Genomic DNA, 57,671 nt, shown 5'->3' with positions numbered 1-57,671 from the left:
CGGGGGTCTGCCGGAGCCACTTGCCCTCGAGGCCGAACTCCTCCGCGTTGGTGGGGATGCGCGGCCAGTAGACGCCCGCCGTCTCCGGTTCCCGGGCGATGGCGGCCACGCGGTGGGAGATGGCCGCGTAGCGCTCACAGGCCTGGGCCACCTCCTCCCGGACGTGGCGCAGGCGTGGCTCGCCGCTGGCGATCTCCATGGCCTGGCTGAGCGCGAAGAGCACGGCGAGCACCTGCTCGCTCTGCTCCAGGAGGACGAGCAGGTGCTCGCCCCGCTCGGTCTCGTCGCCGCGTCCCACGCGGGTGGCGGCCAGGGTCTGCCGCGCCTGCTCGAACTGCACGCGGATGGGGGAGTGCCGGGCGATGGCCGCCTCCCAGGCCTCCAGGGGCGCGGCGACGCGGGTGAGCGAGGCCATCTCGTGGGCGCTGTCCCCCAGCTCCGTGTAGACGCGGGAGATGGCCTTGCGCGAGGGCAGGTAGGGGTGCAGGGGCCAGAGCAGCAGGGACTGGAGCATGGCCCACGCGCCGCCGAACAACAGCGCGGCGCCCCGCGTGGCGGCGGCGTCGACCCCCACGGCGTGGACACCCAGCGACGCGACGAAGATGACGGCGAGCTTGTCGCCGACCGACCCCACCGTGTCGCCGAACACGCGCGCGAACGTCATGGCGAACACGCCCACCAGCAGCAGCGTGGCGTCCAGCCACAGGTTGCCCCCGGCCAGGGCGGCGAGCGCCCCGACGAGCGCGCCCAGGATGGCCACCGCGCCCATGACCCGCGCCCGACCCTGGTAGGCGCCGCCGGGGTTGGCGAGCGTGACGAGCAGGCCGGTGAGGCCCGTCCAGCCCGCCTCCCGGAAGCCGAGCACCGTGGCGATGGAGAAGGGCACGGTGACTGCGAGCGCGGCGCGGATGCCCGCCACCCAGGCGGGACGTCCGGGTTGCAGCCGGAAGAACCGCCGGATGTGGCGCAGCAGTCGGTGCATGTTCGAGGGCCTCCGCGTCAGCGATGAAGCTCCTCATGTGGACACGGTGAAGGGCGGACGACAGCTCCACGTGCTCGCTCGCGCGCCGGGCCCCCGGCCGTTCCTCAGAGCGCTCACGAGAGTGACCCGGAGGGGCGTGTTTTACCCGGTGCTCTCAGCGGGCGGGGATTGCGCGGATTGGTGGCTCGGCGCCATCATCGGGCGGTCGCTCGGTGAGCCGTTTCATTCCAACAGGAGGCAGAGATGCGGACGACGATCATCGCGGGGCTGGTGGCGGCCGGACTGGGGATGGGCTGTGGGGGCGCGGACGTGGGGGCGCAGGGGGACCTCGCCGTGCGCGAGGACTCCGTGGAGCTCATCTGCGCCATCGCGTACTCGCTCGAGTACTACGCCGACGCGAGCCACAGCGGGGCGCCGGTGGGGGCGCAGCAGTGTGAGTGCTTCTCCCCGCTGCGTCGCACGGGCACGGTGACGCCCTATGCGGTGTATGTCTGGGGACCGGTCGACTGTCAGGGGCCGCAGGGCTGAGTCCGCTTCACGCGCCGTTCGCCCGCGTCGGGAGGCCCTTCTCGGTGGCGTGCGCTGAGAGGGGGCTCCCGCCAGCGGAGGTGCTTCCCGGGTGCGTCGACGCACGTAGAGGGTCTGGTGCACGCGGGCGACGGCCTCACCCGCGCCGTCGCGGCTCTCCAGCGTGCGCTCCGGTTCGAACTGCTCGCCGTGGGTTCACGCGTGCGCCGCGCGATGGCTCACGGGCAGAGACCGCAAGAGCCCGCATTCCGCGATTGGCACTCGATGGTGTCGAAGCACTCGGAACAGTCGAACGAGCAGTAGCCGAAGCTCCTCGTCGGAGCTGGGAGCGGACGCACTGACGGCGCATCGGCCGGTCCGGCGTTCCGGGTCAGCGACATCGGGAAATGCTCCCGCCGCGCCTCGCAGCCACCCTGCTTCGTCGATGGCGCCAGCGGCGTCGGCGTCGCGGGCGTCGACTCCGCATCCTCCGGCAGGGTGGTGAGCACCATGCCCACCGCGAGCGCACCCATCAGCATCACGCCTGAAATGGACTTCAGCATCGAGACCTCCGGGCTTGGGGAACGGCCGGGAGGATGATGCGCTCGCGTGGCGCGGGACCCCATGGCCCGCCTTGTCCCAGTGTCATCCGGCGGATGCTCGATGGCGCCACCTGCCTGTGGAGAGAACGGCGTGCAGGTGCGCCTGTTCGTTGGATTTTGGGTTTCCTAGAGACAATTGCAGCTTGATTGTGCTTGGAGGAGGGAAAAGTGACCAGGTTGGTATTCCTGGAAAACCGGCGTTTTGGCACGCTGGCGTCGCCGTGAACCCAGCCAGGGAGCTCATCATGCGGATGCCAGGGGTTGCGCTATTGCTCGCAGTGTGGACCGTTGCTTGTGGTGGTGGCGAGATGGAGGGGGCCGACGTGTTGGGCACCCAGTCCTCGTCGGTCGTCATCACCACGGAAGACCAGGTGGTGGCGCGGCTGGCGTCGAGCACGGGGGCCATCTACGGCTACGGCGAGTACCTGCCGCCGGGCTACCTCACCTCTCCGGACACGTCCTATCCGGTCATCATCCACCTGAACGGCCTGAGCGAGTTCGGGACGTCCACCACGGAGGCGAACCTGCTGACGGTCGTCACCAAGCACGGGGCGCTGAAGAAGATCCAGGGCTCGGCGCAGGGCAAGACGTACTTCGGTCAGAAGCAGGTGATGGTCTTCACCCCGCGCGCCCCCACGGAGTGGCTGCCGGCCGAGCTCAACGCGTTCGTCGACTTCATCGTGGCCAACTACCGCGTGGATACGACGCGCATCTATCTCACGGGCCTGAGCTTCGGTGGCTATGGCGCCTGGCGGTATGCGTATCAGTACGGCAGCCGCCTGGCCGCGCTCGCGCCCATGGCGTCGAACATCGGCGGGCCGGGCCCCACCATCACCCAGCTCAAGGACGTCCCCGTGTGGGCGGTCCACTCGTTCGCGGACGGCACGTCGCTGTCCGCCGAGCGCTCCTGGCTGCTGGGCGTGACGAAGAACTACGGTCAATACGCGATGGTGACGGTGCCGGAGCCGACCGCGATGCTGACGTACCTGTTCCCCGGGGCCTCCAGTCCGACGTGGACCTCCCAGCCGGGCGCCGTGGCGACGGGCACCGCCATCGCTCGGATGACGGTGCTGCCGGGCGGCGCCCACGACTGCTGGACTCAGCAGTACGACAACTACGCGTTCTGGGACTGGCTGCTCACGCAGCGCCGCGCCTCGGTGCCCTGAGCGCCCCTCGTCACGCCGCTCGCTGGTCGGGGAGCGGCGTGACGCCCTGGGCACGGAGGATGTGCCCCAGCAGTACGGTGGTGAGCTCCCGGATCGACGGACCGCTGACCACCTCCATCGAGGACAGCTTCACCCCCAGCTCTCCCTCGACCGCCGTGACGATCTCCAGCGCCATGATGGAGTCCATGCCCAGCTCTCGCAGGGGCTGGGCCGCGTCGAGTGCCTCCTCTCGCGTGCGCATCACCCGGGCGACCACCCGCGTGAGGGTCTTCGTGACGAGCCCACGCCGGGCTTCGTCATCGAGCCTCCCGAACGTCCGCTCGACGAGGGCGGCCTCCTCGGAGGCACGCGTCGGCTGCCCCGGCGCCTCCAGGAGCGCGGCGAGGCGTCGAGCACCCGACCCGGGCGCGAGACCTGCCCCGAGCCGCCCCCAGTCCACGTCCGCCACGGCGACCTGCTCCGGTCCGGATGCCAGGATGTGCTCCAGCGCTTGGAGTGCCATGGCCGTGGACAGCGCCGAGAGGCCCAGGTGTTCCAGGTGCTGGGCCACGCCCGCATTGCGAGCGACGAGCCCGGCTTCGCCCAGCGCGCCCCACTGGATGGCGGTCGCTGCCAGCCCCTGTCGGCGGCGGTGCACCGCGAGCTGGTCCAGGAACGCATTGGCCGCGACGTAGTTGCCCTGGCCCGCGTTGCCGATGAGGGAGGAGATGGACGAGAAGAGGACGAAGAAGTCCAGCGGCGTGCCTCGCGTCTCCTGGTGGAGGTTCCAGGCCCCCTGGGCCTTGGCCGCCATCACCTTGTCGAGCGAGGCGCGGTCCATGCGAGCCAGGGGCTTGTCGTCCAGCACGACAGCGCAGTGGAAGACGCCTCGGAGGGGCGGGAGGGTGTCACGCACCTGCGTAAGGATGCGCGCCACGTCCTCGGCGCGGGAGATGTCGGCGGAGCGCGCGTGGACCTGGACGCCCTGGGCGGTCCAGGCTGCGAGCGCCTCGCGTGCCTCCTCGGAGCTGGCCCCACGCCGACTGACCAGCACCAGGTGGCGCGCCCCTCGCTCCACGAGCCAGCGCGCCACCTCCAGCCCGAAGCCGCCGAGTCCGCCCGTCACCAGATAGGTGGCCTCCGCGGTGAGGGTTCCCTGCTCCTCGGGGCGGCGCACCCGAAGGTCGGGGTCCTTGAGGGTGATGCACACCTTTCCGATGTGCTGGCCCCGCGCCATGGTGCGGAAGGCCTCCTCCACCTGGCTCGCGGGCCACGACCGCGAGGGAAGGGGCCGGAAGCTTCCGTCCTCGAAGCGCCGCAGCACCTCCTGATACAGGGCCCGCACCTCCTCGGGCCTGCTCCCCAGGAGCCGGTCGAAGTCCACGGCGGCGTAGGTCAGGTTCTCGTGGAAGGGGCGCAGGCGCAGCAGCTCGTCCTGCTCGAAGCTCGCCTTGCCCAGCTCGATGAAGCGGCCGAAGGGTGCCAGGCAGGAGAGGCTGCGCGCCATGATCTCCCCGGGCATGAAGTTGAGCACGACGTCGACGCCGCGCCCGTTCGTCCAGGCGCGCACGTCCTCGACGAAGCCCACGTCGCGGGAGTGACTCACGAGGGAGACTCCCTGCTCGCGGAGGTAGCGTCGTTTCTCCTCCGTGCCAGCGGTGGCGATGACCTCCGCGCCGCACCACCGAGCCACCTCGATGGCGGCGAGCCCGACGCCGCCCGTGGCGCCGTGGACGAGCACTCGCTCGCCGGGGCGCAGCCGGGCGACCTTCACGAGCGCGTGGTACACGGTCAGGAAGACGACGAGGTTGGCGCCCTGCTCGAAGGTGAGGTGCGGCGGCAGCTTCACCACCTGGCTCGAGGGCAGGACGACGTGTGAGGCGAGGAAGCCAGGCGCGACGCCGTAGACGCGGTCTCCCACCGCGAAGTCCGTCACGCCCGCTCCCACGGCGCTGATGCGTCCGGCGCCCTCCATGCCGATGGCGTCGCCCAGGAAAGTGTGCTGCTTCGCGCGCTCCGAGAGCAGCCCCAGGGCCTTCATGACGTCCTTGAAGCCCAGCGCCGTGGACTCGACCTCGAGCTCGACCTCCCCCGCGCCTGGTGTGCGGCGTGCGCGAGCGACGAACCCCAGCGTGTCGAGCCGCCCGGCCTCGCCCGGCGCCAGCTCGTACCCCATGCCTTCGGGGACGGGGCCCAGGGGCGGGAGCTGGGGCTGTGCAGGAGCCGGCGCCAGCGTGCCCCTCACGAGGCGCGAGGCGTGGAGCACCTCCCCGCGCAGTGCGACCTCCTGCTCCGGCCCCACGCCGCGGAGCAGGGCCAGCAGTCCGCCCATGTCGCCGGGCGAGGCCTCGAGGTCCACCCACGTGAGGTGCAGGTCCGGTCGCTCCGTCATGGCCGTGCGCGCGAGTCCCAACATGGGGGCATGTTCGAGTGACGGTGTCTCGCTCGTGGCGCCCACGGCCTCGGCGCGGGTCGTGACGAGGAAGTAGCGGTCCAGTTGGCCCGAGCGCAGCGCCTGGACGGTTCGCAGGAGGGACTCCGCGGCCTGGGTACCGGCCTCCAAGGGCGCCGTGCTCGTCCGGGCCGGCTCGGCCCAGCGCAGGTCGACGAGGCGCACCCGGCCTCCTGGGCGCATCCCCGCGAGCAGGGGCTCCAGCTCCGCCAAGGCATCGACGTGATGCCAGCCACGCGGCCGGGGTTCGGGCGTCGGGCCTCCCAGCACGACCCAGCTCACGTCCTCGGAATCGGGCGCGGAGGGCTCGAAGCGCTCCCACCGTCGCACGTACACGGCGCTCTCGATGGAGGCCTTCGCGTGGGGGAGGGCGCGGGGCAACAGTCGGGCCGTGAAGCCCGTGATTTCGGCGATGACGCCGCCATCCTCCCCCAGCAGGGTGATGTCGCCCCGGACGGTTCCAGCCCTCGAGTCCAGGAGTCTTCCGTGCGCGAAGAGCGAGCGACCCGCGGGGCCGAGGACGAGGATGCGGTCGATGCCCACTGGGACGACGTCGTGCTCCGCATCGTCGCTCGCCGAGGCCAGGAGGCTGTGGAACGCGGCATCGAGGAGCACCGGATGCAGGTGATAGCCCTGGTCGTCCAACGGACCCGGGAGCGTCACGTGCGCCAGGACCTCGTCGGGGGTCCGGTGCAGGGCCGTCACGGCGCGGAACGTGGGACCATAACGCAGTCCTCGCCGCTCCAGGGCCGCGTACAACTCCGTCACGTCCACGCGATGGGAGATGCGCGTCCGAAGCGCGGAGAGGTCCTGCGTGCGCGTCACTCGGCCGGCGGAGAACAGCTTGCCGCGTGCGCGCACCACGGGCACCTGCGCTTCGTCCACCTGCTGGACATGGAAGGCCGCGGAGTCGGAGGAGAGGCCGATGCGCACGCGGACGTTCGTGTCCTCCCGCAGCAGGATGGCGGAGGACAGCTCCAGCTCCTCGATGCAGCAGCTCGCGTCACCCGTCAGCGCGTGCCGCGCGGCGAGGGCCAGCTCGACATGTCCCGCGCCGGGGAAGAGGAGGCTGCCCGCGACGTGGTGGTCGCCCAGGTAGGGCAGGGCGGCGAGGCTCAGCTCCGCCGTCCAGGTCGGCGACACGCCCGCCTCCGCGTCGACGAACATCGGATGTCCCTCGAACGCGCGGCGCCGCCGATGTGAGCGGGGGCTCTCCTCCCAGTGGGATTGCCGCTGCCACGGCGTTCGGGGCGCGCCCTGGTACGTCCCGGGGCCGAAGAAGGCCCTCCAGGCGGGAGTCATCCCCACCGCGTGGAGCTTCCCGAGCGCCGCGGCCATCGTCTCCTGTTCCGGGGTCTCCCGGACGAGCGACGCGATGACCTCGCCACGCGCCCGGGCCGCGCCCAGCACGTCCCGGATGAAGGTCGCCAGGACGGGATGGGGTCCGACCTCGACGAAGGTGCCGTGCCCGTCGCCCAGGGCCTGGTGGAGCGCATCCGCGAACAGCACGGAGCCCCGGACGTTGTTCCACCAGTACGGGGCGTCGTGACGCTCGGCGTCCGTCATGCGTCTCCCACTCACGGTGGAGTAGATGGGGAGGCGGGGCGCGTGGGGGCGGAGGGGGGTGAGCGATGCGAGCAGCTCGTCACGGAGGGGCTCCATCAAGGGGCTGTGATACGGGACCTCCACCTGGAGGAAGCGCTGGAAGCGCCCCTGGGCCGCGAGCTCCGAGGCGACGCGCTCCAGCGACGCGCGCCCTCCCGCGAGCGTGACGGCCCGTTCGCTGTTGACGGCGGCGACCGCGATGTCCGGGCCATGTCGCGCCACCCATTCGCGCGCCTCGTCAGGGCCGAGGCCCACCGCGAGCATGCCGCCTTGTCCCGCGATGCGCTGCTGGAGCCGGCTGCGGTGGAACGCGGTGAGGAGCATGTCGCGCAGGTCCAGCGCGCCGGATGCCCACGCGGCGCCCACTTCTCCGATGCTGTGGCCCAGGACGGCGTCCGGAATGATTCCCCAGGAAGCCCACAACCGGGTGAGCGCGACCTGCAGCACCGCGTTGGCGGGCTGCGCCACCTCCGTGCGGGTGATGCGCGAGGTCGTGGCATCCCGCTGAAGCTCCGCGGCGATGGACCATCCGCTGAGCTCGCGGAAGTGCGCGTCGCACTCCGCCACCGCATCGCGGAAGACGGGCTCCGTGGCATGCAACTGCCGGCCCATGGCCCACCATTGGGGCCCCATCCCCGTGTAGACGAAGAGGAGCTTGCGGGCCTCGGGGGGCTCCGCGACGAAGTCCAGACCCGCCACGTTGTGCTCGCCGCGCGCGAAGGCTCGGAGCGATGCGGCCAGGGCTTCACGGTTCGGGCCGCGAACCGTCAGCCTGTGCCGGGGATGCGAGCGGTGGACGGCGGCGTCACGGCACAGCGCTTCGGGCGTCCCGCGTCCCGACTCCAACCCGTCCGCGTACTGCCCCGCGAGCGCAGTGAGGGCTTCGGGGGACCTGGCGCTCAAGGGGAGGAGGTGCGGGCGACCCTCGGGGCGTTTGACGCGCATGCTCGTGGTCGCGCGCGGCGGCTCCGCGAGGACCACGTGGGCGTTGGTGCCCCCGTAGCCGAAGGAGTTGACCCCCGCGAGCAGGGGGCCGTCGCCTCGGGGGAGCGCCTCCGGTCGCGTGGGGATGTGCAGCCCGAGCGCGTCGAGTGGAATCTGTGGGTTGACCTTCTCCAGGTGCAGGTGGGGCGGGACGACGCCGTGCCGGAGCACGAGCGCCGCCTTGATGACGCCCGTCACGCCGGCGGCCGCCTCGAGGTGCCCCAGGTTCGTCTTGAGGGAGCCCATCCGGCAGCGGGCCGCTCCCTCCCGGCCGACCCCCGTCACCGTGCCGATGGCCCGCGCCTCGATGGGGTCGCCCACCGGCGTCCCCGTGCCGTGTGCCTCGACGTAGGCGACGCGCAGCGGATCCACGCCGGCCTTGGCGTAGGCCTCCCGCATCACCGCGACCTGGGCCTCCGCGTTGGGCACGGTGATTCCCGGCGTCCGGCCATCCTGGTTCACCGCCGTGCCGAGGATGAGGGAGTGGATGGGGTTGCCGTCGCGCAGCGCGGCGGAGAGCGGCTTGATGACGAGGATCGCCGCGCCCTCGGCGCGCACGTAGCCATCCGCCTGGTCACTGAAGGCGTGGCACCGGCCTCGCGGCGACAGGAAGCGCCCCTTGGACATGGTGACCTGCGTCTCCGGCAGCAGGAGGACGTTCACGCCGCCGACGAGCGCGGCCTCGCTCTCCTGGGCCCACAGGCTCTGACAGGCCATGTGCAGCGCGACGAGCGACGAGGAGCAGGCCGTGTCCATGGAGACGCTGGGGCCGCGCAGGTCGTAGAAGTACGAGAGCCGGTTGGAGAGCATCGTCAGGGTGCTCGCCGTCGGGGAGTGCGTGTCGAGCTGCTCGCGGTTGTCCGGGCTCGCATGCAGGATGAGGTTGTCCATCATGAAGCCGCCGACGAAGACGCCCGTGCGGCTCCCCGCCAACGTGGTCGGTGGCACGCCGGCATCCTCGAGGGCCTCCCAGGAGACCTCGAGCAGCAGTCGCTGCTGCGGGTCCAGCGCGGCGGCTTCGCGTGGGGTGATGCCGAAGAAGCCGGGCTCGAACGCTCGGAGGTCCTGCTGGAGCAGGCCCGCCCGTCCCGCATAGGTGCGGCCCGGGGCGCGCCCCGTCGCGTCGTGGAACTTCCTCGCATCCCAGCGCGACTCGGGGATGTCGACGATGCACTCGCGGCCTTCCATCAACACCTGCCAGAGGCCCTCCGCGTCCTCGACTCCGCCGGGCAGGCGGCAGCCGATGCCGACGATGGCGAGCGGCTCCCGGCTGGAAGACTCGGTGGGGGGCGCGACGAGGCCCCGGTCGAGGCCGAAGTGACGCCGCAGGGACTCGGAGGGCGCGGGGGAGCGGACCTCCCGGCCCAGGGCGTGTTGGATGACGCGGGGGGGAGGGACCGGGCCGTGGGCGTCGCGGAAGACGGCACGCACGAGTCCGGTGGCGACCGGGCGCTCCGGCTCCGAGACGCGGCGGAACTGCTGCTCGAAGTAGAGCCAGTGGTCGTCCCATGCGGCGAGCCGGGTGCCCAGCTCGTAGTGCTCGAACAACCGCAGGGCGTCACGGAACTGGAGCGATGTCTCGCCGACGGGGGCGACCCAGCGTTGACGGAGCATGGCGGGCAGGAGCCCCGCGCGCACGAGGAGGTCCACGCGGCCCAGGTCCATCATCGCCAGGTAGCGGCTGTTGTTCATGTGGCCGAAGAGGTCCAGGTCCGTGGGCAGGACGCGCCAGCGCGTGACGCCTTCGGCCAGTGGATCCAGGGGACCCCGTGCTCGGCCGCGGAGGAGTGTCTGGAGCAATCGGAAGGAGGGCTTCATGGGGGGCCTTTCGTGCGAGCGGAGTTGTTCGGGAACGAGCCGGGAGGGTCGGCGCCCGGAGCGGTCCGGTGCCGGTTGCGTGAGGGCGAAGTGGGATGGGTTCAGCGGAGGAGGTCGCCGAGGACGTTGCGCCTGAGGACGATGGTCGCGGCGAGCACGCCGGACATGAGGGCGGCGCCGACGCCCACCGAGACGGTGTCCTGGCCCACGAGGAGCAGGTTGCGCACGGGGAGCCTGGAGCGGAGCCACCGCTGGAGGAAGCGCTCGGGGGTGTGCGCCAGGCCGTAGGCGGAGCCATGAGGACGGCGGGCGAAGTGCGCGGTGCTCAAGGGCGTGGACAGCTCCTGGTACGCCACGCGTCCCCGGAGCTGGGGGAACCGCGCATGGGCGCTGTCGAGCAGCCGCTCCGAGAGCCGCGCCTTGAAGTCCTCGTACTCGGGACCGCGGCGGCGCCAGCGTGTGCCTTCCCAGCGCTCGAACCAGGCTTGAGGCGCCGGTGTCACGAGGGTGAGCGTGGACCGTCCCGGGTGTCGCTGGGGCCAGGACGGGTCCCTGGCGGACGACGAGCCGAGGAACGTGACGGGGAAGGGCGCCGAGGGGCTGCTCCGGGAGTCGCGCACGTTCGCGTCGTGGTCGTAGCTGGCGTGGACCCACGTGTTGGTCGCCGGGAGCCCGACCTCGTCCGGCGCGCCCCGGAGGCCCAGGTAGAGACCGAGGTGCCCCAGGGAGGGCGGAATCCGACGCAGCGCCGCGAGGGACGCCTGGGGTCGCCAGCGCTCCGGCAGCAGCGTGCCGAGTGTCTGCGCCACGCCCGCGCCGCTGAGGACGTGGTGCGCGCGCAGCTCCTCTCCGCTGGCCAGCCTCACGCCCAGGGCGCGGCCGTCGTGGACGAGAATCTCCTCCACCGGGGCCCGCGTGCGAATCTCGCCGCCGGCGCGGGTGATGACGGGCGCGACGTGGCGGAGGATGGCCCCCGGTCCACCCACCGGATAGGTGGCGCCCTCCAGGTAGTACTCGGCCATGAGCGCGTGCATGGCGAAGCTGCTGTCCGCCGGAGGGAGCGCGTAGTTGCCCCATTGTCCCGTGAGCACGCCCACCAGTCGCCGGTCGGACGTGAGGGTGCGCAGGACGTCCAGCGTCGAGCGCCGCGCGTACCGGCGGAAGGGCCCCCCGAGCAACGGCTGGGTGAAGGGCGTGAGCCAGGTGGGCAGCACGTGCTGGAGGAAGTGGTGGCGCGAGGCGCGCTCCACGGCGCGCAGCAGCGAGACGTACGTCGTGAGGGCCTTGCGTTCGGAGGGGAAGGCTCGCACGAGCGTCTCCTGGAAGGCCTCCGCCCCCGCGACGAGGTCGTAGCTCCGATCCTCGAAGACGAGCCGATCGTGGACCCGGTCCAGGCGCGCCCATTCGAGGGCGCCGTCGGTGACGTAGTCGAAGACGCGGCGCAGCGGTGCGTCCGGGTCGTGCAACCTGCCCAGGTAGTGCAACCCCACGTCCCACTCGTAGCCCTTGCGCTGGAAGGTGTGGGTCATCCCTCCGGCGACGGAGTGCTGCTCCAGCACGAGCACCTTCATCCCGTGTCGCGCGAGCACCGCCGCCGCTCCGAGCGACCCGATGCCCGAGCCGATGCAGAGGACGTCGAACGACGCGCCCGCGACGGAGGCGTCTGGGGTGGGCGTGGACATGGTGGCTGTCTCCTCAGGACCGGGCGGCGGGCGCGTGTCGCGAGGTCGCGAGACGCCAGAGGAGGCGCGGGACGCCGAGGACGGGGCGGGGGAAGAAGTGGCGTCGTTGCTCCGGCGTCAGCAAGCGGCGCAGGAAGAAGTGGAGGCGGAGCTGCTGGTACCAGGGCAGCGCGGGTTCCAGGTGGTGGGTCAGGTGGCACGGCTGTCCCCACGGCCCGCCGCCCAGCAGGAGCCCCCAGAAGCCCAGGCCCAGCTCACGCGTCCCGTTCACCCGGTCCAGGGGCATGAAGAGGTGTTCGGTGCTCTCGCGCAGCCGGTCCAGGACGAAGCTGAGCCAGCTTCCGACGACCAACAGGGCCACGACCATGAAGACGGGACCGTGCAGCCACGTCGCGAGCGCGGCGCAGCTCAGCAGATAGCCGTTCGTCAGGGCGACGGAGCGCCGGCGACTGCGCGTGTGCTCCTGGGGGCGCCACGGGAAGTAGTCCGAGTGGCTGAGCAGGGGCGCGAGGGGCAGCAGGGCGCCCAGGAGGCGACGGGGGTTGACGTGATGGGTGAACGAGCCGTCCTCGAGGGTGCCCAGGTTCCGGTGATGCGCCGCATGGGATTCGGCGTAGTGGCGTGGGTCGGCGAGGAAAAGCCGGCACGCGTTGTTCGCCAGTCGCCGCAGCCCCTTCGCCAGCCGCCCCTTCCCGATGATGAGCAGGTCGTGCGCGGCGCCCTCGTGGACGCTGAGCGTGACGATTCCGCACACGATGAAGCCATGCACCGCGCCGGAGACGACCCCCGCCAGGGCCCGGCCCGTCGCGCTGGCGAGCCATCCTGGAAACGCGAAGGGGAGCGCCGTCAGCGCCAGCACGTCCGCGCAGAAGAGGCCCAGCAGGAGGAGGACGTTGAGGGCGTCGTGGAGGACGGGGTGTGCGCGGAACTGTCCCTGGAGCTCCTGGGACCTGCGTCGGAGCGTGTCGAGCTGGGCCTTCGTCAGGGAGGGGAAGTCGCCGAGCGCGAGGTGCTGGTGCGCGGCGGCTCGCTGGTGGTCTTCGAGGTGCAGGTTCATGGAGAGGCAATCAGGATGTCTGTGATTGCCACCCCGTCTCAACTCGCATGGGGGCTCACATTCGAGCCTCCGAGGGAGAGGGGCTGTGTTCCTCGCCGGTCCCGTGCCTACTGCTCATATTTCCCTCCGGACCGGGCGGGGCGGTGTCTCGCCCGGGGGAGGAGGGCGGGCGCGGGGCGCAGGTAGCCGAGCACGAGCGCGCACAGCTCCTCCAGGAAGACGTCGTTGGTGAGGTAGTCGGGGCGTTGCACGCCGGAGGCGTGGCACAGCGCCTCCAGCGAGTGGACGACGATGAAGACGGCCATGTCGAGCTCGCGGGGGCGGATGTCGTCGACCCGCGGCGCGAGGAAGGACCGCACCAGCCGGAAGAGCTCCTGCTCGAAGGTGTCCACGTAGCCCAGGGGGCGCAGGTGCGGCAGCAGCGCGTAGCGGAGGACGTCGAGCTGGGGATGGAGCCGCTTGAGCGTGAGGACCTGCTGGATGATGGAGCGGACCGCCACGGACAGCGGGGCCGACGTGGACTGCTCGAGGCCCACCTGGAACTCCGCCAGCCAGCGTCCGCCATGCTGCTCCAGCACGGCCATCACCAGTCCTTCCTTGTTCGGGTAGTATTGATACAGCGAGCCGATGCTGACGCCGGCCTCCTGGGCGACGCGGTTGGTGCTGGTGGCCTCGTACCCGTCCCGGATGAGGAGGCGGGCGGTGGCGGTGAGGATGGCGTCGCAGGTGGCCTGCGCCCGGGACTGGCGGGGGTGTTTGCGGTGGGTCGGCGAGGAACTGCGCGGCATCCAGGCTCCTTGAGATGTGCGGGAACCATTTCAAGGAGCCGGTGTCGGGGTCCATACCCAGGCACGTCCTGCCGCGCCGCTGGCCGGGGTGGGCCAGCGGCGGTGCCGCCTTGGGGGCGTCCTCAGGACTTCTTCTTCAGCAGCCCATGGGGGTCGAGCACGAACTTGCGCGCCACGCCCGCGTCGAACTCGTGGTAGCCGCGAGGCGCGTCGTCGAGCGGGATGACCGTGGCGTTGACGACCTTGGCGATGTTCATGCGGCCGTGGAGGATGGCCTGCATGAGCTGGCGGTTGTAGCGCAGCACCGGCGTCTGTCCGGTGGCGAAGCGATGGGACTTGGCCCACCCCAGGCCGAAGCGCATGCGCAGGTTGCCTTGCTGGGCGGCCTCGTCCTTCGCGCCCGGGTCCTCGGTGACGTAGAGCCCGGGGATGCCGATGGCGCCAGCCGCGCGGGTGATGGCCATGAGCGAGTTGAGCACCGTGGCGGGCGCCTCGGTGGCGCTCTGGGCGCCGTGGCCCTTGGCCTCGAAGCCCACGGCGTCGATGGAGGCGTCGACCTCCGGGACGCCGACGACGGCGGCGATGAGCTCCTCCAGCTTGTCGCTCTTCTTGAGGTCGATGGGGACGAAGCCCACGGATTTGGCATGCGTCAGCCGCTCCGCGTTCATGTCGCCGATCATCACCACCGCCGCGCCCAGGAGCTGCGCGGACGCCGCGGCGGCCAGACCTACGGGGCCCGCGCCCGCGACATACACCGTGGAGCCCACGCCCACGCCGGCCGTGACGGCTCCGTGGAAGCCCGTGGGGAGGATGTCCGACAGCATGGTCAGGTCGAGGATCTTCTCCATGGCCTGGGCCTTGTCGGGGAACTTGATGAGGTTGAAGTCGGCGTAGGGGACCATGACGTACTCGGCCTGTCCGCCGATCCATCCGCCCATGTCCACGTAGCCATAGGCGCCACCGGCCCGGCCCTCGTTGACGTTGAGGCACACGCCCGTCTGCTGCTCCCGACAGGTGCGGCAGCGGCCACACGCGACGTTGAAGGGCACGGTGACCAGGTCGCCGACGGAGAGGAACTCGACGTCCTTCCCCTTCTCGATGATCTCCCCGGTGATTTCGTGGCCCAGCACCATGCCCTTGGGCGCCGTGGTGCGCCCGCGCACCATGTGCTGGTCGGAGCCGCAGATGTTGGTGGAGACCACCTTGAGGATGACCCCGTGCTCGATGGACTTCCCCTTGGGATTGACCATCTTCGGGTAGTCGATGGACTTCACCTCCACCTTGCCGGGACCCAGATAGACGACGCCGCGATTGCTGGCCATGAGCACGCTCCTCGTGAGGCAGGCGGCCCGGCGCGGCCGGACCGCGAGTCATGTCCGGCTAAGGCTGGAGACCCGGGGCGTCGTCGGCACGCCGCGGCGTTGGTCCTGATGAGGGCGCGACTGGCAGCCCGCCCTCCTGTCGTGCCTCCCCTGGACGCTGGAGATGGAACACGGCCCCGGGGCGGTCGCCCCGTCGAGCGGCTCACGGAGCCGCGGGGGGCTCCTCGGGCCAGGGGGACAGCACCTTCGCCTCGTACTTCTCCAGGAGGGCGTGGGTTGCCCGCGCGGCGGCCTCGACCTGGGCGTGGGTGAGCTTCTCGGGCAGGTCGGCGATGACGGTGGGGAAGGGCCCGTCGTAGACGAGCAGGTTCTCCATCTCGAGCGGGTCGTTCTCCAGGTCGTAGAGCTCCCACTGGTCGGCGTGCCCGCCGGACGGATCCCACGTGCGCGCGAGCTTCCACCGTGGCGTGCGCATGCAGCGGACGTGGTTGGGCTGGCACACCGCGCCGGGGGCCAGCTCCGGCACCTTGCCGGCGTGTGGGGTGCCCTCGCGGAGGGCCTCGACCGAGCGCACGAACACGGAGAACAGGGCCTCGTCGTGGAGCTGGTGCGGGTCTCCGGTGCGCGGCAGCGGCTCCGTGATTTCGTCGTCGGTGACGAAGAGCACGCCCTCTCGCGGCGTGCCATCGGGCTCCACGACGGTGGTGCTGTCTCCTCGGGCCAGCGGGCTGAGGTCCGCGCCGACGAACGGCGGCACGGGGCGGTGGAGGCGCAGGTCGGTCCGGATGGCGGCGATCTCCGCCGGGGGGATGTTGGCCAGTCCCAGGAGCGTGGGCAGGATGTCCACGTGGCTGGTGAGCGCGTCGATCCGCCGCGTCGCGGGCGGGAGCTGCTGCTGCGGGGGGAACTGGACCACGAGCGGGACGTGCAACGCCTCCTGATAGGCGGTGTGCCACTTCTCCATCATGTAGCCGTGCGCGCCGGCGTACTCGCCGTGGTCGGAGAGGAACACGACGAGGGTGTTCTCGCGGAGGCCGCTCTCGTCGAGCGTGCGCAGGACGCGCGCGATGTGTCCATCCACCAGGTGGATGAGCCACGCGTAGTACTGATTGAAGCGGAGCGTGGACACGTCCGGCGCGGCGGTGAGCTGGAAGGGGATGCCCGAGTTGAGCGTGACGGTGACGGGGTCGATCTCCTCCTTCGCCTGGTGCAGGGCGAGCCCCGTCTTGGCCGCGAGCGCGAGGCCCATCTTGTAGGCGTAGTCGCGCTGGCAGCGCGGCTTGTTGACCAGCGTGTCGTGCACGTTGGCGGGCAGGCGCGCGTTGTCCTGGGGGAAGTTCAGCGGATTGAGCGGGAAGGTGAGGCTGCCGGAGACGGGCGTCGTGGAGCGCGTGCCCTCGGTGGGGACGTGCAGCGGACCCACCGGAAGGGCGTTGGGGTCGAGCTGGCGCGGCAGGATGGGATACGTCGCGATGTCGTGCGGGTTGGTGAAGGAGGCGACGGCGAGCCACGGCTGCGGCGTCGTCGAGGGCGGATCGGCGCGAGGCGCCACATAGGCCTGTTCGGCGAGCGCGCGGTTGTAGGGTTGTCCCAGCGCCATGCGACGGAGGAAGTCACAGGCGAGGTCGGCGAAGCCGATGTCGCGGAACGCGCCCAGGTTGTTGACGGAGGAGCCGTGCGGCTCTGGATAGGACAGCTCCCAGTCGTCGAAGCCGTAGCGCTTCAGCGAGTGCTCGGGCGGGTTGCTGACGTGCCACTTGCCGAAGTAGTGCGTGTGATAGCCGGCCTTCTGGAACCAGTGGCCGATGGTGGGAATCCCGTCGGCGGCGAGCCAGGGGAAGGCGGCGGCGTCACCACTCTTGAACAGGCCGTCCGTCTGGGTGACGCCGGTGCGCGTCCCGTACTGGCCGGTGTAGATGGCCGCGCGGCTGGGGATGCAGGCCGAAGCGGCGATGGTGTGGTTGCGGAAGATGGCGGCGTTCTGCCGGAGCGCGGCGAAGCCAGGGAAGAACTTGCGGAAGGGGTTGTCGTCGCCCCCCGCGTCGATGAACCCCAGGATGTCCTTGATGCCAGGGTGGAAGCCTCCATAGGGTCCGTACGCGAACCGGGGGAACATGAGCTGGTCCACGGTGAGCAGCAGGATGTTGGGGCGCGTCGACGCTTCCATGAGGTCTCCGGGATTCCGAGAGGGACGACGGGGCGCCGGAGATTGCACTCAGCGTGCCGGTTCTCCCGGGGCACGGGTCCCCTCGGAGGTGCGGGCGCGCGCACGACCTGGAGCGTGGGCGTGGAACGCACGCGCGTCCGATGGTGACGCATGATGGAACCTTCCAGGAGCGCCTACGTGAAGACACCTCTCGCGACCCTCACCGCCCTCTCGCTCTTCCTCACGGCATCGCCGGCAGGCGCCGAGGAGGCGGACCCTCAGTGGACCCAGGCCGCCACCAACGCCTGCAAGAAGGCCACTGGGAAGGCCAACGCCCGAGTCATCCCGGACATGACGGTCATCGACGTGGAGCGGTGTGACGACGTCATGTGTGAGGCGGGCGGGACGCGCAAGCGGATCCACCTGCCCGACGGCTCACCCTGCATCCGCTACCTCATCGTGTCGCCGCCCCCGAAGCCGGTGCGGGGTGTGTGCAAGAAGAGCCAGTGCTCGACGTGAGGGCTGCGGCCCGGCGCGACGTGCCCGCGGAGCCGCGGGGGTGGCCTTGGACGGAGTGTCCGTTTCCGGCGAGGAACGGCCTCCGCGTGCGGGTGCTCCCTGACGGTCGCTGCGGATCCGTGGAGAAGGGGTCGGCGGCACGCAATCGTCGACCGCCCCGGACGTAGCGGCCCCGGAGGCCGCCAGGCGGCTCCAGGAGCGTTTCACGTGGATACCGTCTTGGGTGGATTGCGTCAGAGTCTGCGCTCGCTGGGCCGAAGCCCCGGCTTCACGCTGGGGTGCGTGCTGATGCTGGCGGTGGGCATCGGAGCGAGCACGTCGCTCTTCAGCGTGGTGGAAGGGGTCCTGCTGCGTCCCTTGCCCTATCCGCGCTCCGAGCGTCTCGTGGAGCTCGCCCAACGCGCGAGGGACGGTCATACCCTGCGTTTCTCGGACCCGAACTTCGAGGACGTCCAGACGCGCGCTCGCACCGTCACCGCGCTGGCCCAGGTGTCGGGGACGGCGAGCGTCGCCGTCACGGGCGCCGATGAGCCGGCCTTCGCCTCGATGACGCTCGCCTCTCGCGACTTCTTCCGCGCGTTCGCCGTGCAGCCCCTCCAGGGGCGCCTCTTCGCCGAGGAGGAGCAGCAGGCCGGGGGCGCACCCGTGGTCGTGGTGGGCCACGCCTTCTGGAAGCGCTACCTGGGCGGGAGGCCGTTGCCCCTGTCGAACACCCTGACGTTCGAGGGCCGCGCCTACACCGTGGTCGGGGTGATGCCGGAGTCCTTCGACTATCCGGTGGGCACGCAGCTATGGATTCCGCGGGAGCTGGAGGCCCGCCTGCCCAGTCGCACCGCGCACAACTGGCGGGTGGTGGGTCGGCTGGCGGACGGCGTCGACCTCCAGGCCGCGCGCACGGAGCTCACGCGCATCGCCAGCGAACACGCGGCGCAGTACGGCCGCGAGACGCAGATGCACGACATCGCCGTGGAGACCTTGCAGGAGAGCCTCGTGGGGCGCGTGCGGCCCACGCTGTACCTGCTGTCGGGCGCCGCGGCGTTCCTGTTGCTGGTGGCGGGTGCCAACGTCACGAACCTGCTGCTCGCTCGCGCGGCCACCCGGAGCCGGGAGCTCGCCATCCACGTGGCCCTGGGCGCGGGGCCCGGGGCGTTGATGCGGCGCTTCCTCGTGGAGTCGCTCCTGCTGTCGCTGACGGGAGGCGCGGTGGGGGCCATGCTCTCCGCCTGGGGCGTGCACGCGCTGCTGGCGGCCGAGCCGGGCCACCTGCCACGTGTCGCCGAGGTGGGGGTGAACGCCTCGGTGCTCCTCTTCACCCTCGGGCTCTCGTTGCTGCTCGCGGTGGGGTTGGGGCTGCTGACGGCGCTGCGCGCGGCGCGTCAGTCCCCGGGGGCCGCGCTGGCGCGCTCCGGGCGCACGTCCAGTGGCGGCGGAGGCGCCGAGCGCACGCGCCGGGCCCTCGTCGTGGGGCAGCTCGCGCTCGCGTTGGTCCTCCTGGTGGGCGCGGCGCTGCTGGGGCGCAGCCTGCTGGGGCTGCTCTCGCTGGACCCGGGCTACCGCACCGAGGACGTCGCGGTGCTCAGCCTCGTGCTCCCGCCCGCCCAGAAGGATGACGCCCAGGGGCGGGACAACGTGCGGCTGCAGGAGCACCTCCTCTCGCGACTGGCGACGCTGCCGGGCGTGCGCGCGGTGGGCGCCGTGAGCAGCTTCCCCCTCGAGGGGAGCCCGGCGGGAGACGGCACCTTCCTCGTGCTCAACCGCCCCGACGAGGTGCGAGACTTCGATGACTTCGGGCGACTGGCGCACGACCACGAGCGCACCGGCACCGCCGAGTACCGGGCGGCGACCGAGGGCTATTTCTCCGCGATGGCCATCCCGCTCGTGAGCGGTCGCCTGTTCGATGCGCGCGACACCGTCGACGCGCCGCACGTGGCCGTCATCAGTGAGTCGCTCGCGAAGGCCCGCTGGCCTGGAGAGGACCCGCTGGGCAAGCTCATCCAGTTCGGCAACATGGATGGCGACCTGCGCCCCTTCACCATCGTCGGCGTGGTGGGGGACGTGCGGGAGCAGGGGCTGGATGACCCGCCCAAGCCCACGTTCTACGGCTGCCTCCGACAGCGCCTGCGCATCGGCTCCCGTTTCCACGTCGCCGTGCACGGGCGGATGGACTCCGCGGCCCTGGTCACCGCGGCGCGGCCGGTGCTGCGGGAGGTGGCGCCCGAGCTGCCCTCGCGCCTGTCCACGGTGGAGGCGCTGCTCGCGGGCTCGCTCGCGCCCCGACGCTTCAGCCTCCTGCTGCTGGGCGCCTTCGGCGCGGTGGCGCTGCTGCTCTCCGTGGCGGGGCTCGCGGCCGTCGTGTCCTACGCGGTGGCGCAGCGCACGCGCGAGTTCGGCATCCGCTTCGCGCTGGGCGCGACGACGCAGGATGTGCTGGGGATGGTGCTCAGCCAGGCGGCGCGGCTCGCGGGGTTGGGAATCGTGCTCGGCGTGGTGGGGGCGGTGGGACTGCGCCAGGTGCTCACGGGCTTCGTCTACGGGGTAAGCACCACCGACCCGCTCGTCCTGGCGGCGGTGGCGCTCCTCCTGTTGGGCGTGGCGCTGCTCGCGAGCTGGCTGCCCGCCAGACGTGCCTCGCGCGTGGACCCGATGACGGTGCTCCGCTCCGAAGGTTGACGCGGCGAGCGTGAGGCTCGCGGCGTCACTCCCGGGGTTCGCCCTCCGCGCGCCCCGGGGTCAGGGGAGGCACTCGCCGCAGGCTCCCGATACGCGGGAGTTGGCGACGAAGGCGTCGAAGTCTGCCTTCGAGGTGACGACCGCCGAGCCGAAGTCGGCGTAGACCGCCCAGGTGGAGGGGGTGGCCGCGGCGCCCAGGAAGGTTCCCCGGTAGTAGTCCACGCCGTTGTTGTTCTTGATGAAGCTCCACCCGTAATTGCTGTTCCATGCACGGCAGCTCGCGAAGGTGGCCATGTAGCTCGCCGTGGGCGCGCCTCCGCGCCCCTTCCACAGGTAGCACGCGTTCACGGGCGTCTGGGTCGAGGGCGGGGGAGTGGGAGGCGTCTGCGCTCCCGCGCCAGTCATCAGCAGACAGCTACCCAGTGAGAAGAGCGTCACGAATTTGCGCATGGCGTCGAGTCATCTCCGGTCGGGCCCGTGTGGAGTGGGCCCGAATCCACGGAGCAATCACCATGCCCAGGCGCTCCCGTGCCCCGTGCGAGGCCGTCCCTCGCATGCCAGGGATTCGTTCAGGGGGCATTGACGCGTCAGTCGAAGGCGATGACGCGTCAGTGGCCGCGTGGGGCAAGTCCCTGGGGGGGGACGGCTCAGTCGACGAGGAGGCGCTTCACGGGGGCCGGGTCGACGGCGACCATGAGCGGTCGGGCGAAGTTGCTGAAGGAGACCAGGGCCTGGCCGGGGGCGAGCCGCGTCACGCGGTTCCACAGGCTCTCGTCGATGCTGCCCACGGTTCGCTGCATGCGGGCGATGACGGTGCTGTCGGTCATCTTATGGATGATGAAGTTGTTGAGCAGCCCGAGCACTTCGTTGGGCAGGTGCTGGGGCAACTGCGTGACGAAGACGAGCCCGAGCCACCGCTTGCGTCCGCGCTTGGCGATGCGGGCCACCTGTTCGAACAACACGGGCATCTGGCTGATGCGGTTGGCGGACAGGAACTCGTGTGCCTCCTCGATGATGATGAGCACGGGCGTCACGGCCTGGTCCTGGTCGTTCGCCTTCTGGTATCGCGCCTCCTGGGCGTTCTGGAGCCCGCGCAGGATGTCGGCGATGACCATGTTGTTGAGCTGGGGCGAATCCGTGTCCGACAGGTCGATGACCGACACGCGCCCCGGCACGAGCATGGAGCCGTAGTGGACGCCGGGCACGGTGCCGACGTCGAAGATGTTGAGGCGGCGCAGCCGGTGGAGCTTGCTGGCCAGGGCCTTCCAACTGATCTCGTGCTTGCTGCTCTGGGCCATGACCCGGGCCATGACCTTGCCCAGGTTGTTCTTGAACTCGCTGTAGAGCGTGGGGCCATGGGGGGCGGGCGCGACGTCCTCCGGCCCGAGCCCGTCCAGCTCGCCGAGCCCCTCGAGCACCGACTCCTTGCGTTTGGAAGACGAGCGGGAGCGGCTCTTGGATTCGGCGCGGCCCTCGTCGCTGAGGCTGTAGATGTAGACGCTGACGACGTCCAGCACGTGCTGGATGGTCATGCGTGGATAGCCGGTGGACAGCTCGTCCACGTCGAGGGCCTGACGGCGGTCCTCCTCGTTCTGGGGGAAGATGCCGAAGTCCTCCAGGAGGAGCTTGGTGACGTCGTAGGCCTTGAGGAAGCGCTCCTGCTGCGCGTCCGACATGTCGAGGATCTCCGCCAGCGCGTAGGGCGACAGGCTGGAGAAGTTCAGGGAGAAGCGGTGCAGGTTCTTGTGGCGCGGGTTGCGGCTGGCGCGACCCGCGAGGTGGTGGATGTGCAGGTCGCGGACGCCCTGGGCCTTCTGGCCTCGCCGCTTGAGGGCCTCCAGCATGGCCGTGTGCTCGGTGGGCTCGTCCACGTGCGTGTATTCGCCCTCCACGTCGAAGACGACGGTGGCGATGCCCTCCGCCTGGGCGCGGTGGATGAGCGTGGCCACGGTGGTGGACTTGCCGCCGCCCGTGGTGCCGAGGATGCCGGTGTGGCGGGGGAGCACGGACTTGTCGCGCGCGTTGAGCCGGGCCTCCATGCGCTCGTAGCCCACGACGAGGCCGAGGCACAGGTCTCCGCCCACGCCGAGCACGCGCTCGCTCTCCGCGTCATCCAGCACGAACACGGGGCTCTGGGGACGTGGACGGAAGCGGGGCGGCTTGAGCGCCCCAGCGACCTCCTCGCCCAGCAGCTCCACCTCCGCTCGACCGTGGTAGTCGAAGGTGTAGGTGAGCTTCTTGCCGTGCGTCACCACGCCCACTGCCATGGTCGAATTGGCGGGGACCGCGTTGGGCTCGGCGAAGGGGCCGCGTACGACGACCCCGAGATAGGAGCGCCCATCCTCCCGTGACTTCACCCGCACCAGCGTCTGCGCGGCGAGCAGATGGATGTCGTCGCGGGCCAGCAGCACGGTCAACAGGTTGTCCTCGCTCGACGAGGTGTCGAAGTGCGTGAAGCCCGCGGCCAGTGCCAGCTCCGGATCGAGCGGCTGCGCCGAGATATCGTTGCGCATCCCGTCCAGGACGGCGCGGGCTCCCGCGGGCGTATCGCGGACGACGTCGCGGCGGGGAGTGGATGACTCGGTGGATTCCGGGGACCCCATGGGAGTCGCCTGTCCGCTCGCTCCAGGCGGAGCGCCTGGCCTCCGGACTTCATTCGGTCCAGGGGCGCGTGATGTTGATGTGTTGTCGTGCGGACCGCCCGCAACGGGGAGCCCGGGGGCTCGACCGTTCACGCCGTGCGGGGGCGTCGGTCGGCTCGCGGCGAACTCGAACGTGCCGTTGTTGGGGGGCCTGGGGCCCTTGCCGTCGCTCGTCATGGGCTTCCTCCGCTACCTGCGTGTGGTGCGCTCGCTGAAGAACTGGAGACTGGCCCCAGCCCGGGCATAGGCGTCGTGGACGAATCCGAGGAAGCCGTCGTCGCCGAAGGCGCTGCGGCACGACAGCTCCGCGACATCGACGAGCATGGGGAAGCCGCGCTCGGGGCGAAGCACGCTGTCCGCCATGGCCACCCATGCGGCTTCGTGAACGTGCTCGCGGTGCGCGTAGAACAACCGCGGGGGCGCGTGGTCCGACACCCGGTACAGGCCCTTGATGATCTGGGTACTCGAGCCGCGCACGAACTCCCGCGCCGCGTGCTTGCTCCGGTCCCCGTACTTCCAGCCATCGACGATGTCCTCGCCTTCACTCTCCAGGGTCTCGAGCAGGGCGTACTCCCCCGCATCGAGTGAGTATCCCAGGGTCAGGAACCCCCGGTCGTGGAGTGCTCCGGACACGAAGACGAACTTCTTGTGCTCGTGGATGAGCTGGTTCAGGACCTGGATCGAGCGATGGAGCAGGCCCATGTACCCGGAGCCTGAAAGCAGCTCGTGCGCACACGGGTTCCCCACCCCCATGCGCCACGCCGCCGTCGAGCGGGTCAAGAGGACGGCGCGCTCCGCATAGGTTCGGATGCCTCGGCACGCCATGCGAGACATGGCGTCGTTGTGGCCTCGATACCGGTTCTGCCGCATCTCGATGAAGTCCCTCGCCTCCTGGAGGAGGTTGGTGGCGCGCGCCGACATCTCCTTGCGGAACAATCGTTGCGAGAATGCGCCGGAGGCCCCCTGGTAGCCCACGACCCCCACGCCAATCTGGGAGATGCCGATGGGCAGGCTGTCGTGGGCGGCGTGGCTTCCCGCCACCGCGTCGACGTGGCCCCGGAACAGCAGCCGGTCGTGGATGAGCGAGATTTCGTCGGGAGTCACCCTGTAGACGCCGGCTTCGGGCAGATTGCGGCGCCGCGTTGCCAGCTTGGGGAAGATCTCGCTGCGCACGGCCGCGCGCAGGCGGTCCTCCTTGTGGACGGCATGGGCGATCTCCCGACGGAATCTCTCCATGACCCGGTCGAGGTCGAGGCCCGTGGACCAGCTGTCGAGGTCCAACATGGCGAGCAGATCCTCGCCGAACGCCTCCCGGAAATCGTCATCCCCATACATCGCATCCACATCGTCCGGCGGAGCCCCTCTCTTCATCGCTACTCTCCCTCCTGTCCCAGAAACGAATCGATGGAGAAACGCGGCGCGCGCAGGCGCTCACGAAGCCAAACGACATGGGCTCTCGCCATGTCCCAAGGCAGTCCGAAGCTGAAAACGAGTCGGCCCCGCGCCTCGTCCTCGGAGACGTCGGCGACGAGGGGGAGGACGAACTCTGCGGGAGCGAGCAACTCCAGCGCCATGCGGTCCGCGCGGTGTTCCGCCTCGATGATGGCCTGGTTGGCATAGTGTCCCACGGCGTCGCGCGCCATCAGGTCGACAGGTGGGCCCAACGGCACTCGCTCGAAGAGGGCGGTAACCGACTCGTCGGTCGTGGGAGCGCGCTCGCCGTCGAATACGGCGCGAATCGGATCGCCGAGGACTCGCGATGCCTTCCTTCGGGGAAGCCATTCCTCCAGCACGAAGTGGGACAGCTCGTGGGCAATGGTGAACCGGAGTTCGGAACGCTCCTGGCGGTTGTCGTAGAAGACGATGCACCGTCTGTCGTGGTCCGCGACCATGCAGCCCTTGAGTCCGTGCGAATCATCGAAAACCCGACGGCGGATGCCACGGCGCGCGAGCCAGGCCCGCATGGCCTCGGGAGACAGCCCCGGCAACCCGACCGCCTCGGCGGGAAAGGGCAGCCACGGCAGTTGTGCCATCAGGTCACGAGGAAAGGAGGAGGGGGGCTCCAGGCCACAGGCCTTCACCGCCTCCTCCAGCCAGGGCTCGATCATGAGTTCTTCTCGTCGTCCTCGACGTTCTCCCGGGCCGCGAGTCGCAGGGGCGCTGTGTCCCCGTTCGCCGCCCTGGCGGACTCCGACTCCGCGAAACCATTCATGATCTCGACGTGACGAATCACCTTCGCGAGCGCGAGGGGACTGACGTCGTGTCGCTGGGCGACGGCGGTGACCTGGGCCCTGAAGTCCTCGCCCTCGGGCTTGCGGCACAGGGACATCCAATGGAGCGTTTCGCGTGTGCAGTTGAGTTCTCTCGCCAGGGCGTCCTCGCTCAGTCCCTCCAGTTGTCGATATCGCTCGAACGTATGTGCCAGGGTCCAGGGTTCGAGCTGTCCGCGGCGCACCGCGTGCTCGAGCCAGTCAGGGTTAGACATCGTGGTCCTCCTTTCGGAGTCGCCCGAGGAGCTTCATGAGACGGTCCCGATTCCGCTTCACCTCGCGGCGGTTCTCCGCCTCCGTCGACGCGGGGAGGCCCATTGCCTCCGCCAGGATGTGGGTGGAACGCTCCCCCTCGAGTACGAGCTTGAGGAAGGTCCTGTCCTTCTCCTGCGTCAGGGCCCGTTCGAGTCGTTCCACGGCGAGTCGTGCCTCCACGGTGATCTCCATGCTCTCCTTCGGAGTCATCGCGCGAAGTTCGAAAACACCCCCGAATTCCTGTTCCCGTCGCTGCCGCGCCTCGCTGGAACGGAAGAAATCCAGCACGCGCTTCTTGGCGGACTGCGTCAGATAGGTGGACAGGCGCGCCCGCTGCGGGTCGAAGCGCTCGGGATGGTTCAGGTAGGAGTAGATGACGTCGATGGTCGCGTCGCGCGCGTCCTCCCGGGTCTGACCGCGCTGTTTACAGAGGATGCCGATGATGGGCTCCGTGAAGGCCTCGAACACATCCCGGGTCGCGACCGGGTCGAGTCTTCGCGCCAGGACACGCTCATGAAGTGCCTGCTCCTCCGCTTGTGTTGGAAAACTCATTCCTACTCCTCACCGGGTTCCACGGCCCCGCTCACGGTTTGACTGCTTGCTGGGTGTTCTTTCGTTCCCGCCCAGGTGAGTGCGACATGGGTGTGTGTGCGCATTGCCGTGTGAGGTTGCGGCAGGCCGCGTCGTCCGTCTGTACCTCCCGGGTGGTACCCGAGGTGCTGGACGCGGAAACGCGAGGCGTTGGCGCACTTCGGCCGGGGGCGACGAAAGAAAGGTCGAGGCCGGCGTGACGCCTGGCCCGACCCGCTTCCGAGAGGGGACCCATGACGTCCATGTATTGCCGAGTGGCCACCACCCAGCGCGAGCTCGACGACGCGCTGCGTGTCCGGTGGAACGTGTTTGGTGGAGAGTTGGGGTTGATGGGGGGCAAGGCCCCGCCGACCCGGCGCGAGGTGAACTGCTTCGACACGCTGGAGACGACCGTGCACCTGGTCGTCTACGCGGGCCGCGAGCCGGTCGCGACGCTGCGGATGCTCTTGTCCAACCCGGAGGTGGCGCTCGCCATGGGCGGGCGGCTGGGGCTCGAACTGGAGCAGAAGCTGGACCTGTCGGGCGTGAGCGCGCCGGGTCGGGTGTTCGCGGAGACGGCGCGCTTCTGCGTGCTCGAGCCGTGGCGCCGCTCCGAGGCGGTGGCGCACCTGCAGGCCGGCATCTACGCGGAGAGCCGGCGGCGGGGCGTGACGCACTGGATTGCCGCGGCGAACCTGGACACGGATTCGAGCGAGGACGCGGCGCTCATGGCGCGGGTGGCCGCGCACCGGGGCTGGGTGAATCCGAAGTGGAAGGTCCGGCTCACGACGCCCCAGTCGTCCCCGGCCATCCCCGCCAGTTCCTTCTACACGGCCGTGGAGCGTGAGCGCGCGGGGCAGGGGAACCTGGGCGGGCTGCGCATGCCGCGGGCCCCGTCGCTGTTCGCGCGGAAGATGGGGGCGCGCTTCGTCGCGGAGCCGCTGTACGACGCGAGCTTCCACCGCTTCACGCTGCCGCTCATCGCGGCGCTCGACGAGATTCCCGAGAGCACCCTGGAGCGGTTCCGCGCGATGGGCGGCGTCCTGCGCCGCGCCGCCTGAACGCCAGGCGGGTTGTCCTTTCCCCTTCACCTTCACCTCGTAGCAACCGGGAGCGCTCGCGCCCCGGACAGGAGACGTCCGTGCAGATGACGATGGAGACCTCGAAGCCGAATGACTGGGTGGGCCTGCTGGAGCAGGAGGGGCGCGGGCTGGTGGCCACGCTGGACGCGCACCCCGACGCGCGCCGGCTGTTCGACGGCACGATTCCCCTGGAGGGCTACGTCCACTACCTGATGCAGACGTACCACTACGTGCGCTGGAGCACGCCGCTGCTCCAGGGCGCGGGCGCGCGGCTGAGGCGCCTCGGCCGGCATCCCCACCTGGCCGACCTGCTGCTGCAGAAGGCCGAGGAGGAGCGCGGCCACGAGCGCTGGCTCCTGTCGGACCTGGAGAACCTGGGGTGCTCGGTGGACCAGGTCCGGGACACGATTCCGTCCCCGGCCGTGGACGCCTATACCGGCTGGAACTGCTTCACGGCCTGGGCGGGGGTGCCCACGGCGCTCCTGGGGACGGCGTACATCCTGGAGTACCTCTCCGTGACGCGCGCGACCGGCGCCGTGGAGCGGCTGCTCCAGGTGAGCCCCATCCCCAACATCCGCAAGGCGGTGACGTTCCTGCGCAGCCACGGTTCGCTGGATGAAGACCACGTGGCCGAGCTGACGTCCCTGCTGCGCACCCTGACGGACGTGGAGGACCAGGCCGCCGTCGTCCTGTCGGCGCGGACGACGCGCGCGGTGTACCCCGGCTTCTTCCGCGACCTGTGAGCGCGCATACCTCCGGGGAGGTACAGACATCCCTCCCCGCGAGGTCCATCTTCCCGTGTGAAGGAAGACATCCACACGGGAGACGATTGAATGCTCTACATCACGCACATTCACCTCGAGGGTGGAGAGCGGCTCGAACACATCACCTCCGTTCATTGGACGAACGGAGCGAAGACGGATACGTCCACGCGAGAGGCCATGGTTCGATGGATTGATGAGGGCGGTGAAGCCTGGGTGAAAGCTCCTACAGGCGATGTCCGGGTGCTGGTGGTTCGGGCCACACCTCCCTATCTGCGGTCAGAAGCCAACAACCGGTTGACGGACAACCTCCTGGCGCTGCCTCGGTTCTGACCGTTCATCAGGTTGAGCACCACGGGTGGGCCTGGGGTTCCGTTGGGGGGCGGGCCCGCCCGTGGTGGCTTGGCCTCCTCACATCGGCTTTTGCAACCGGGCCGCCTGGAAGACGAAGTCCGCCCTGTCTTTGCAGTGGAGCTTGTCCACACTGAAGATGTTCCGGATGTGGACCTTCAAGGTCGCGGGCGACATGTGGAGTTCGCGCGCAATCTGGGAGTACTCCCAGTTGCGCAGCAGGCTCTGCGCGACCTCGATCTCCCGTCTTGTGAGGTGCCGCCGCATCTCCTCGGGGAGGGGGATGGCATGTGACGCCTCGTGCAGGATGACGGCCCAGGGGCGGGGACCGTCCTGACCGGGCAACTCGATGAACTTCAGCACGCGGTACGTGTCCTCGTGGGGGAGCACCCACACGCTGTGCTTGAGCTGCTGCTCCGGCGTCATCTGCGGCAAGGCCCGGAGCCGGTCGACGACCACCTCGGGGAGGCCCGAGCTGTGGCGGTCCGACTGGGCGAACCACTTCTCGAGCAGCTCGGTGGCCCAGCGCGAGCGTCGCCGCTCGCGCGCTGGAGGGTCCACGATGAGGTAACCGGAGTCGGGGCGGTCGTGCAGGCGCTCCAACAACTGGGCGCCGACCTCCGCCATGGACATCAGGTGGCAGTTGCGCACGGCGTTCGCCAGGTGCGGCAGCAGGCTGGCGAGAATCTCCGCCGCCTTCTCGGAGAAGGGGCGGCGGCGGTCACGGTACAGGGTGAAGCCTCCCAGGACCCCCGGCTCCACGTTCATCAGCACGGCCATCACCTGCTCCAGCCGCAGGTCCTGCTCCCGGCTGCGCTGATAGAGGAGGCTGCTCTCCAATTCCTTGCGGGACACCATCTCCGAGTCCCGCATGACCTGGTCGACGTGGTGGACGAGCGTCTTGCGGACGAAGTCGGCCTCCATGACGTCGGCGTCGTATTGTTCCAGGAGGGGAACGCGCGGACCGGGGACGTGCCAGGTGTATTCGACGGGCCGCCCCGGTGTGACGACACACAGCCCGAGGTAGTCCGAGGGAATCAGCTCCAGCAGCAACCCCCGGACCCGCTCCAGGACGACGGAGAGGTTGAGAGAGCTGTTCAGCGCGATGATGACCTTGTCGCGCAGGGCGACCTCGCGAGCATCCAAGTACATGGGCGCCTTCCTCCGTCCCCTTCTGGCGGGAGTACGTCCCGCGTGGGTCTGATATCCGCTCACCTTGAATAGGCGCACAGGCGGCGCCTGTCGTTACCACCCAGGTGGTAGAGGTCCTGGTGGCCCTGGATGCCACCTGCCCAGGCTCCTACGCACCCGAGCGTGATTGTTACCGGATAGGCAGGAGCACCGATGCTCCGGAGGGGGCCCATCCCTGACGAGGATCCTAACTTTCCCGCTCGGCCAGATGCCAGGGCTTGAGTCGGATGGACCTGTCTGAAATTGGATGAGGGGTGGGTGGGGACGCACTCATCCGGGTGGGTGCGAGTTGATCCGCGCGTACCTCCTGGGAGGTATGTCCCGCCATTCCTGGCGTCGCTACCGTCGGTGGTGTGTTGGCGCTGTCAATCGCGCCGGAACTCATACCGCCGCGTCTGTCATTCGCGGCACCTCGGTGGGGCATGGTCAGGATTCTTCATACGGCGGACTGGCAGATGGGGCTCCGGGCCCAGCACGTGGCATCCGTCGCGAAGGAAGTCCGGAGGGCGAGGCTGGACGCGGCGCGCAATGTCATCCGGGTCGCGAACAGCCAGCGCGTGGACGCGGTCGTGCTCGCGGGAGACATCTTCGAGGACAACCTGGTCGACGACCTGCTGGTCCGCGAGGTGATGACGGTGCTGGAGGCCTCTCGCGCCCCGGTCTTCGTCCTGCCGGGGAACCATGACGCCTTGACGCCGGAGGCGGTCTATCACCGGGCCTCGTGGAAGCAGCGGCCCGCGCAGGTGCACATGCTGGATGGCGAGGCGCCGGTGCCCGTCCCGGGGACGTCGGCGGTGCTGCTCGCCGCGCCGCTTCGACAGAAGAAGGGGATGAAGGACCCGACCGCGCCGTGGTGGGGGCGCCAGGACGTGGACGCCATCCGCGTCGGCGTGGCGCATGGCTCGCTGCGCATCGCGGGCAGGCACGCCCCGGACGACTTCCCCATCGCCCTGGACGCGGTGGCGCGCGCGGGCCTCGACTACCTCGCGCTCGGGCATTGGCACGGGCAGTACATCCACGAGGGGCGGGCGGCCTACGCCGGGGCACACGAGACGACGAAGTTCGGCGAGGAGGGCTCCGGGCAGGCGCTGCTGGTGGAGCTCGCCTCGCGAGGGGCGATGCCCCGGCTGACCCCCGTGTCCACGGGGACGCTGTCGTGGCGGGCCGTGGAACTGGACCTGGGCCAGGGGGCGGAGTCGGAGGCGAAGCGCGTCCTCGGCGAGCTCCGGGACTCGGCCGAGCGCGCGAAGACGTTGGTGCGGGTCCGGACCACGGGGGTGGCCTCGGAGGACGCCGACGCGGTCGTGAAGGGGCTCGAGGACGACCTCTTGGGGAAGGGCTTCCTCCATGTGAGGGTCGAGCGTCACGACAAGGCGAAGGCCGAGGTGGAGGGGCGGCTGGCGGAGATTGCCCGGGGCAGCTCGTTGGTGGCCGCGCTCCTGGGCGAGCAGTCGGGGGCGCTGGAGCCGGGCGTGTCGGAGGCGGGGCGGCTCGCGGCGCGCAGGCTGCTGTCGGAGCTGGTGATGGAGGCGTGGCGATGATCCTCCGCAAGCTCCGGGTCCAGCACTTCCGTTGCTTCCGCAACCCCGTGGAGCTGGATGGGCTGGGGATGGGCGTCCATGTCATCCACGCGCCCAACGAGACAGGCAAGTCGAGCCTCGTGCTGGCGCTGGCGAGGGCGCTGTTCGACCGGCACGGGACGCGGGACAAGGAGATCATCGCGCTGCGTCCCTGGGGGACGTCCCTGTCGCCGGCGGTGTCGTTGGAGTTCGAGTCGCGAGGGGCGCGCTATCGCCTGGAGAAGGTGTTCCTCGAGGGTGCGAAGAGCCGTCTGGACGAGTGGAAGGACGGGCGCTTCGTGCCGTTGGCGGAGTCACAGGCCGCGGACGAGTTCGTCCGGGGGCTCCTCTTCTCGGGGGGCGCACCGACTGGGGCGACGAAGGTGGGGCAATGGGGGCTTGCTCGGCTGCTCTGGTTGAGCCAGTCGCCGGAGCGGCACGTGTTGCCAGGATTGGATGCGACGCTCAAGTCCCGGCTGATGGAGGCCGTGGGGGTCGTGGCGCTGAGCAACCCCGAGCAACGGATGTTGAAGCGGGTGGAGGAGACGTATCTCGGGTTCTTCACGCCGAAGAAGGGTGGGGTGGCGAAGAGGAGTGAGCTGGAGAAGCGTGAGACGGAGGTGCTCGAACTCCAGAAGGGCGTCGAGGCGCTGCGGGCCCAGCGGGACGCGACGGCGGAGCATGCGCGGGAGATCGAGGAGGCGAGCAACTCCCTGGTGGAACTCATGCGGGAGCGCTCCGATTACGAGGCGCGGCTCGTCGCGCTCCAGGAGCGATGGGATGCGGAGGTGAAGCTGGAGCAGCAGCTCGCGCTCCGGGAGAAGGACGTCCAGCGCCAGCGCCAGGTGTGGGAGGGATTGGACCAGAAGCAACGGGAGCTGCTCGCGCTGCGGCAGACGGTGGCGCGGCACCAGTCGGCCGTGGCGGAGAGGGGACCGGCCATCCAGCGGGCCCAGGAAGCGCTGCTGCGCGAGGAGGCGGCGCTCCTGGAGTCGAGGGACGCGGTCCTCGCCCAGTCGAGCGAGCAGGAGAAGGCGGAGCAGCGGCTGGAGCGCGGACGCCTGTTGGAGAAGGCGCGCGAGGTGTTGGCCGAGCAGCATCGTTTGGAGGGGCAGCTCAAGCAGGCGGAGCGACTGGAGGGGCTCGTGGTGGGGCTTCGCCGCAAGGTCTCCGCGTCGAAGTCGGTCTCCGAGGCGGACCTGAAGCGCGCGGAGGAGGCCGAGCGCAAGCAGCGGCAGGCGCAGGACCGGTTGGAGGTGCAGGGCATCCAGGTGCTCTTCACCCCGGAGGGGGCGCGGACCATCGAGTGGGAGGTGCAAGGGCATGTCCAGCGACACAAGCTGGCCGAGGATGAGCAGAAGCTCTTCGTGGGGGTCACCGCGGGCAGCCTGCGCATCAAGGACGTGGGTGAGGTGCGTGTGAGCACCGGCGCCGAGGAGCTCGGCAAGGTCCAGGCCGAGGTGGAGAAGCACCGAAAGGAGGTGGCGCGTCGCCTCCAGGAGCATGGTGTCAAGACGCTGTCTGAGCTGCGGGCGAAGTGGGAGGAGCAGCAGGCGGTGCAAAAGGAGGAGGAGAAGCACGCGGAAGCGCTGGCGGCATGTCTGGAGTCCGCGGGCTTCGAGGAGGTCGAGGTGCTTCGTGAAGTCGCGCGGGAACACGCCGGGAAGGTGGGCGCGCTCGCCGGGCAGCTCGACCTCGCCGTCGAAGCGCTCTCCACGTATCCGTACGCGGAGGTCAATGAACTCTCCGAGGCCCTGAAGCAGCGCAAGCAGGAGGCGCGGGCTCGGGAGAAGGTGAAGGTGGAGGCGGAGACGCTCTATCGGCAAGTGGAGCGGCACCTGCGCGGGTTGCTCCAGGAGCGGGAGGGGGCACAGGAGTCGGCTCGGGCCCTGGAGCTGGAGTTGAAAGCCCGTCTCGAAAGCGAAGGGCTCTCGCTGGAGCAACTGGGGGCGCGGGTCGAGGCCGCGGGCAGCGAGCTGGCGCGCCTGGAGAACATGGTGAAGGGGCTGCGGGAGCGGCTTCCCCGGCCGGAGGAGCGGGCCTCGAGCCAGCGCCGGCAGCTTCAGGAGTCTCGGGAACGCGTCCTGGATGCGGAGAAGGCGGCGCGGGAGCGCATCATCCGGAGCGAGGCCCTGCTCGGACAGGCGGCGGAGTCTGGCGTGTACTCACGCCTGGGAGAGGCGGAGGAGCGACTCGCCCTGGCGGTCGAGGCGCACCAGCAGCTCCAGCTTCGGGCCACTGCCGCGGACCTGCTGCGCAAACGCATCCGGCACTGGCAGGAGCAGGTGCATCGGACGTTCGTGGCTCCGATGGAGGACGCCGTCCAGCGCCGGTTGATGCACATCCGGGGAGAAGGGATGCGTGAGGCGCTCGTCCTGGGCCCCGACCTCGACGAGGCCTCGCTGCGACTCCAGGAGGACGAACGGGACCTGACCCAGTTCTCCTGGGGGACACAGGAGCAGACCCTGTTCGCGCTGAGGCTGGCGCTCGGGGAGCTGCTGTCGAAGCAGGGCGCACGGGTGGAGCCCCAGCTCCTCGTGTTGGACGACGCCCTGGTGAATACAGACCCCGCGCGTCACCGGCGCGCCCTGGACCTCATCGACGCGGCGGGTGAGTCCCTCCAGGTGCTCGTCCTGACCGCATTCCCCGAGCGATACCGGACCCTTCGCACGGCGAAGGAGTTCGACTTGAGGGCCCTGGCGCGTGGCACGGAATCCGTGCCCGGGTAGGTGATGTGCTGCTCTTCGCGGTGCGATCCCTGCCTCGATGTCGCACTGCGGCAAAGCCCGGCAATTGATAAAGCCAGGACAAACATGGAGGTCCTATTGACGCCGTGCCAATAGCCGTCCATCATTTCCCTGTCAGAGAGTGACGAGTCCCCTCGATGCCAGTCATCCATCCCGGCTGTTTGCCGGGGAGCTCGCGGGACCCGTGCTCCAGTCAAGTGAAGTGCGCGGTGGCTACACGGTGAGCGCGGAAGGGCGGAAGGTCTCAGCGAGGCTCTCGTCGACGGGCCTCGTCGCGTGCCGTCCGCCATGTCCCTGGGCAGGGTTGCACTGGCATTGGCCGGTGTGAGCCTGCGCTCGGGGAGAGCTCGCCCTGCGTCCTGCCTCGCACCTCGGTGAGGCAGTGGAATCACGCAGTGCACGAGGAGGGCCCCATGCGCGAAGAGTGGTCGTCATCTGCATCGAGCAGGATCGCCGTACCGTTCATGCGAGCGTTGCTCGCGGGAATCCTGACGCTCCCCGCTGTCTCCGCCGCCGCGACGGATCTGCTCGGCAGCAGCCGCGGCGGTTCGGTGCAGTGGGATTTCTGTTATGGCAAACCCGACAGCGCCATCCTTCCGGCGGACCCGCGGACGCTGGTGCAACCCGGCATCAGCAATGGCCGGGCGGTGCACTTCAATGCCTTCTGGAAGAACTGTCACGTCGACCCCGCGGCGGTACAGGAGCAAGGCCCGGCGAAGACGTGTGGCGAGTTGCGGCAGCGCTTCTACCACGGCGAGGGGCTGCTGACGAACGGCCACCCGGGAACGGGCGCGCTCTTCGCTGGCACGGAGCCCATGTCGGTCGAGTCCGCGTTGGGCATCTCCACGTTCACGTCGCTGCAGTACAACGAGCTGTGGCGCATGTGGGGCTTCCTCTTCCGCCCCGACAACTTCGACTCCCTGGTGGCCCAGCGCTACGGGTCGGTGCTGAGCACGGAGCGCAACCCGTATCCGCTGCCCGGGCAGAACCCCAACTGGTCCAATGGTGGCAGTGGCCAGTTGCCGCAGATGCTCACGCAGCTGCGCAACCCGGACGGGAGCTGGAGCGGTCGCATCGGCGTCACCTGTCACGCCTGCCACAGCGGCGCGGTGGGCACACCCGCGGATGGACCGGGGCTCGGGGTGATGATGGGCGGCGGCAGCAGCCTGGCGGACCTGGACCTGTTCCTCAGTGACCTGCTACCCCTGGGCTATCCCGCGTCGCTGGCCACGTTCCTGAACCTCAACCGCACGCGTGGCACCAACAACGCCAGCGACATCAACCTCGCGTTCCTGTTCCCGGACGAGCGGCTGCTGTCGGTCTCCGAGGTGCTGGGCGTCATCAACTCCGGTTCGACGGCGGGCATGGATACCCCGGCGTGGTGGAACATGGGGCACCGGCCGGTGAAGTTCGTCGACGGGGTGTTCCCCATGGATGCGCCCCGCGTGGACATGGTGTTCTACACGCCGTTCTTCGGCCTCTTCGGCGGCGTGGGCGGGCCGGTCAGCGAAGCGGGGCAGAACTGGATGCGCGTCAACGGGCCCCCGCTCAATACCTGGGTCGAGTCGCTCAAGTCGCCGGCCTATCCGCTGCCCATCAACCAGGCGCTGGCGGAGCAGGGCGCGGTGCTGTTCCACACGCTCGACATGTGGGGCCCGGGACGCAACAACCCCATCGCCCGGCCCCAGGGCAACGGATCCTGCGCCAGTTGCCACGGCGCCTATGCGTCCCGCTACGTCAACGACCCCACGTACCTCGCGACGCCGGCGCTGGCGGGCATGGCGAGCTACATCGTGCCGCTGAACATCATCGGTACGGACCCGGTGCGGGTGAACACCAACAACCAGGCGGTGCAGGCGGCGGGCGCCAAGAACTTCTTCGGCTATCCCTCGACGGCGGGGACGGACCAGGACTGCGGCCCGCAGAACCAGCCCCACATCCGAGGGAACCGGGAGCTCGGCTACCTCGCGCCGCCGCTGTACGGCGTCTGGGCCACCGCGCCGTACCTCCACAACGGCTCGGTCCCCAACGTCTGGGAGGTGCTCAAGCCCTCCGACCGCAAGCCCATCTGGCGCCGCGTCTCCACGCCGCCGCGGTGGGACCAGCCGCTGACCATCATGGGCTTCGACACGAACCTCCAGCGGGCCTACGACCCCGCGAAGCTCGGCTGGAAGTACGACTCCATTGCCTGCCAGTGGCGGGGGCCCTTGAACCCGGCGGTGTCGCCGTACATCAACTGCCAGCCGGGTGACGAGTTCCGCACCCCGCTCGCGCAGGAGATGTTGAACGTGCTCTTCAGCAACATCATCGTCTCCTGGAACATCCTCTTCCCGCCGACGCGCACGCGCTCGCAGCTCGAGGACCGGAAGATCTACAACACGAACGCCTTCGGTCAGGACAACGCCGGGCACGAGTTCAACTCCGTGCTCACCGACCCGGAGCGCGTCGCGCTGATTGAATACCTGAAGACGCTGTAGCGCGGACCTTCCGCCCGTGGAGGGAGGGGGCTTGCCCGGGGCCCCTCCCTCCCTGTCGTCCGTGCGGCGTTGACGCGCGCCCCTGCGCTCGATATGAACGCGTTCAAAATTGAACGTGTTCAATATGTCCCTTCGAGAGCAGGCCAAGAGCGACAAGTGGGAGCGCATCCGTGCCGCGGCGAAGCGCTTGTTCGTGGAGCGCGGCTACGAGGGCACGACGGTGCGGGCCATCGCGGCGGAGGCGGGCGTCGCGACCGGCACGGTGCTGGTGTACGGAGAGACGAAGGAAGCGCTCCTGCACGAGCTATGGCGCGCGGAAGCGATGCCGCTCGTGGAGAAGGCCGTGTCCACCGTGCCGAGGGGCGCCTTCGTGGACCGGTGCATGCACCTGTTCGCGCCGCTCCTGGCCCACTACGCCTCGCAGCCCGAGCTGGCCCGGGTCGTGGTGAAGGAGCTGCCGTGGGTCACCGGCTCCGCGGAGGCCGCGCACCGTCCCGCGCTGGCGCGACTGCTCGAGGCCCTGGCCCGCGTCGTGGACGAGGGGCGGGCGAGCGGTGAGCTCCGGGCCGACCTGAAGCCCGACGCGACGGCGGCGCTCGCCTTCTCGCTCTACTACGCGGCCGTCATCCGGATGCTCGCGCCGCTGATGCAACTGACGCCAGCGAAGGCGCGGGCCGCGCTTCGTGGCGACCTGAACATGCTGGTGGCCGGGCTGGGCTCGAAGGGGGCGTCGTGAGGATCCTCGTCGTGGGGGGAGGAATCGGTGGGCTGGCGTTGGGGGCCGCGTTGGGGAGGCGGGGGCTCGTGGCCGACGTCGTCGAGCGGCGGGAGACCTATGGGGACGAAGGGGCGGGCATCGTGCTGGGCCCCAACGTGATGGCGGTCATGAAGGGCCTGGGGCTGCATGAGGAGGTCCTCGCCGCGGGGCATCCGGTGGGCCTGGCTCGAATCACGGATGCGTCTGGACGCGTGCTCCAGCAGACTCCATACGCGGTGCCGGGGTGGCCGCTGCCGGCGACGGCCATCCACCGGAGCCGCCTGCTCCGCATCCTCCGGGCCGCGTCGCCCGCGCCGCGCCTCGGCGTGACGCTCTCCCGGCTGGAGGACTGCGCGGAGGGCGTGGACGTGGCGTTCTCCGATGGCGCCACGGGTCGCTACGACGTCGTGGTCGGCGCGGATGGCATCGGCTCGGCGGTGAGGCGCCATGTCTGTGGTGTCGACGTGCTCCCGCGCTACTCCGGCTATACGTGCTGGCGGCTCGTGGTGGAGGGCCACTTCGGGGACGCCGTGGTCGAGATGTGGGGCCAGGGCAAGCGCGTGGGGGTCGTGCCGCTGGACGCGAGGCGGTCGTACGTCTACCTGACGCACAATGCCCCGCGTCGCGCGGAGGCGCCCTGGACGGACCTCGCGGGCTTCCGAGCTGCCTATGCCGGGTTCGCGGACCCGGCGCGCTCCGCGCTGGCGCGGGTCGACCGACTCGATGGGCTGCTGCACAACGACATCGAGGACTGCCTGGCGCCACGTTGGTGGAGGCCTCGCGCCGTCCTGCTCGGCGACGCGGCCCACGCCGTGACGCCGAACCTGGGGCAGGGCGCCGGGCTCGCCATCGAGGATGCCGCCGCGCTCGCCTGGCTCCTCGCGACGATGGGCCCCTCGGACGAGGCGCTGGCCCGCTACGAGCGACTGCGTCGGCCACGCGCCGAGCGGATCCGCGACCGCTCGTGGGTCCTCGGGAAGGTATCCCAGTGGGAGGGTGGGCTTGCGCGGACCGTGCGCGACGCGGTGCTGTCGTGGACGCCGGAGTCGGTGTCCCGCGCGCAGCTCGAGGCGGTCGTCCGGGACATGCCAGGAGTCCCGATCGGCTGAGGCTCGCGGCGTCCATCGCGCGCGAGGACCTCCTGGTTCTCCTGCTGGATGAAGAGCGACGGAGGATGCTCGAGTCATGCGTCGCCGACAGGTGATGATGACGCGGGGTTGCTACAGCATCGACACTGCGGATTCGGTCGAGGTGAGGTACGCTGCCGCGCTTCCGGGGCCGGAACGATGGTGGTGCAGGGATGTTGCAGCGGATGGCGTGGCTGGTGCTGTGTCTCGCGGCGTGCTCGGAGCGACGGTTGCCTACGGGCCCGGGGTCTCCACCGGACTTGCTCGACGATGGTTGGGACGTGGCCTCCTTCGAGGACGCGGGTGTCCAACGGGCGTGGTTCGACGCGTTGGAGCACGACGTGGTGGAGGGCGCCGTGGAGATGCCGGACTCGGTGCTCGTCGCCCGGGACGGCAGACTCCTCTACGAGCGCTACTGGAATGGCTTCAAGCGGGAGGACGCGCACGACCTGCGGTCCGCCACCAAGAGCGTCACGTCGTTGTTGGTGGGCATGGCGCATGAGCGCGGGTTGCTGCCGGACCTCGACGCGCCCGTGTTGTCGTTGCTGCCGCACCTCGCGCCCGTCCGGAATGCGGACCCGCGCAAGGAGCGCATCACGCTGAGGCACCTGCTCCAGATGCGCTCCGGGCTCTCGTGCGACGACTGGGACGCGAAGTCTCCCGGGAACGAAGAGCGGATGTACGACACCGATGACTGGGTCCGCTTCATCGTCGATGTCCCCATGCGCGACGAACCGGGCGCCGTGACGCGTTACTGCACGGGGGGCGTGGTGCTCCTGGGCGCCGTCCTCGAGCACGCCAGCGGTCGCTCCGTCGCGGACCTGTCTCGGGAGTGGTTGTTCGCGCCGCTGTCGGTCCAGGACGTCACCTGGAAGCCCGCGGGTCGGAAGGGCACGGACACGGGGGGCCACCTGCGGCTGCGGCCCCGCGACTTCCTCAAGCTGGGGCAGGTGGTCGTCGACGGCGGGACCTGGCGGGGGGAGCGCCTCGTCTCCGAGGCGTGGGTCTCCGAGTCCACGCAGGCGCTCGGGCCGCTGGGGGACGCGGGGTACGGCCTGCTGTGGTGGAGCACGCGCTTCGTCATCCAGGGCGCCCCGGTGGAGGTGGCCTTCGCGCGGGGCAATGGAGGCCAGTACGTCTTCGTTGCGCCCTCGCTGGGCCTCGCGGCGGCCTTCACGGCCAGCCACTACAACGGCGCTGGGTCGGCGCTCCCGTTGGAGCTCTTCGGGCGGTACGTGCTGCCGGCGGTGCTCGGGTTCGAGCGGCCAGCCCCCTGAACAGGTGTGCGCGAGTCACAGACGTGTGACGACTGCTTTCTGGCGCCTCGCCTCCGGGGGCGAGGCTTTCGTGCCCGACCCGCGAAGTCCCTGGGGATTTCACGGGGTTGGCGACACTCCCCGGGAAGGGAGGCGTGTCTCGGGGATATCCGCGGGTTGGGCGGGAATTATCGGACGGAAACATTTCGCGTATTAATCCGAGAATACGATTTATGAACGGGGTGGTGTGATCCAGCCCCGGCCTTCCCCCTCATCCCAGGAGCACGTCATGGGCGTCGGTGGTGCGAGTTCGTCGGGCAGCAGAGGCAGCGCGGGTTCTTCGGCCAGCAGAGGCAGCTCGGGCTCGTCGGCGAGCAGAGGCAGCACGGGCGCTTCGGCCAGCAAGGGCGCTTCGGCCAGCAAGGGAAGCACGGCTTCGTCGGCCAGCAAGACGGGCCCCGGGAGCATGGCGGCGGCTCGTGCCGCTGATCGCGCGAGTGTCAGCGGGTACTCCGCGGACAGCAGGGCCTCGAAGTCCGCCTCGTCGAAGACGGGCCCTGGCTCGATGGCCGCCGCCCGTGCGGCGGACCGCGCGAGCGTCAGTGGCTATTCCGCCGACAGCAAGGCCTCGAAGTCCGCTTCGTCGAAGACGGGCCCTGGCTCGATGGCCGCCGCCCGCGCGGCGGACCGCGCGAGCGTGAAGGGGTACTCCGCCGAGAGCAGCTTCTCGTCGAAGAACTCGATGGCCGCGGCGCGCGCGGCGGACCGCGCGAGCGTGATGGGCTACACGAGCGGCACGATGCGCAAGGGCACGAAGAACGAGGCCTCCGTCCGGTCGTTGCAGGACCGGCTGCGCTCCTCCGGCTTCAACCCTGGCAAGACGGACGGCCAGTTCGGGCCCGCAACGGAGAGGGCGCTGCGTGACTACCAGCGCGCGGCGGGGCTCAAGGCCGACGGTGTCGCGGGGCAGAAGACCTTCGATGCCCTCAACGGCGTCTCGAGCTTCACGAAGAACAAGACGCAGTCGGTGAGCACCCCGTCGACGACCGGTCGGCCGTACGAGGGCATGGCCCGGCTCGCGGAGCAGCACGGGCTCACCGTCACGTCGACGACGGGTGGCCGGCACAACACCCGCTCGAGGCACTACCAGGGGCGGGCCATCGACGTGCGCTCGCGAGGCGTGTCCCAGGAGCGCCTCGACGCCTTCATGGCCGACGCCCGGGCCCGCGGCTACACCGTGCGCGACGAGCGGACACGCCCCGCCGGCCAGCGGGTCTGGGGCGGGCCGCACATCCACATCGAGCAGTGAAGTGAGTGGAGACGGCTGGCGGCCGGGGCTGTGGCCGCCAGTCGTGTTGGCTAGGGCAGTGGCTCAGGTCCAGCGCCACGTCTCCTGGGGAGTCACACGGGCACGTCGAGTCCCGGCGACCTGGCGGGGCAAGTCGTGGTCCGGTCCTTCGCGCGGGAGCCGAAGCCCTCGATGTTCGTCGGCGATACACGGGCTCATGCTGCTACGACGCCGCGTTGTTCGCGTTGACCCTTCCGTCCGCCAATCCTACAGTCACCGACCGTGGGCCTGACTGAACTTGGAAGACATGGGTTGCCGTTGGCGGTTCTCCTGCTGACCGCATGTGGCAATTCGGCACCGGCCAACGCCGTCCCGGCAGTGGCCACGGTGACACACCTCACGGGCAGCAAATGCACCTGGTTTCCGGATGTCGGTGACCTGTGTCCGACGCTGACCATGCGCGTGTACCCAAAGGAGGGGGCCCCCTACGAGGCGACCACCGATGCGCGCATCCCTCAGGTTGCCGCATCCCGTGTCCAGCCTGGGGCGTGGCTCAACGTGCTGGTGGACCCGGCTGCGGCCTCGCGTGTTTTCGTCGACGTCCCCTCGTTCTCCAACCCTCCGCCCAAACCGATTCCCGACACGGACGCCCGCTGACGCACGCGCGGTTCCACCGGCGCTTCCGCACGGCTACTTCTCGCTGAGCTGAAGCAGTCCCTCGGACAGTCGCTCCCCGACGATGGCGATCGAGACGGTCGCCGCGTCGAGTTCCGCGAGGTCGGCTGCGCTGAGCTGGACGCGTGTCGATTCGAGATTCTCGTCGAGGTGCTCCGCCTTGTTCATCCCGGGGATGGGCACGATCCACGGCTTCTGGGCAAGCAGCCACGCCAGGGCGAGCTGCGCAGGGGAGGCGCCCTTCCTGGCGGCGAAAGAACGCAGGACCTCGACGAACGCGAGGTTGGCCTTCAGTGCCTCGGGCGTGAAGCGAGGGAAGGTGCTGCGCAGATCGTCACTCCCGAACGTAGCGCTCGCGTCGACGGTACCCGTCAAGAACCCGGTGCCAAGCGGCCCCCACGGAACGAACCCAATCCCCAGCTCTTCGCAAGCCGGCAGCACGTCTGCCTCCGGCTCCCGGGTCCAGAGCGAATACTGGTTCTGAACGGCGGCCACGGGATGCACCGCGTGGGCGCGTCGGATGGTCGCCGCATTCGCTTCGGATAGGCCGAAGTACTTGACCTTCCCTTCGTGGATGAGCTGCTTCACCGTGCCGGCCACGTCCTCGATAGGCACGTTCGGGTCGACGCGGTGTTGGTAGAGGAGGTCGATGGTGTCGACCCGAAGTCGTTTGAGCGACGCCTCGACCACCGCGCGGATGTGCGCAGGCTTGCTGTCGACGCCCAGGGTCGCGCCCGTGTCCGGGTCGAGCGCGAAGCCGAACTTGGTCGCGATGACGACCTGCTCACGCACGGGGCCCAGCGCCTCGCCGACCAGCACCTCGTTGACGTACGGTCCGTAGGCCTCGGCGGTGTCGAAGAACGTGACACCCCGCTCGACAGCGCGACGGAGAATGCCGATGGACTTCTTCTTGTCGGTGGCAGGCCCCAGCGCGAAGGAGAGGCCCATCGCGCCAAAGCCGAGGGCGGATACCTCGAGTCCTTGGCCCAGCCTACGTGTCGGGAGCGTCATCGGTCACCTCGGTTGATGTTCATGGGGCCTCTCCTCACTTCATCGAACCGAGCCACTTGACGATCTTCGGGTCCCGATGATCGAAGAAGCTGCTCACTTTGGTGTCGAGCGTCGCGATGGAGGCCATCTCCTCGTCGCCGAGCACGAAGTCGAAGACGGCGAAGTTCTCCGCGATGCGCTCCCTGCGCACCGACTTGGGGATCGCGACGACGCCCCGTTGAAGCAGCCAGCGGAGAATCACCTGGGCGACGCTCTTGCCGTGCCTCTTGCCGATGGCACCGAGCAGCTCGTTCTGGAAGATGTCGTGTTTGCCCTCGGCGAAGGGTCCCCATGACTCGATTTGAACGCCATTCTCTTTGAGGAAGACCTGCGTCTCGAGTTGCTGGTTGAATGGGTGCGTCTCGATCTGGTTCACTGCGGGAACCACCTCGTTGTGCACGATGAGGTCCATCACGCGGTCAGGCGGGAAGTTGCTGACGCCGATGGCGCGGATGCGGCCCTCGCGATGCAGTTCCTGCATCGCACGCCAGGAGCCGTACACGTCGCCGTATGGCTGGTGGATGAGATACAGGTCGAGCACGTCGAGCCCGAGGCGCTTCATCGAACGCTCGAACGCCCACTTTGTCTTGTCGTAGCCGGCGTCCGCGACCCACAATTTCGTCGTCACGAAGAGCTCGTCGCGCGCCAGGCCGCTCGTCTCGAGCGCCTTTCCGACCGCATCTTCGTTGCCGTACGCGGCGGCGGTGTCGATGAGCCGGTAGCCGATGCGGAGCGCCTCTTCGACGCTGCGCTGGCACTCGGTGGCGTCCGTAACCTGGTACACGCCGAAGCCAAGAAGGGGCATCTTCACCCCGTTGTTCAAAACCACGTACTTCGCGTCCCGTTCGTCCATTGTCATCGCGAGTTCTCCTCGTGGGTCAAGTCGACTTCAGGGGGCGCATGTCGAGAACGAACCGGTACTTCACGTCACCCCTCTCCAACCGGTCGAAGGCTTCGTTCACCTTCTGAATCGGAAGCACCTCGACATCCGCGGTGATGCCGTGCTCGGCGGCGAAATCGAGCATCTCCTGAGTCTCCGCGATGCCGCCGATATTCGAGCCCGACAAGTGCTTGCGGCCCGCGACGAGGGGGAACGCGCCAATCGGCATCGGCTTCGGCGGCAGCCCCACCACGACGACGCTGCCGTCACGCCGGGCGAGTTGCAGGAGCGCGTTGACGTCGTGCTCTCCGGAGACGGTGTCCAGGATGAAGTCGAAGCTGCCCGCCTGTTTCTTCATCGCCTCGGTGTCGGTCGAGACGATGACCTCCTCGGCGCCGAGACGGAGCGCGTCGTCCTTCTTGCGAGCGGACGTCGTCAGCACCGCCACGTGCGCGCCGAGGGCGTGGGCGAACTTCACGGCGAGGTGGCCAAGGCCACCCAAGCCCACGACGCCGACCTTGCTACCCTTGCCGATTTTCCAGTAACGGAGCGGCGAGTACACGGTGACCCCGGCGCAGAGCAGGGGCGCGGCCGCTGCGAGGTCGAGCTTCGACGGGACACGCAAGACGAAGTCCTCGTCGACGACCATGCTCTCGGAGAACCCGCCGTAGGTCTGCCCGCCGAGCAGCTCGTCCGGCGAATTGAAGACGAGGACCCGATTGGCACAGAACTGCTCGAAACCGCTCTTGCACTCCGAGCATGTGCGGTCTGAATCGACCAGGCAGCCGACGGCCGCGATGTCGCCCTCTTTGAACTTCGTGACCTTCGCGCCGACACGCGTGACCTTGCCGACGATCTCGTGGCCCGGGACCATTGGGAACCCGGCGCCGCCGAAGTCGTCCTTCACCTGGTGCAGGTCCGAGTGGCAGATGCCGCAATAGAGGACGTCAAGTCGGACGTCACGCTCGCCGACGTCGCGGCGCTGGATGGTCGTCGGGGCGAGCGGCGCCTTCGCGGCGGAGGCACTGTAGGCTTTGGCGTCGTACATGGATGGTCGTCTCCTCGTGGGCCGGAAACATCCCCGGCGATGCTGATGAGGTAACCCTTGGAGCCCACTAAGCAAACCGTCGAAACACGGACGGGTCGTTTAGCAAAACTGCACGCCCATCAGGACGATGCCGCAGCGGTGGTGCTCCGAGAGCGGCTTCGCGACGAGTGAGCCCGCGCGGCGTCTGCGGCGGTCGCGCGCCCTGGATGAGAATCGCCGCAACGTCGGCGTTGAGCGCGCTCTGCTCGTCCGCGTTGCGAAGCAGGTCAACGGGTCAGAGTGTCATGTCGCTCGCGTCGACATGCAGCGTCGCCCCGTCGGCGAAGGACGAGCGAGCGGACAACAGCCTCAGGGCCGGCTCGTCGCTCTCCTTTGGGAGCATCGACTTCATCAAGCTCCAACGCGGAAAGTGAGCACCCCGCGTCAGCGTGGAAACGGGCACCTTCACGGTCCAAGGGCTCCTTCGGCCCGCGCTCCTCGCGCCACTTCGACGAAGGCCTTGAGCGCGGGCGAGACCTGCGAGCGACTCGGGAAGTAGAGGTAGAGCCCCGGCACCTCGGCGGCGTACGGCGCGAGCACCACGCGGAGGCGTCCTGCCCGTAGCTCGTCTTCGATGCGGTCTTCGAGCGAGTAGAGCAGCCCGACCCCCGCGACGGCCATCGCCCGCATCAGCTCTGCGTCGTTGGTCGTGACGGGACCTCGCACGGGCACGCGGTAGGTCTTCTTGCCCCGTTCGAGCTCCCAGGCCCACGGCTCTCCGCTCGGTGTCCGGCGAATGCAGATGCAGTCGTGCTGGAGCAGGTCTTGCGGCTTGTTCGGAATCCCCTTGCGCTCGAGGTACGACGGCGCGCCGGCCACCACGACGCGTGTGGGGCTCGACAGCCGGACGTGGATCATGTCGCGGTCGATGGACTCGATGAGCCGAATCCCGGCGTCGAACTCACCGGCGACCGTGTCGACGAGCCGGTCATCGACGAGGACCTCCAGCTCCACCTTCGGGTAGCGCGCGAGGAAGCGCGGGAGAAGTTCGGCCAGGATCAAGGAGACGGAGGCGCTCGGCACCGAGAGGCGCACGCGACCGGTCACCTCGCCACGCTTGGCCCGCACCGTCTTCATCGACTCGAGCGCTTGGTCGATCGCCGGACCCGCGTTGTCGAGCAGGCGGTGGCCGGCCTCGGTCAGCGCGACGGTGCGCGAGTTCCGGGTCAGCAACGTCACCTCGAGGCGCTCTTCGAGCTGGCGCACCGACTGGCTGACCGCCGACGTCGAGACCCCGAGGTCCCGAGCCGCCGCCGCGTAGCTGAGGCGTCTCGCAACGGCGATGAAGGCGTTCAGCGAGTTGAGATGAGTGAAGGCCATCGTGAAGCCAACCTATATGGGGCGAAACGCGCTGCGCCAGTTGCAGTTCGTGGGCCAGCGTGAAGCTTTGTTGAACAGCCCATGCAGCGAATGCCGCTTTCGTTGCGCCGCGCCGTGCCGTACGCGTTCAGCATGTCCGCTCGCGAGCGCCCTTACGTCATCTGCCACATGGCCCCATCCATCGACGGACGTATCATCACGGCTCCGTGGAAGCTCCCGCAGACGCTCTACGCCGAGTATGAGCGCACGGCGAAGACGTTCCGCGCCGATGCCTGGATGATTGGTCGCGTCTCGATGGAGCCCTACGCGGGCAAGGCGCCCCTGCCGAAGCGCAAGGTCGGTCCCCTGCAGAGGAGGGCGTTCCTCGCAGCGCGCGACGCGGGCTCGTACGCTATCGCGCTCGACCCGTCGGGCAGGCTCCGCTGGCGGTCGAACGACATCGACGGTGATCACGTCGTCTCCGTGCTCACGGAGAGCGTCTCCGACGCGTACCTGTCCTTCCTTCAATCAAAGGGGGTCTCGTACGTGTTCGGCGGTCGAGGTGAGGTGAACCTGAGGCGCGTGCTCGAGAAGCTCCGTGAGGCGTTCGGCATCGAGCGACTGCTGCTCGAGGGTGGCGGGAAGATCAACGGCTCGTTCCTCGCAGCCGACCTCGTCGATGAGCTCAGCGTGCTCGTCGCCCCGGTTGCCGACGGTTCCGTCGGCACGCCCACCTTGTTCGACGCGGGTCCCAGGCCCGTCGCGCGGCGCCTGAAGCTCCACAGCGTCCGGAAGCGTCCAGGCGATCTCGTCTGGCTTCGCTACACGAGGGCGCCGCGCCCATGAGCGACCACGTCAAGGTCGGCGCGAGGGGAGTCCAGGCGCAACGGGCCGAGCGCGCGAGTGAGCTGCGCGTCCTCGTCATCCTGAGTGCGCTCATGTCGTTCGCGTCGCTCTCGACGGACATGTACCTGCCGGCGTTCCCCGCAATGCAGCACGCGCTCGGCGGCGCGACGGGAGACATCGAACTCACGCTCTCCTCATTCCTCGCGGGCTTCGCCGCAGGCCAGCTCCTGTGGGGCCCCGTTGGCGATCGCTACGGGCGGCGGCTGCCCGTCGCCCTCGGGCTCGTGCTCTTCATCGGCGGCTCGATCGGCTGCGCGCTCTCTACGACCGTCGTGCAGTTGATCACGTGGCGCGTCGTGGAGGCCCTCGGCGCATGCGCGGGTCCCGTACTCGCACGCGCGATGGCGAGGGACCTGTACGCGGGCGAGCGCGCAGCACAGATGCTCTCGACCCTCATCCTGCTCATGATGGCGGCGCCGCTCCTGGGTCCGATTCTGGGCGGGCAGGTCCTCGCGTTCTCGTCCTGGCGGGGCATCTTCTGGATGTTGGCCGCGGTCGGGGTCTTGGCGCTCGCCGGCCTCGTCCTGCTCCCGGAGACGCTGCCTCCCGCGAAGCGGGAGCACGCGCCGTTGCGCGCGGTCGCTCGCGACTACCTTTCGCTGATGCGCAGACCGAAGCTCATGGGGTTTGCCCTGGCGAGCGCGTTCTTCTACGCCGGGATGTACGTGTTCATTGCGGCGAGCCCCTTCGTCTACATCGACTTCTACGGCGTACCTGCGTCGCGCTACGGCCTGCTCTTCGGAGCCAACGTCGTCGGCATGGTCGCCACGAACTTTCTCAACACGCGGTTGGTCGTGAGGATGGGGAGCGAGCGGCTCTTCCTGATGGGCACCGTCGTCATCGCGATCACCGGTGTGGCGTTGTTCGTCAACACGACGACCGGCGCCTTCGGCCTGTTCGGCGTCGTGGTGCCGATGTTCTGCTTCGCGGCGATGAACGGCCTCGTCGTTGCGAATTCGGTCGCGGGAGCACTGTCTGAAGCGACGAATCGTCTTGGCGCCGCGTCCTCGCTGGTGGGCGCGATGCAGTACGGAAGCGGCGTCGCGAGCGCGGCGCTCGTCGGATGGCTCTCCGACGGAACACCACGCTCAATGGGCGCACTCGTCTGCGCGGCGGGAGTCGCAGCGCTGATCACCGGGAGGCTCGTCAAGCGGTGAGCGTATTGGCGGCCTCGCCATCGCGAGCGACACACGTTTGCATGCACCTCCGGCTTGCTCTCTAGGGCGGAGAGCCACGAGGTCCGGCCCTACTTGCTCACCGCAATGGACTTGCGGAACATCGACAGGCTGTAGACGAAGAACCCCACGCCCACTGCGCTCACCATCAGGAACTGGCGCCAGACAGCGCCCAGTCCTCCTCCACGGTAGATGATGATCTGCGAGAAGCTGACGAAGTGCCGGGCAGGCAGCAGGTACGTGATGGATTGAAGCCACTTCGGCTGGCTCTCCACGGGCGTGCTTCCGCCCGAAAGCAGCATCAACACGAGGACCACGAGGATGATGAGCAGGGCGAACTGCGCCATCGAGCGGGAGATGGTTCCCAGGAAGATGCCGAGCGCCGTGGCGAAGAAGAGGTAGAGCACGACGCCGGCGAACCACAGCACCACCGAGCCGGCGAACGGCACCTTCAGCACCAGGTGCACGACCAGGAGGAGCGAAGCCGCCGTCGCCACGAGAATCACCAGGCCATTGGCCCAGACCTTCGCCATCGCGATCTCGAACGAGGTCAGTGGCATCACGAGCAGGTGCTCCAGCGTGCCGTGCTCGCGTTCCCGGATGACCGCGGCGCCCGTGAGGACCACCGTCAGCAGGGTGATTTGATTGATGATGGCCACCACGCTCTTGAACCAGGAGGACACCCCGTTGGGGTTGAAGAGCTTGCGGATGACCAGGTTGACGGGCTTCGGTCCCGTCTCCTCCGTGCGCTTGAGAAAAGAGGCGATGCGGTCGTTGAGGATGTTCTTGATGTAGCCAGCGCCGATGCCCGCCTGCTGCATGGCGGTCGCGTCGATGTTCACCTGGATGTCCGGGGTGCGGCCCGCACGGAGGTCGTGCTCGAAGCGGGGCGGAATCACGACGACGAACATGAACCGGCCCCGGTCCATGTCCGACTGGATCTCGTCCGAGGAGATGACCTCCGGTGACTTGAAGCGCGGCGGATAGAAGGCGTTGAGCAACTCCTTCGACAACGCGGACTCGTCCTCGTCGACGAAGGCAATCGAGGCGTTGTTCACCTCGCTCGAGGTCCCCGTGGCCTGGACGTAGATGGCCAGGGTGAACGCATAGACGACGAACACGACCAGCACTGCATCGCTGAGCAGGCTGCGGAGCTCCTTGAGACCCAGCCACAGGATGTTCAGCAGCGAGTTCACCGCTATTTCTCCTGCTTTCTCAGGCCGACGACGCTGATGGCCAGGAGGAGCGGGACGCATACGGCCAGGAAGGCCACGTCCGGCAGGAGGAGGCCCGCCCCCAGCCCCTTGGTGAAGGCGCCCAGGCTGGCGTGCATGTAATAGGTCGCCGGCCAGATGGAGCCGACGACCTTGGCTCCACCCTGCAGCGTGGAGACCGGCTGCAGCAAGCCGGAGAACTGGATGGTCGGCACGATGGTCAGGATGGCCGTGACGAACACGGCCGCGACCTGGCTGCCGGTGAAGGTGGACGTCACCATCCCGATGCCTGTCGTCGCCGCGACGTAGAACAGGGTGCAGACGATCAACATCAGGAAGCTGCCCTTGATGGGGACGTCAAAGACAATCAATGCCAGGGCGGTCAGGATGAAGAAGTTGGCCATGCCGATGGCGATGTAGGGCAGTTGCTTCCCGAGCAGGTACTCCAGCCTCCCCGTGGGCGTGACGTAGAAGTTGATGATCGACCCCAGCTCCTTCTCCCGCACGATGCTGACCGTCATGAGGATGGCGGGTATGAGCAGCAGCAGCAGCGCCGGGACACTCGGCACGATGGAGTAGATGCTCTCGAAGGTGGGGTTGTAGAGGTAGCGCTCCTCGAGGTTGGCCGAGTACTCCTGGGCACGGGCGGATTGGAAGCCGCTCGCGGGGTCCCGCAGCATCCGCGCGTGGACTCCCTGGACATATTGCTCGACGGTGTCTCCACGGAAGGTCATGGCGCCGTCCACCTGCGCCAGCACCTCGGGGCCGGAGCCCCGGCGAAGATTCAGACCGAAGAGGGGCGGAATCTCCAGCACCACCGAGACATCGTCGGATTGGAGCCGGCGCAACGCCTCCTCGGCGGATGGGGCGGGCGGGGTCTGGGAGAAATAGGGCTTCGCCGAGCTGAACTGTTCCAGGTACGCGCGGCTCTCGGGTGACTGGTCCAGGTCCAGCGCGGCGTAGCGGATGTTCTCCACGTCCGTCGTGATGCCGAAGCCGAAGACGAGCATCAACAACGCGGAGCCGATGAAGGCAAACGCCAGGCGGACCTTGTCGCGGAGGATCTGGCTGGTCTCGTTGGACGCGTACGCGAGCATCCGGCCGATCCTCAGGCGCATGCCGGCCCGGTCTTCTCGGGGCGCGGTCGGGGGCTCGTGGGAGGGGGCCGCGGGCTCGTGGGCCGGGGCCGAGTCCTTCTCCTCCTTGCCCTCCGCGCGGGCTTTCTCGGCGATGGCCTCCTCCATGTAGGCGATGAAGGCCGTCTCGAGGCTGTCCGCCTGCTTCGCCTCGATGAGCTTCTGGGGGCTGTCCGCCGCGAGCACCCTTCCCGCGTTCATGAGCGAGATGCGGTCGCAGCGCATCCCCTCGTTCATGAAGTGCGTCGTCACGAAGATGGTGACGCCCTGCTTCCGCGACAGGTCGATCAACAGCTCCCAGAAACTGTCTCGGGCGACCGGGTCGACCCCCGACGTGGGCTCGTCCAGGATGAGGATTTGGGGCCCGTGCAGCACGGCGACGGCCAGGGAGAGTCGCTGGCGCAGGCCCATGGGCAACCCGCCGGCCAGCGTCTCCAGGTGCGCGCCCAGGCCGAACCGCTCGACCAACTCGTCGATGCGGGCCTTCGCCTTGTCTGGCGGCAGGTGGTAGAGCCGGGCGTGCAGGACGAGGTTCTGCTGGACGCTCAGCTCGCCGTAGAGCGAGAACGCCTGCGTCATGTAGCCCAGGTTCTTGCGGACCTCCATGCTGCCGGCGTCCACGGAGCTGCCGAAGAGCTTCGCCGTGCCTTCCGAGGGGGGCAGCAAGCCGGTCAGCATCTTCATGGTCGTGGACTTGCCGCAGCCGTTGGAGCCCAGGAAGCCGAAGATCTCACCGCGCTCGATGGAGAGGGTGACGTGGTCGACGGCGACGAAGGTCCCGAAGCGACGCGTCAACCCGTGGGCCTCGATGGCCAGCTCCGCCGTGCCCGGCGCACGGGGCGGGATGGTGAGCTCCTTGTGGCCCTTGCGCTTCTCCTCGGGCAGTAGCGCGATGAAGCACTGTTCCAGGTCCGTGGTCCCCGAACGCTCCATCAGCTCCGCGGGTGTCCCTGTCGCCAGCACGCGCCCCGCGTCCATGGCCACGATCCAATCCCATTGCTGGGCCTCGTCCATGTAGGCCGTGGAGATGATGACGCTCATGCCGGGACGCCCGGCGCGGATCTCGTCGATGAGGGTCCAGAACTGCCGCCGCGAGAGCGGGTCGACGCCGGTGGTGGGCTCGTCGAGGATGAGCAGGTCCGGGTCGTGCACCAGTGCGCCGCAGAGCCCCACCTTCTGCTTCATTCCTCCGGACAGCTTGCCGGCGGGACGCTCCGCGAACTTGCCCAGCCCCGTGGCCTGGAGGAGCTGTGGGACGCGCAGCTTGCGCTCCTCGGGGGAGAGGCCGAAGAGCCGGGCCATGAAGTCGACGTTGTCGTAGACGCTGAGCTCCAGGTAGAGGTTCTTCCCCAGCCCTTGCGGCATGTATGCGATTCGCGGCCCCACCTCGCGCCGATGTCGGGCTTGCGCGATGTCTCCGTCCAGAACCGTGATCCGTCCCTGTTGCAGCTTCTTGGCTCCGGCCACCAGGGCCATCAGCGTCGACTTGCCGACGCCGTCGGGCCCCACGATGCCCACACGGATGCCGCTGGGAACGTCGAGTGAGAGGCCGTCGAGCGCGACGGCCTTGCCATAGCGGTGGGTCACGTCCTGGACGGAGACGACGTACCCGCGGGGGCCGCCAGCCGGCGATTCTGGAGACGTGGGTGAGACCATGGCCGAGCCCTCCCGGGTCTCCGGGCTAGTGGGCGCCGGATTCAGCCGTGATGACGTTGCTCAACGGATGGGGCCACGCGACGGAAGGGTCCACCTTGACGTAGCCGACGCCGCGAATGCCCGTCTTGATGCGCTCGACGTAGCGGCTGGCCAGCTCGCGGGGGACCTGGATCTTCACGCGGAACACCAGCTTCTCCCGCTCGCTCTTGGTCTCCACCTGCTTGGGGGTGAACTGTGCCTCCGGGGACACGAAGGAGACGTAGCCGGGGATGGAGCGGTCGGGCTCGAAGTCGACGGTGATGCGCGCCTCGGAGCCGAGCTTCACGCGGGCGGCCTCGCTGGCGGGCAGGAAGATCTCCATGAAGACGTCCTCCAGGTTCACGAGCGTCAGCGCCGGTCCGCCAGGAGAGAGCACTTCGCCAGGCTCCGCGAGCCGGTAGAGGACTCGACCCGTCACCGGAGACTTGAGCGTCGCGTCGGCGATGCGCGTTTCAATCGTCGCCGCATTGGCGCGCGCGACCTCGATCTCCTCCCGGGAGGTCTTCAGCGTGGCTTCCGCTTCGGCCAGGGCGGCCCGGGTGGTTTCCAACTGGCTCGCTCGAACGTCCAGGTCCCGCTGCGAGCCGGCGCCTTGCGCCACCAGTCGGCGGGCGCGCTCGACCTCGATGGTGGCGAGTTGAATCTCGCTCCGCTGTTTGACGATGCCCGCCTCGGCCACCGCCACCTTCTCCTGCGTGGCCGCGAGGCTCGCATTGGCCTCCGCCAGGCTGGACTCGAGCGTGGAGGTGTCCAGGCGCACCAGCACCTGACCGGGTTTGACGAGGTCACCTTCGTTGACGAGGATCTCCTTCACCCGCAGGGGTTCCTTGGCGGCGACATCCGCCAGCTTCGCCTCGATGCGGCCGTTGCCGGAGACGATTCCCTCCGGCAGCTCGGATTGCTTCCCCTTCCAATAGCGGAAGCCGATGAACGCAGCGATCGCGACGGCGATCAACCCAATGACCCACTTGAGTTTCCCTTTCGGGTGCTTGGGCATGGCGGACTCTCTATGGCTTCTCGGATGGCGGGAGCGCCTTCTTCTCCGGCGCGCGCGGCTTGGACAACATGTCGCCCCAGTGGGTCCGCTTCTTCATCTCGTCCTGCATCGGCTCTGGAACGATGGGCTGGCCTTGACGGATCTCCCAGCCTCCGCCCAGCGCCTTGTAGAGGGCGACCAGGTTGGTGGCGATGGATGAGCTCGTCTGGGCCATGTTGTTCTGCTGCTCCAGGAGCGAGCGTTGCGCGTCCAGCACGCGCTGGTAGTCCACGGCGCCTTCACGGTATTGCACCACGGAGAGTTCCACCGACCGCTGCGCGGACTTCACGGCCGCCTGCTGGAACTCCAGGGTCTTCTGGGCGTGGATGAACCCCGTCAAGGCGTCTGCCACCTCCTGCGCCGCCTTGAGCACCGTGTTGCGGTAGTTGACGAGCAGTTGTTGGAACCGAGCGTCCTCGACTCGCACGCCGTTCTTCAGCCGGCCGTAGTTCAGGAACGGGAAGACGATTCGGGGGCCCACCGAATAGGCGAGGCTGCCCAGGGAGAAGAGATTCCCGGAGGCCGAGCCGGCCGTGCTGGCCTGTAGCCCGATGGTCCCGAAGATGGAGAAGCTCGGATAGAGCTCCGCCTCGGCGATGCCCACCCGGGCGCACTGCGCGGCGGCGGACAACTCCGCGCTGCGGACGTCCGGACGCCGCCGCAGGATTTCGGCCGGCATGCCGACGGCCACCGTCGCGGGCGCCAGCGGAATCCGCTTGGGGCCGGAGAGCAACGCCTCCACCTCTCCCGTGGGTCGGCCGAGGAGGGTGCTCAGGGCGTTGCGGGCCTGCTCCAGTCCCGCCTCCAGTTGGGGGATGGTGGCCCGGGTACTCTCCAGCAGGGTCTCCGCCTGCAGCACGTCGAGCTCCGAGGTGACGCCGTTGCTGAAGCGCGACTGGGCGATCCGGTAGCCCTCCTCCTGGACTCGGACGTTCTCCTGGGCCTGTTCGATGAGCACCTCGAACGTGCGGACCGTGACGTAGGTTCGCGCGACCTCGGCGGTGAGCGAGACGACGGAGGATTGGTAGTCCGCGACCGACGCGAGCAGGCCCGCGGCTCCCGACTCCACGCCCCGCCGGTACTTGCCCCAGAAATCCACCTCCCACAGCGCATCGAAGCCCACCTGGTACTCCAGGTAGTGGCGGTCGATCTCCGCGAGGTTGGACAGGTCGACGAGGTTGGAGGCGGCGGCGTTCTCACTGCGTCCCACCACGGCCCCGCTGCCTGTCGCGACCTGGACCTGGGGAAACTGTTTGCCGGTGAGGATGCCCAGTTGGGCGCGGGCCTCGACGATCCTCAACCCGGCGATCTGCAGCGGGAGGTTCTGGTGGTAGGCGAGCTCGACGAGGCGGTCGAGCGAGGGGTCGTCGAAGGACTTCCACCACTGGGTGTCGACCGCGTCCTGGGTCGAGAGTCGCGGGTCGCCCTGGGTGCGCCATTCCTTCGCGACCGCAGCCTCGGGCTTCGTGAAGCGGGGGCCGACCGTGCACCCGGAGAGGAAGGAGAGGGCGCCGAGCAGCGGCCACGTGCCGGCGACGCGTGCGAATCCCGGCCTCATCCCCCGCATGGTGCTGGCCATCCCCCACATTCGCGACACCTCGATGATGGGCGAGGATTCGCATGCGCTGGCGCACGCGGAAGGGCGGGCCGTCCCGAATGCCCCGGGGGGCAGTCTCGGATGTTCGTTGCGCCATGCGCGTCACGAACCCAGGGGCGACATGGCCGCCGATCGCCGCACGGGGGGGCAGCACCTGTGAGGTTCCGCTGGCTGGCGGAAGCCCTCCCCGCGCGCACGCATTGCGCGTGTGTGGGGGCCGCACAACCCTTCGGCCATGGCACAGGACACACCCGCGGAGCCGCTGAAGCGCAAGGCCTACGTCAAGGAGCTCCGCAAGCTCCAGTCCCGGCTCTGCCAGCTTCAGGAGTGGGTCAAGCAGGAGCAGATGCGTGTCATCGTGGTGTTCGAAGGCCGGGACGCGGCGGGAAAGGGCGGGACGATTCGCGCCATCACCGAGCGGGTGAGTCCCCGCGTCTTTCGCGTGGTGGCCCTCCCGGCCCCTTCGAGCCGCGAGAAGTCACAGATGTACCTGCAGCGGTACGTGCAGCACTTTCCCGCGGCCGGTGAGATCGCGATCTTCGACCGCAGTTGGTACAACCGGGCCGGCGTCGAACCCGTGATGGGCTTCTGCACGCCCGAAGAACACGACCGCTTCCTTATCGGTTGTCCCGTCTTCGAGAAGTACATGGTCGAGAGCGGAATCCTCCTGGTGAAGATCTGGCTGGAGGTCGGCAAGGAGGAGCAGGCGCGGCGGTTCGCGGCGCGGATCGACGACCCCCTCCGGCAGTGGAAGCTGAGCCCGATGGACGTCAAGTCCTGGAAGCGCTGGTACGACTACTCGCATGCGCGGGACCAGATGCTCGCCGCGACGGACACCCCGTATGCGCCCTGGCACATCCTGCGGTCCGACGACAAGAAGAAGGCGCGGCTCAATTGCATCCGCTTCCTGCTGGACAAGATTCCCCACAAGCGGGTGAAGCACGCCAAGGTGAAGCTGCCCGCTCGCTCCATGCATGGGGCGTACGACGACGCCGCTTCGCTTCAGGGGCGGAACTTCATCCCCGAGCGATACTGATCGCCCACGCGAGGCATTGATGGAGTACCGCGTGTCGGGCTCGTCTGGCTTCAGTCGCAACCGTGGACCCTTCTGGTCAGGTGAGGGCTCGGAGGGGCACGCTCCGTGGAGGTCCCCGCCGCCCCACGAGCCAGCGGTGGGGCGGCTGGCCAGTGGTCTCACGGAAGGCGCGCGCGAAGTGCCGTTCGGAGAGTCCGCACGAACGCGCGAGTTCAACGCGGGACACGGAGCCGTCCAAGCGCGAATCGATGAGCTCCTTGACGCGTCGCGCGTGTGCAGGACTGAGGCCTCCACGAAGGCTCGTCCGCGCCGCGTGGAATGCGCCGTACATGCTCGCCAGATGCGTGACGAGCGCGAGCGTCACATGGTCGGCGTAGAGCGCGCTGACCTCCCGTGGAACCGCCAGCGCGGGACGTAACGAGAGCAGGAGGTGCCGGACGACGGGATCCGAGAAGCCGACGCCAGGCTGGTGACGCAGGTCGTCGAGCGTCTGTGCGCCTGCGTCCTCGGCATAGGCCCCGAGGGTCTTTCGCTTCAGATAGATGCTCACGTAGTGGAACGGCCCGTCGTACTCGGAGGTCAGGGTCGAACGCAGGTCGACGATGCCGGCATGCCCCGCGTGGAAGTTCCGAGGTTGAATCCAGCGGTTCTCCGCGCGCATGGCGCCTGCCGGTCGTTCGCGCAGATGCAGTGTGAGCACGTAGGCGTCGTCGCGCGGCACTGCGCCCGTGATGAGCCCGTTGGGGGCGTCGGACCGGAACTCGCCCACGACCAGGTTCGAGCACTGGAGCACACGGGACTCAAGCTGCGCCCCGAAGGCAGCAGCCAAGGGACGTTCAACCCGTCGAGGCGAGCGTGAATCCGTCATGAGAGCCTCCGAACCGCCAAGAGCCATTGGTCCTCTTACATGTCGCCGATGTCTTCGTAAACGATGCCGCGCCGTCGATGCGGGAGTGGAGTGCGAGGCGTCCTGGGGGCTTCCTCGGGACCGCGTCAGTGTGAGAAGCGATGCGAGGCATCCGCCAACTCGGGCGGATGATTCACGGCGTTTCGTTTGGGGCCCTTCAAGTATGGATGCCTGTCCATGCGCTGCCAGTGATTGATGTTGGCTCCGTGCCCCTGCGTGGCGTCATACCGGTGCTTCCTGCTCTTCGTGCCAGCGTGTGGCCAGATTGCCTTGGTCTCCTCGGCGGGGTGCCTCTGGCCATCACAGAACGCGGAAGGTCAAGTCACAAATCGGATCGAAGGGCGCCGGTCGCCCCCAATCCTGACCCGCGCCGCGTCATCTTCCCGCTCCATCATGTACTTGGAGTGATAGTCTGACTGCCTTTACCCTCCAACGGAGCGCCGCTGTGACGACCAAATCCTCTCCCGCCAGTCTTTCATGCGCAGTCGCGTTGTTGGTGGTCCTCACAGCCTCGCCCGCCGCAGCGGGAGAACCGGGCTATGGGGAGACGCCTGACCTTGCAATGCAGAGTTGCCAGCATCTCTTCGCCGCGGGCGTCCGCCGCTCAGGGCTCTACTACCTCAAGCCCGACGGCACTCAGGCCATCACAGCCTATTGCGAGCAGGAGACCCAGGGCGGCGGCTGGGCACTGGTCTACAACAGCGTGCTCGGGATCAACACGTTGGATTTCTGGGGCATCCTGTACGGCGACCGGCTCGGTCGAAGGGGGCGCCCGAGTCTGGACTCCAACTTCTACGACGGAAGTCTCTACGTCTACCGGAAGACGGAGTTCGTGAGCGCTGTCCAGTATATGGACGTCATCGAGGATCTGGCGGGAAAGACTGTCGTTGCTTTCACCGCGCAAGTCGGCGGTTTCAACACGACGACGATGAGGTTCCTGAGTCCGCAACTCCTTACGGGGAGTGAGTCCCTCTACGCGCACAATTTCGCCGCTGGCTGGTCTGCCCCCGATTATGACGGCGACACGTATGTTTCAGGGAACTGCGCGACTCGATACGGGCTGGTCACCCAACACTATGGTTCTTGCTGGGTTTACAGCCTCGGCGCCGACGCAGAGAGCCCCCTGGACGACGGCAGGGTGGGTCCCCATCTGTACAAGACCATCATCACGGAACTCCAACTTGCCACTGATGGGACCAACCACTCTCGAGTTCGCCGTATCTCGCGCTTCGTCAGGTGGTAGGCGTGGCTCATAGAGGTCATGGCTCCTCTCTGTGACATGCTCTGGGATTTTCGGACCACGTGAAGCTTGAGAGGATGCCGTCTCCGGCCACCACGGAGGCAGGCAGTGAAGAAGAGTCGGTTC

At 68.9% G+C, this 57,671-nt stretch carries 44 protein-coding genes and 1 pseudogene (2 of these 45 only partly in view); 20 read left to right on the top strand and 25 right to left on the bottom strand.

All coding sequences use genetic code 11. From position 1 onward, the window contains the following. A protein-coding gene (locus tag LZ198_RS06145; RefSeq protein WP_253970934.1) for an FUSC family protein crosses the window boundary here: on the bottom strand, positions 1 to 982 show its start. It extends 1,109 nt beyond the left edge of the window; only the first 982 of its 2,091 coding nucleotides appear in the window; its start codon is at positions 980 to 982; its stop codon lies beyond the left edge, outside the window. Positions 983 to 1,225: 243 nt separating this feature from the next. On the opposite strand from LZ198_RS06145, the gene LZ198_RS06140 reads away from it, so the two are divergent. Further along, a complete protein-coding gene (locus tag LZ198_RS06140) occupies positions 1,226 to 1,510 on the top strand; it encodes a hypothetical protein (protein WP_253970933.1) in 285 nt (94 codons plus the stop codon). Positions 1,511 to 1,728: 218 nt separating this feature from the next. Here LZ198_RS06140 and LZ198_RS06135 read toward each other — a convergent pair whose 3' ends face one another. Beyond that, entirely contained in the window at positions 1,729 to 2,052 is a 324-nt protein-coding gene (locus LZ198_RS06135) for a hypothetical protein (protein ID WP_253970932.1), read from the bottom strand. 362 nt (positions 2,053 to 2,414) lie between these two features. Here LZ198_RS06135 and LZ198_RS06130 point away from each other — a divergent pair, with 362 nt between their 5' ends. Continuing rightward, positions 2,415 to 3,257: a carboxylesterase family protein gene (locus LZ198_RS06130; protein WP_253970931.1), complete on the top strand. Its 843-nt coding sequence runs from the start codon at positions 2,415 to 2,417 to the stop codon at positions 3,255 to 3,257. Positions 3,258 to 3,267: 10 nt separating this feature from the next. Here the strand turns inward: LZ198_RS06130 and LZ198_RS06125 are convergent, their stop codons facing one another. The 6 genes from LZ198_RS06125 to LZ198_RS06100 form a co-directional block, all read right to left on the bottom strand. Beyond that, entirely contained in the window at positions 3,268 to 10,095 is a 6,828-nt protein-coding gene (locus LZ198_RS06125) for a type I polyketide synthase (RefSeq protein WP_253970930.1), read from the bottom strand. A gap of 101 nt (positions 10,096 to 10,196) precedes the next feature. Beyond that, the gene (locus tag LZ198_RS06120) at positions 10,197 to 11,777 is read right to left on the bottom strand and encodes a phytoene desaturase family protein (RefSeq protein WP_253970929.1); all 1,581 of its coding nucleotides are present in this window, start codon (positions 11,775 to 11,777) and stop codon (positions 10,197 to 10,199) included. A 13-nt stretch (positions 11,778 to 11,790) separates the two neighbouring features. Beyond that, positions 11,791 to 12,834, bottom strand: a complete 1,044-nt coding sequence (locus LZ198_RS06115) for a fatty acid desaturase (protein WP_253970928.1) — start codon at positions 12,832 to 12,834, stop codon at positions 11,791 to 11,793. Positions 12,835 to 12,941: 107 nt separating this feature from the next. Further along, the gene (locus LZ198_RS06110) at positions 12,942 to 13,622 is read right to left on the bottom strand and encodes a TetR/AcrR family transcriptional regulator (protein ID WP_253970927.1); all 681 of its coding nucleotides are present in this window, start codon (positions 13,620 to 13,622) and stop codon (positions 12,942 to 12,944) included. A gap of 122 nt (positions 13,623 to 13,744) precedes the next feature. Beyond that, positions 13,745 to 14,944: a formaldehyde dehydrogenase, glutathione-independent gene (fdhA, locus tag LZ198_RS06105; protein WP_253970926.1), complete on the bottom strand. Its 1,200-nt coding sequence runs from the start codon at positions 14,942 to 14,944 to the stop codon at positions 13,745 to 13,747. A gap of 202 nt (positions 14,945 to 15,146) precedes the next feature. Beyond that, positions 15,147 to 17,111, bottom strand: a complete 1,965-nt coding sequence (locus LZ198_RS06100; protein ID WP_253970925.1) for a sulfatase-like hydrolase/transferase — start codon at positions 17,109 to 17,111, stop codon at positions 15,147 to 15,149. 177 nt (positions 17,112 to 17,288) lie between these two features. Between LZ198_RS06100 and LZ198_RS06095 the strand changes: the two genes are divergently transcribed. Beyond that, entirely contained in the window at positions 17,289 to 17,609 is a 321-nt protein-coding gene (locus LZ198_RS06095; protein WP_253970924.1) for a hypothetical protein, read from the top strand. Positions 17,610 to 17,816: 207 nt separating this feature from the next. Then, the gene (locus LZ198_RS06090) at positions 17,817 to 20,279 is read left to right on the top strand and encodes an ABC transporter permease (protein WP_253970923.1); all 2,463 of its coding nucleotides are present in this window, start codon (positions 17,817 to 17,819) and stop codon (positions 20,277 to 20,279) included. Between the two features lie 60 nt (positions 20,280 to 20,339). On the opposite strand, the gene LZ198_RS06085 is transcribed toward LZ198_RS06090, so the two are convergent. From LZ198_RS06085 to LZ198_RS06060, 6 genes are all read right to left on the bottom strand, one after another. After that, on the bottom strand, positions 20,340 to 20,729 hold the full coding sequence (locus LZ198_RS06085; protein ID WP_253970922.1) for a hypothetical protein: 390 nt from the start codon (positions 20,727 to 20,729) through the stop codon (positions 20,340 to 20,342). Positions 20,730 to 20,926: 197 nt separating this feature from the next. Then, positions 20,927 to 22,792, bottom strand: a complete 1,866-nt coding sequence (locus tag LZ198_RS06080; protein ID WP_253970921.1) for an ATP-binding protein — start codon at positions 22,790 to 22,792, stop codon at positions 20,927 to 20,929. Between the two features lie 318 nt (positions 22,793 to 23,110). Further along, entirely contained in the window at positions 23,111 to 24,292 is a 1,182-nt protein-coding gene (locus LZ198_RS06075) for a hypothetical protein (RefSeq protein ID WP_253970920.1), read from the bottom strand. Positions 24,293 to 24,294: 2 nt separating this feature from the next. Continuing rightward, the gene (locus LZ198_RS06070; RefSeq protein WP_253970919.1) at positions 24,295 to 25,029 is read right to left on the bottom strand and encodes an ImmA/IrrE family metallo-endopeptidase; all 735 of its coding nucleotides are present in this window, start codon (positions 25,027 to 25,029) and stop codon (positions 24,295 to 24,297) included. Then, positions 25,026 to 25,406 (bottom strand): hypothetical protein, encoded by a 381-nt coding sequence (locus LZ198_RS06065; protein WP_253970918.1) that lies wholly within the window; start codon positions 25,404 to 25,406, stop codon positions 25,026 to 25,028. Before LZ198_RS06065 ends, LZ198_RS06070 begins: the two co-directional genes overlap by 4 nt. Continuing rightward, complete coding sequence (locus LZ198_RS06060) at positions 25,399 to 25,998, bottom strand: RNA polymerase sigma factor (protein ID WP_253970917.1); 600 nt, start codon at positions 25,996 to 25,998, stop codon at positions 25,399 to 25,401. The genes LZ198_RS06065 and LZ198_RS06060 overlap by 8 nt, the downstream gene beginning before the upstream one ends. Before the next feature lie 272 nt (positions 25,999 to 26,270). On the opposite strand from LZ198_RS06060, the gene LZ198_RS06055 reads away from it, so the two are divergent. The 3 genes from LZ198_RS06055 to LZ198_RS06045 all read left to right on the top strand — a co-directional run bounded on the left by LZ198_RS06055 (position 26,271) and on the right by LZ198_RS06045 (position 28,192). Next, on the top strand, positions 26,271 to 27,077 hold the full coding sequence (locus LZ198_RS06055) for a GNAT family N-acyltransferase (protein ID WP_253970916.1): 807 nt from the start codon (positions 26,271 to 26,273) through the stop codon (positions 27,075 to 27,077). Between the two features lie 86 nt (positions 27,078 to 27,163). Then, complete coding sequence (locus tag LZ198_RS06050) at positions 27,164 to 27,841, top strand: iron-containing redox enzyme family protein (protein WP_253971106.1); 678 nt, start codon at positions 27,164 to 27,166, stop codon at positions 27,839 to 27,841. A 90-nt stretch (positions 27,842 to 27,931) separates the two neighbouring features. Beyond that, positions 27,932 to 28,192 (top strand): DUF3892 domain-containing protein, encoded by a 261-nt coding sequence (locus LZ198_RS06045; protein WP_253970915.1) that lies wholly within the window; start codon positions 27,932 to 27,934, stop codon positions 28,190 to 28,192. A 78-nt stretch (positions 28,193 to 28,270) separates the two neighbouring features. On the opposite strand, the gene LZ198_RS06040 is transcribed toward LZ198_RS06045, so the two are convergent. Beyond that, on the bottom strand, positions 28,271 to 29,362 hold the full coding sequence (locus tag LZ198_RS06040; RefSeq protein ID WP_253970914.1) for a helix-turn-helix transcriptional regulator: 1,092 nt from the start codon (positions 29,360 to 29,362) through the stop codon (positions 28,271 to 28,273). A 461-nt stretch (positions 29,363 to 29,823) separates the two neighbouring features. Between LZ198_RS06040 and LZ198_RS06035 the strand changes: the two genes are divergently transcribed. The 6 genes from LZ198_RS06035 to LZ198_RS06010 all read left to right on the top strand — a co-directional run bounded on the left by LZ198_RS06035 (position 29,824) and on the right by LZ198_RS06010 (position 39,345). Then, positions 29,824 to 30,942, top strand: coding sequence for a metallophosphoesterase family protein (locus tag LZ198_RS06035; protein WP_253970913.1), 1,119 nt, complete (start codon positions 29,824 to 29,826; stop codon positions 30,940 to 30,942). Next, positions 30,939 to 33,689, top strand: coding sequence for a hypothetical protein (locus tag LZ198_RS06030; protein ID WP_253970912.1), 2,751 nt, complete (start codon positions 30,939 to 30,941; stop codon positions 33,687 to 33,689). The genes LZ198_RS06035 and LZ198_RS06030 overlap by 4 nt, the downstream gene beginning before the upstream one ends. Positions 33,690 to 34,171: 482 nt before the next feature. Beyond that, a complete protein-coding gene (gene roxB / locus LZ198_RS06025) occupies positions 34,172 to 36,184 on the top strand; it encodes a rubber dioxygenase RoxB (RefSeq protein ID WP_253970911.1) in 2,013 nt (670 codons plus the stop codon). A 124-nt stretch (positions 36,185 to 36,308) separates the two neighbouring features. Continuing rightward, positions 36,309 to 36,920: a TetR/AcrR family transcriptional regulator gene (locus LZ198_RS06020; protein WP_253970910.1), complete on the top strand. Its 612-nt coding sequence runs from the start codon at positions 36,309 to 36,311 to the stop codon at positions 36,918 to 36,920. Beyond that, complete coding sequence (locus tag LZ198_RS06015) at positions 36,917 to 38,050, top strand: FAD-dependent monooxygenase (RefSeq protein ID WP_323381991.1); 1,134 nt, start codon at positions 36,917 to 36,919, stop codon at positions 38,048 to 38,050. Before LZ198_RS06020 ends, LZ198_RS06015 begins: the two co-directional genes overlap by 4 nt. Positions 38,051 to 38,241: 191 nt before the next feature. Then, positions 38,242 to 39,345, top strand: coding sequence for a serine hydrolase domain-containing protein (locus LZ198_RS06010; RefSeq protein WP_253970909.1), 1,104 nt, complete (start codon positions 38,242 to 38,244; stop codon positions 39,343 to 39,345). A gap of 210 nt (positions 39,346 to 39,555) precedes the next feature. On the opposite strand, the gene LZ198_RS06005 is transcribed toward LZ198_RS06010, so the two are convergent. Continuing rightward, entirely contained in the window at positions 39,556 to 39,774 is a 219-nt protein-coding gene (locus tag LZ198_RS06005; protein ID WP_253970908.1) for a hypothetical protein, read from the bottom strand. A 115-nt stretch (positions 39,775 to 39,889) separates the two neighbouring features. On the opposite strand from LZ198_RS06005, the gene LZ198_RS06000 reads away from it, so the two are divergent. Continuing rightward, positions 39,890 to 40,633, top strand: a complete 744-nt coding sequence (locus LZ198_RS06000) for a peptidoglycan-binding domain-containing protein (protein WP_253970907.1) — start codon at positions 39,890 to 39,892, stop codon at positions 40,631 to 40,633. Between the two features lie 297 nt (positions 40,634 to 40,930). After that, positions 40,931 to 41,269, top strand: coding sequence for a hypothetical protein (locus LZ198_RS05995; RefSeq protein WP_253970906.1), 339 nt, complete (start codon positions 40,931 to 40,933; stop codon positions 41,267 to 41,269). A 33-nt stretch (positions 41,270 to 41,302) separates the two neighbouring features. Here LZ198_RS05995 and LZ198_RS05990 read toward each other — a convergent pair whose 3' ends face one another. The 4 genes from LZ198_RS05990 to LZ198_RS05975 all read right to left on the bottom strand — a co-directional run bounded on the left by LZ198_RS05990 (position 41,303) and on the right by LZ198_RS05975 (position 45,624). Then, positions 41,303 to 42,298, bottom strand: a complete 996-nt coding sequence (locus LZ198_RS05990; protein WP_256559288.1) for an aldo/keto reductase — start codon at positions 42,296 to 42,298, stop codon at positions 41,303 to 41,305. A gap of 34 nt (positions 42,299 to 42,332) precedes the next feature. Further along, a complete protein-coding gene (locus tag LZ198_RS05985; RefSeq protein ID WP_253970904.1) occupies positions 42,333 to 43,196 on the bottom strand; it encodes an aldo/keto reductase in 864 nt (287 codons plus the stop codon). Between the two features lie 19 nt (positions 43,197 to 43,215). Then, positions 43,216 to 44,265, bottom strand: coding sequence for an NAD(P)-dependent alcohol dehydrogenase (locus LZ198_RS05980; protein WP_253970903.1), 1,050 nt, complete (start codon positions 44,263 to 44,265; stop codon positions 43,216 to 43,218). A gap of 444 nt (positions 44,266 to 44,709) precedes the next feature. After that, positions 44,710 to 45,624: a LysR family transcriptional regulator gene (locus LZ198_RS05975; RefSeq protein ID WP_253970902.1), complete on the bottom strand. Its 915-nt coding sequence runs from the start codon at positions 45,622 to 45,624 to the stop codon at positions 44,710 to 44,712. Between the two features lie 132 nt (positions 45,625 to 45,756). Here LZ198_RS05975 and LZ198_RS05970 point away from each other — a divergent pair, with 132 nt between their 5' ends. Together LZ198_RS05970 and LZ198_RS05965 are read left to right on the top strand one after the other, a co-directional pair. Beyond that, positions 45,757 to 46,449, top strand: a complete 693-nt coding sequence (locus LZ198_RS05970; RefSeq protein ID WP_253970901.1) for a RibD family protein — start codon at positions 45,757 to 45,759, stop codon at positions 46,447 to 46,449. Continuing rightward, the gene (locus LZ198_RS05965) at positions 46,446 to 47,666 is read left to right on the top strand and encodes a multidrug effflux MFS transporter (protein WP_253970900.1); all 1,221 of its coding nucleotides are present in this window, start codon (positions 46,446 to 46,448) and stop codon (positions 47,664 to 47,666) included. The genes LZ198_RS05970 and LZ198_RS05965 overlap by 4 nt, the downstream gene beginning before the upstream one ends. Positions 47,667 to 47,755: 89 nt before the next feature. Here LZ198_RS05965 and LZ198_RS05960 read toward each other — a convergent pair whose 3' ends face one another. Genes LZ198_RS05960 through LZ198_RS05945 form a run of 4 tightly spaced genes read right to left on the bottom strand, consistent with a single transcriptional unit; the run spans position 47,756 to position 54,323 of the window. Beyond that, positions 47,756 to 48,880: an ABC transporter permease gene (locus LZ198_RS05960; RefSeq protein WP_253970899.1), complete on the bottom strand. Its 1,125-nt coding sequence runs from the start codon at positions 48,878 to 48,880 to the stop codon at positions 47,756 to 47,758. Between the two features lie 2 nt (positions 48,881 to 48,882). Then, a complete protein-coding gene (gene rbbA, locus LZ198_RS05955; protein WP_253970898.1) occupies positions 48,883 to 51,690 on the bottom strand; it encodes a ribosome-associated ATPase/putative transporter RbbA in 2,808 nt (935 codons plus the stop codon). 25 nt (positions 51,691 to 51,715) lie between these two features. Continuing rightward, entirely contained in the window at positions 51,716 to 52,684 is a 969-nt protein-coding gene (locus LZ198_RS05950; protein ID WP_253970897.1) for an HlyD family secretion protein, read from the bottom strand. Positions 52,685 to 52,736: 52 nt separating this feature from the next. Further along, the gene (locus LZ198_RS05945) at positions 52,737 to 54,323 is read right to left on the bottom strand and encodes an efflux transporter outer membrane subunit (RefSeq protein WP_253970896.1); all 1,587 of its coding nucleotides are present in this window, start codon (positions 54,321 to 54,323) and stop codon (positions 52,737 to 52,739) included. A gap of 274 nt (positions 54,324 to 54,597) precedes the next feature. Between LZ198_RS05945 and ppk2 the strand changes: the two genes are divergently transcribed. Next, entirely contained in the window at positions 54,598 to 55,398 is an 801-nt protein-coding gene (ppk2, locus tag LZ198_RS05940; protein ID WP_253970895.1) for a polyphosphate kinase 2, read from the top strand. 76 nt (positions 55,399 to 55,474) lie between these two features. Here ppk2 and LZ198_RS05935 read toward each other — a convergent pair whose 3' ends face one another. Continuing rightward, the gene (locus LZ198_RS05935; RefSeq protein ID WP_253970894.1) at positions 55,475 to 56,227 is read right to left on the bottom strand and encodes a helix-turn-helix domain-containing protein; all 753 of its coding nucleotides are present in this window, start codon (positions 56,225 to 56,227) and stop codon (positions 55,475 to 55,477) included. A 523-nt stretch (positions 56,228 to 56,750) separates the two neighbouring features. Between LZ198_RS05935 and LZ198_RS05930 the strand changes: the two genes are divergently transcribed. Beyond that, positions 56,751 to 57,548, top strand: a complete 798-nt coding sequence (locus LZ198_RS05930; RefSeq protein ID WP_253970893.1) for a fibrinogen-like YCDxxxxGGGW domain-containing protein — start codon at positions 56,751 to 56,753, stop codon at positions 57,546 to 57,548. 105 nt (positions 57,549 to 57,653) lie between these two features. Continuing rightward, positions 57,654 to 57,671 (top strand): annotated as a pseudogene (locus tag LZ198_RS05925) (helix-turn-helix domain-containing protein) (its annotated part continues 114 nt past the right edge of the window); the annotation flags it as partial.

It is taken from the genome of Myxococcus dinghuensis, from assembly GCF_024198235.1.
Taxonomy (GTDB): Bacteria; Myxococcota; Myxococcia; order Myxococcales; family Myxococcaceae; genus Myxococcus; species Myxococcus dinghuensis.
Note: the sequence above shows the minus strand (reverse complement) of the source record. Positions and strands in the feature narration are given on the sequence as shown.

Bases quoted from the DNA above. Each gene is read 5' to 3' on its own strand.
- fdhA (WP_253970926.1), bottom strand. From the start codon at position 14,944: ATGGCCAGCAATCGCGGCGTCGTCTATCTGGGTCCCGGCAAGGTGGAG.
- LZ198_RS06110 (WP_253970927.1), bottom strand. From the start codon at position 13,622: ATGCCGCGCAGTTCCTCGCCGACCCACCGCAAACACCCCCGCCAGTCC.
- LZ198_RS06045 (WP_253970915.1), top strand. From the start codon at position 27,932: ATGCTCTACATCACGCACATTCACCTCGAGGGTGGAGAGCGGCTCGAA.
- LZ198_RS06000 (WP_253970907.1), top strand. From the start codon at position 39,890: ATGGCCGCCGCCCGTGCGGCGGACCGCGCGAGCGTCAGTGGCTATTCC.
- LZ198_RS06020 (WP_253970910.1), top strand. From the start codon at position 36,309: ATGTCCCTTCGAGAGCAGGCCAAGAGCGACAAGTGGGAGCGCATCCGT.
- LZ198_RS06070 (WP_253970919.1), bottom strand. From the start codon at position 25,029: ATGATCGAGCCCTGGCTGGAGGAGGCGGTGAAGGCCTGTGGCCTGGAG.
- LZ198_RS05975 (WP_253970902.1), bottom strand. From the start codon at position 45,624: ATGGCCTTCACTCATCTCAACTCGCTGAACGCCTTCATCGCCGTTGCG.
- LZ198_RS06040 (WP_253970914.1), bottom strand. From the start codon at position 29,362: ATGTACTTGGATGCTCGCGAGGTCGCCCTGCGCGACAAGGTCATCATC.
- LZ198_RS06010 (WP_253970909.1), top strand. From the start codon at position 38,242: ATGTTGCAGCGGATGGCGTGGCTGGTGCTGTGTCTCGCGGCGTGCTCG.
- LZ198_RS06140 (WP_253970933.1), top strand. From the start codon at position 1,226: ATGCGGACGACGATCATCGCGGGGCTGGTGGCGGCCGGACTGGGGATG.
- LZ198_RS06100 (WP_253970925.1), bottom strand. From the start codon at position 17,111: ATGGAAGCGTCGACGCGCCCCAACATCCTGCTGCTCACCGTGGACCAG.
- LZ198_RS06050 (WP_253971106.1), top strand. From the start codon at position 27,164: ATGACGATGGAGACCTCGAAGCCGAATGACTGGGTGGGCCTGCTGGAG.
- LZ198_RS06035 (WP_253970913.1), top strand. From the start codon at position 29,824: ATGGTCAGGATTCTTCATACGGCGGACTGGCAGATGGGGCTCCGGGCC.
- LZ198_RS05985 (WP_253970904.1), bottom strand. From the start codon at position 43,196: ATGACAATGGACGAACGGGACGCGAAGTACGTGGTTTTGAACAACGGG.
- LZ198_RS06055 (WP_253970916.1), top strand. From the start codon at position 26,271: ATGACGTCCATGTATTGCCGAGTGGCCACCACCCAGCGCGAGCTCGAC.
- LZ198_RS06125 (WP_253970930.1), bottom strand. From the start codon at position 10,095: ATGAAGCCCTCCTTCCGATTGCTCCAGACACTCCTCCGCGGCCGAGCA.
- LZ198_RS06135 (WP_253970932.1), bottom strand. From the start codon at position 2,052: ATGCTGAAGTCCATTTCAGGCGTGATGCTGATGGGTGCGCTCGCGGTG.
- LZ198_RS06085 (WP_253970922.1), bottom strand. From the start codon at position 20,729: ATGCGCAAATTCGTGACGCTCTTCTCACTGGGTAGCTGTCTGCTGATG.
- LZ198_RS05980 (WP_253970903.1), bottom strand. From the start codon at position 44,265: ATGTACGACGCCAAAGCCTACAGTGCCTCCGCCGCGAAGGCGCCGCTC.
- roxB (WP_253970911.1), top strand. From the start codon at position 34,172: ATGCGAGCGTTGCTCGCGGGAATCCTGACGCTCCCCGCTGTCTCCGCC.
- ppk2 (WP_253970895.1), top strand. From the start codon at position 54,598: ATGGCACAGGACACACCCGCGGAGCCGCTGAAGCGCAAGGCCTACGTC.
- rbbA (WP_253970898.1), bottom strand. From the start codon at position 51,690: ATGGTCTCACCCACGTCTCCAGAATCGCCGGCTGGCGGCCCCCGCGGG.
- LZ198_RS05965 (WP_253970900.1), top strand. From the start codon at position 46,446: ATGAGCGACCACGTCAAGGTCGGCGCGAGGGGAGTCCAGGCGCAACGG.
- LZ198_RS06075 (WP_253970920.1), bottom strand. From the start codon at position 24,292: ATGAAGAGAGGGGCTCCGCCGGACGATGTGGATGCGATGTATGGGGAT.
- LZ198_RS06080 (WP_253970921.1), bottom strand. From the start codon at position 22,792: ATGCGCAACGATATCTCGGCGCAGCCGCTCGATCCGGAGCTGGCACTG.
- LZ198_RS05945 (WP_253970896.1), bottom strand. From the start codon at position 54,323: ATGAGGCCGGGATTCGCACGCGTCGCCGGCACGTGGCCGCTGCTCGGC.
- LZ198_RS06120 (WP_253970929.1), bottom strand. From the start codon at position 11,777: ATGTCCACGCCCACCCCAGACGCCTCCGTCGCGGGCGCGTCGTTCGAC.
- LZ198_RS05990 (WP_256559288.1), bottom strand. From the start codon at position 42,298: ATGACGCTCCCGACACGTAGGCTGGGCCAAGGACTCGAGGTATCCGCC.
- LZ198_RS05970 (WP_253970901.1), top strand. From the start codon at position 45,757: ATGTCCGCTCGCGAGCGCCCTTACGTCATCTGCCACATGGCCCCATCC.
- LZ198_RS06115 (WP_253970928.1), bottom strand. From the start codon at position 12,834: ATGAACCTGCACCTCGAAGACCACCAGCGAGCCGCCGCGCACCAGCAC.
- LZ198_RS06060 (WP_253970917.1), bottom strand. From the start codon at position 25,998: ATGAGTTTTCCAACACAAGCGGAGGAGCAGGCACTTCATGAGCGTGTC.
- LZ198_RS06030 (WP_253970912.1), top strand. From the start codon at position 30,939: ATGATCCTCCGCAAGCTCCGGGTCCAGCACTTCCGTTGCTTCCGCAAC.
- LZ198_RS06065 (WP_253970918.1), bottom strand. From the start codon at position 25,406: ATGTCTAACCCTGACTGGCTCGAGCACGCGGTGCGCCGCGGACAGCTC.